The sequence below is a fragment of the Streptomyces sp. NPDC051219 genome (assembly GCF_040682335.1).
In the GTDB taxonomy this organism is placed as follows: Bacteria; Actinomycetota; Actinomycetes; order Streptomycetales; family Streptomycetaceae; genus Streptomyces.
This window is the reverse complement of the sequence record NZ_JBFBAS010000008.1, coordinates 1-56,294: the sequence shown is the minus strand read 5'-3', so window position 1 is coordinate 56,294 and position 56,294 is coordinate 1. Positions and strand designations below refer to the sequence as shown.

Genomic DNA, 56,294 nt, shown 5'->3' with positions numbered 1-56,294 from the left:
GTTGTTGACCGCAAGCGCAGGCCAAAGTTTCACCCGAAGTGATGACTTGGGTTTACGCAGGCCACTTACCGCAGGTATGGCGATCAAGAAACTGCCTTGGTCATAACCTGCCCCCCACCCCGCTCCCGTAGCCGCCCCCTTGACCAGGATGGTCCAGACCAATAACTTCCCGCATGCACAGCAAGGCTCCTGCGCCCGCACTCGTTTCCCGTACAGGAAAGAGCACCTCGCCCATGCGCCCGAGATCCCGAAGAGCCCTCGGCCGGCTGGCCGTTGCCGCCTGCTCCCTCTCCCTCCTGGCCACGCTCGCCCCAGCCGCGGCGGCGGACGGCGACGACCGCGACCGCCACCACCGCGCGTACAAGCGCGTCGGCTACTTCACCCAATGGGGTGTGTACGGCCGCGACTTCCAGGTCAAGGACCTCGAAACCAGCGGTACCGCCGCCAAGCTGACCCACATCAACTACGCCTTCGGAAACGTCGGTCCCGACGGGAAGTGCTTCCTCGATCCCGTCCCCGGAGAGTCGGACCCGTGGGCCGACTACGCCCGGCCACTCGACGCCGAGAACTCGGTGGACGGCGTCGCGGACACCGCGGAACAGCCCCTCGCGGGCAACTTCAACCAGCTGCGCGAGCTCAAGGCCAGGCATCCGGGCCTCAAGGCTCTGATCTCCCTGGGCGGCTGGAGCTGGTCCACCCACTTCTCCGACGCGGCCCGCACCGCGACCTCCCGCAAGGCGTTCGTCTCCTCCTGCATCGACCTGTACATCAAGGGCAACCTTCCCGTGGACGGCGCGCGGGGCGGAGCGGGAGCGGCCGCCGGTGTCTTCGACGGCATCGACCTCGACTGGGAGTGGCCCGGCTCGGCGGGCGACACGGACACCGTGTTCCGGCCGGAGGACAAGAAGAACTTCACCGCGCTGGTACGCGAGTTCCGTACCCAGCTCGACGCCCACGGCCGACAGCAGCACCGGAGGTACGAACTCACCGCGTTCGTCCCGACCGCCCCGGCAAAGATCGACGCGGGCTTCGAGGTACGCAAGATCATGCGGGAATTCGACTTCGTCAACCTCCAGGGCTACGACTTCCACGTCTCCGGTGAGAAGACCACCGCCCAGCAGTCCGCGCTGTACGCGAGGGACGACTTCAGCGTCGACGGTACGGTCGACGCCTGGCTGGAACGCGGTGCGCCGGCCCGCAAGCTGGTGATGGGCATGCCGTTCTACGGCCAGGGCTGGACCGGCGTGACGGGCGGCGGCAACGGCCTCGGCCGGCCCGCCGCGGCTCCGGCACCGGCCACCTGGGCCGCCGGTTACGAGGACTACAAGGCGCTCAGGAAGCTCGCCGACTCGGGTACGTACAAGGTGTACCGGGACCGCGAGAACGGCCACGCCTGGCTCTTCGACGGCACGACACTGTGGACGTACGACGATCCCCAGGTGCTGCGCGCCAAGACGTCGTACATCCGCGACCACCGGCTGGGTGGCGCGATGTTCTGGTCCCTGGACGGGGACACGGCCGACGGTGAACTGATGACCGCCGTCCACCGCGGACTGAATCGCGGCTGACGGCAAGGGAGTACCGGGCGGGGACGGGTACGGCCTCAGGCCGGCCCGGACCCGCCCGTCGCGCTGCCGCCCTCACCCGAGGCGTCGCCGGACACGTCACCGAAGCCGCTGCCCGAGCTGTCGTCGGAGTCCTCGTACACCGGAGGAGTGGTGTCCAGGCCCAGCGCCTCGCGCGCCTTGGCGTCCTTCGCCCGGACCTCGGTGTCGAGCGCCAGCTCGGCCGCGTCCCAGTGCTCCCAGAAGGTCTCCTCGTCGGTGGCCCCGGCCGCCTTCGCCCAGTGCTTCTGGGCGGCTTCGATCTCCCGTATCCGGTCCTGGACCGCCTTCTCCGCCGGCGCAGGCCACGGATGCGCACGCAGTTGCCGCGCGTGCCCGGTCAGCGTCCGCGACACCTGTACCGCCCAGGTCCGGTAGCTCTCCAGGTCAACCTCGATCTCCACCTCCGGGGCGTCGACCACGAGACCGAGCACGAGCGACGCGACGGCCAGGCCGTTGAGCGGCGGCCGCTGGGGACCGCCGTATCCGTACGGGTACTGAGGCGGCGGTGGCCGGCCCTGGGGCACCTCACCGGAAACGGGTGGCCGAGGTATGTCCACGAAGTGCGGTGCTCCTCGTCGGATCAGGCGAAAGGCTGCGCGAATCGTACGCGGGCCGTGCCCCGAGGATCGAAGCAGGGGCGGCCGCCGAAGCGACCGCCCCTCTTCAACTCACTGCCGGCGGACCCGGAGCGTCAGAACTGCAACGCCCAGGAGTCGATCTTGCCGGTGTCGATGTTCGCGTTGTCGCTCACCCGGAGCTTCCAGGTGCCGTTGGCCAACTCGGACGACGCGTTGACCGTGTAGGTCTGCAGCACGTTGTCCGAGCTGCCGCCCGTGCCGTACCCCTTCAGGGTGTAGGCGGTGCCGTCCGGGGCGATCAGGTCGATCTTCAGGTCACCGATGTAGGTGTGCTTGATGTCGACCGGAACGCTCAGCGTCGCGGGCGCATTGCCGGCAACTCCACTGACGGTGACCGGCGACTCCACAGTGGAGTTGTCGTTGATCGCGTAGTCGGTGGTGTTCTCGAACTTGTCGCCGGGCGGCTGGGTGGTACCGCCACCGACGTACAGCAGGCGGTTGGGCGAGCCGGTGCCCGGGCTGCCGACGACGTTCGGCGTGGCGGCGTTGACCAGGGCGGTCGACACCTGCGCCGGCGTGGACGACGGGTTGTCCGCGAGGTACAGGGCGGCCGCGCCGGCGACGTGCGGGGACGCCATCGACGTACCGGAGATGGTGTTCGTGGCGCTGTCGCTGGTGCTCCACGACGAGGTGATGGACGAGCCGGGCGCGAACAGGTCGAGGACGGCCCCGAAGTTCGAGTAGCTCGCCTTGGCGTCCGTATTGGTGGTGGCGCCGACCGTGATCGCCTCGGTCACCCGGGCGGGCGACTTGGTGTTGGCGTTGGTCGACTCGTTGCCCGCCGCCACGGCGTAGGTGATGCCGGAGGCTATGGAGTTGCGTACGGCGGTGTCGAGCGCGGAGTCCGCGCCGCCGCCGAGGCTCATGTTGGCGACGGCGGGCTTGACGGCGTTCTGGGTCACCCAGTCGATACCCGCCACAACCTGGGCGGTGGTGCCGGAGCCCTGGTTGTTGAGTACGCGGACGCCGACGATCTTGGCCTTCTTGGCCACGCCGTAGGCGTTGCCGCCGACGGTTCCGGCGACGTGCGTGCCGTGGCCGTGGCCGTCCTGGGCGGTGTTGTCGTTGTCGATGGCGTCGTAGCCGTACGAGGCCCGGCCGCCGAAGTCACTGTGGCTGATCCGGACACCGGTGTCGATGACGTACGCGGTGACGCCCTCGCCGGCCTTGTCCGGGTAGGTGTAACTCTGGTTCAGCGGCAGGTTCTTCTGGTCGATCCGGTCCAGACCCCAGGACGGCGGACTGGGCTGGGTTCCGGAGACCGTGAAGATGCGGTTCTGTACGACCGAGTCGACGGCCGGGTCCGCGGCGAACTTCTTCGCCTGTGCCTCGGTCAGCTCGACGGCGTAGCCGTTCAGGGCCGCTTGGTACGTCTTCTTGATCTTCGCGCCGAACTTCTGCGCGAGCGCCCGGCCCTCGGCGGAGCCGGCGTCGGCCGCCGATTCGTCGAGGGTGACGATGTAACTGCCGGCGATGGCACCTGGGGCGCCCGCGTTCTCGATCCGGCCTTCGGCTGCGGCGGGGTCCGCGGCGACGGCGGGGAGCGCGGAGGCCGCGCCGAGTGCGAGGGCGGCGACGGCGGTCGCACTGATGCCGGCAATTCTTCGCCGGGAATGACGCATCACAGACATGTGAGGGGTCCTCCTCATAGGTGGTGCGTTGCGGTGGGGGGTTGCTGTGGGGGGTGATGCAGGGGGTGCTGTGGGGGGTGATTTAGCAGGGGCATGACAAGCCGTCGCCTCGGATTCGGCGGCGGTTCGTCGTCCGGCTGCCAGCGAAAGATTGACGCATGCATAGGAATCCCACAAGGGTTCTACACACGCGTAACGCGCCTGCCACACAGCTGTCATGACGGCACGTCACCTATTGCGACAGAGGCCGGCGCGGACGGCGTTCCGAACCTGTGCGGTGCGGCCGCCGAGCGGCCGCTCCCGAGCTGCCGTCCGGCCGCTCCTGCCGGTCCCGTCGGGTCGGTCGAGGCTCCCGGGACCTGGCCTCTTCCGCCGTAAAGATCAAGCCAACTCCCGGAAGGGGCACCGAGTTCACGGGAGCGTTACAGCGGCGGCGGTTTCCTCGGGCGTCGTGCGGGGCCGTCACCGGACCGTCACCCTCGGCAAGGACGTGCGCAAATGCACACAATGGCTCCGCAATTCCTCCACTCCCCCAAGCGTCCGGCGAAGCGGCGGGAACGGCCGCGACTTCATGTCGCATTTCCGCCAGCGTTCGCCCACAACGCCCTGATGGACTGCGGTCATGACTCGGCAGAGCCGCTCGCGCTCACCGCGAGCAGAACGCCGCACTCCGTCCCTGAAATCGCTCCCATCTGCCCGGATTCGGGCAGAATTCTTGGTTTACTCCGGTCGAATCCCTAGGATCATGCCTCGTGTTCACGCGAAAAGCGCCGGCAGAGCCCGCGACCTCCATCACCGGCATATCGCCGCAACCCCAACCGCCCGCGGCCGGGAGGGTGTCCGGAACGGTGTGGGGCGCCCTCGCAATCGTCTACGTCCTCTGGGGCTCCACATACCTGGGGATCCGTATCGCGGTGGAGACGATGCCGCCGTTCCTCTCCGCGGGCGGCAGGTTCATCGTGGCGGGTCTGCTCCTCACCGCGCTGGTGGCCTGGCGGCAGGGCCCGGCTGCCCTCCGCGTCACACCGCGGCAGCTCGCTTCCGCCGCTGTGGTGGGCCTGCTCCTGCTCCTCGGCGGAAACGGCCTGGTCGTCCTCGCCGAGACCACGGTCCCGTCCGGCCTGGCCGCTCTCCTGGTGGCTGCGGTTCCCATGTGGGTGGTCCTGCTCCGCACGGCCGCCGGCGACCGGCCGCCGCTGCGGACGTTCGGCGGCGTACTGCTGGGGCTGGCCGGCCTGGTGGTGCTGACCGTGCCCGGCCTGAGCGGCGAGGTGCAACTCTCCGGAGTCGTCACGGTCCTCGTCGCGACCCTGCTGTGGTCGGCCGGCTCCTTCTCCTCGTCGAAGATCCCGATGCCGGCCAACCCCTTCGCGACCAGCGCGTACGAAATGCTGGCGGGCGGCCTGGGCTGCCTCCTGCTGGGACTGACCCGCGGCGAGCACCAGGGCCTCGAGCTGGCCGAAATCTCCACACGGTCCTGGCTTGCCCTGGGCTACCTCATCGTCTTCGGCTCCCTGGTCGCCTTCACGGCGTACGCCTGGCTGCTGCACACCGCCCCGCTGTCTCTGGTCTCGACGTACGCGTACGTGAACCCCGTGGTGGCGGTGCTGCTCGGCAGCCTGATCCTGAACGAGCGCCTGACCTGGCCGATCGCGGTCGGCGGCGCGATCGTGGTTGCGGGGGTCTGCGTCATCGTCAGTACGGAACGGAAGAGCTGAACGGACAGGCGGCCGTCCCGGGTCGGTGCGTGCGCGAAAGCGGTAGTGGTAGCGGGCGGCGAGGGTGATCCCTTGGTCCGGCCTCGACCCGGACAAGCTCGCCTCACCCGAAGCCCCTGAGGGTCAGCACCACAGCACGGGAACGCAGGGGGTCGGACTCATCAGAGTCCGCCCCCTCCTGACCTGCTCCCACCTGCGGAAACGTCGCCTGGAGAGGGCCATTCCAGGACGATCCCAGCACGGGAGAAACATCCCAGCACACCCCGGGGCGCTCAGCGATCAGTAGTGGTAGCGGGCGGCGAGGATGACGATCTCCTTATCCGTGACGAGGTAGACGAGGCGGTGCTCATCGTCGATCCGTCGGGACCAGGCCCCCGGCAAGTGGTACTTCAACGGCTCGGGCTTGCCGATTCCAGAGAAAGGATCACCCTTGACGTCTTCGATGAGCTTGTTGATCCGGGCGAGCATCCTGCGGTCGTTCTTGAGCCAGGACGTGTAGTCCTCCCAGCCCTGATCCTCGAAGACAAGCCTCACGCGGCACCCGCGCCGGCGTCCGCCGAGTCCGGATCGATCAGCTCGCGCTCCGACACGTTGATGTTGGCCAGGGCGTTCTCATATGCCCTGAGCAGTCGGCGAGCGTTCGCCGGAGAGCGCAGCAGGTACGAGCCCTCACGCAGAGCCGCGTAATCCTCGGCCGAGACGAGCACGGCGTTGCCGTGCTTGGAGACGATCTCGATGGCCTCGTGATTGTCGTTGACCTTCTTGATCAGCGGAAAGAGAGCCTTGCGGGCTTCGCTCGCGGTTATGGACATGACGTGACCCCTTCCCTCAAGTGGTACCTAATAACGTACCACTCTCAGCCCGTCTCACGCGGGGCCAGCAGCTGATGGCAGATCAGGCATCCCAGCACGGGAAGAAACAAGGGGCCGACTCCCTCAGGAGTCGCCCCCTCCTGACCTGCATGCTTGGTTCGCGTCGGCGCAGCCCGCCAGCAGATCGTCGCACCCGTGGCCCCCTGCCGCGCACCGCACGATCGTCCCGGCCAGCCCGCGCGCCCGCGCGCTCCGCGACGCGAGACGCACCAGACGCGGCAGTGCGGCGAAACTGGCGGGGAACACCAAGTCGCACTCAAGGACCAGCCGGTAACCCAGCTCATCCCATGCCTCTGCGTCGTCCTCGCGCTCGACGCGCGCCAGGAGCTCGGGGACGCGATCGATGCCCCCGTGGCAGTCGTACATCCGTGCCCAGTTCACCAAAGTCGCCGGCTGAGGGTCGGAGTGGTCTGGAACCGTGGCGGAATTTGCGCTGCTAAGGCAGGGCGGTCGCCGGTGACCAGTCCAAGGGGTCATACCCCACCCCCTTCGCCCTCTCCCTTCCTTCCGCCATCGCCTCTACGATCCGGCCCATGATCAAGCTCTCGTGGGCCTTGGTGGCCGAGCACGTAGACGAGTGGACCGGCGACGACACGGCGCAGGGCGCGGCCGTCCTCGAAGCCAGGGTGGGGTCGGTGGTCGAGTCGAGCGGCATGAATCCTGAGAGCGCGCAGCACTGGCGGACGGACTTCCTCGCGCCCGTGGTTGAGTCACTGCGCACGGAGGGGGCAGCCGCTCTCGCGCGAGGCGAGTCGTGGAGCAAGGCTGCCGGGCCGTTCATGGCGTGCGCGTCGCCCGTCACCTGACCTGACCTGGACAGGCCCCCGGCTTCACGCCCCAAAGGTGCTGCCATGTGGCACGAGAATGGGTGCCATGACGGAGAGGCGTGAATGGAAGTACGACAGAACTGAGCTGGCGTGGCTCCACGACCGGCTCGGCCGCTCGGAGGGACGGGCCTGGGCACGTGGTGTCCGAGCTTGTACCGAGCGGCTAGGAGGCATACGTACGGCTCTTCCACCGCTTCGAGGCCACGGACGGTTCAAGTCGCAGCCGCACGTGGGAGTCGTGGGCCCAGGACTCTAATGTTCCGTTTCACCCGGAGATATCCCACAGGTGGTTGCCGCGCCAGGAGCTCAGCCTGGGACAACCGCTGTGGGTGGCCGATGATGGGGCTCTCGACGAGCGCAGCCGACGGGCGCTTGCTCGCCTGCTCGGCATGGTTTCCGGGGAGCAGGCCGTGTACTTCGCCTACGACCTCGCGGCCATGCTCTGGGGCGACGACGGACCTCTCGTCTGTCACAGCTCCCTGGCCGACCTTGAGAACGTAAGAGAATCGGTGAGGGACCTGGTGGGAGAGAGCGGCCCAGAATTCTGGTGGCCGCAAGATCGCAGTTGGGTGGTCACTACCGACTATGACTTGCTGTCGACCTACGTTGGCTGCTCGGCACAGACCTCCGAGCTGCTTCTGGAGGACGACGAACTCGAAATTCTCCCAGTCACGCTTCAGACCCGCGTCGATTGGGACACCAAGCCACCGCACGGCTCGTAGCTGCACCGGTCAAGATTCCCAGCACACCAAGGGTGTGCCCCTACTCGGTCCGCACCACCAAGGCGAACGACGTACACACGCGCCGGAAGCTCCCGTGCCCTGTCCGACCGGTATGGCTCATGCACTCCACGTCCACGGCAGCACCATCCGCCGACGGCTGCGCCGACCACCCGCACTCGTAGGCCAGGCACTCCGCCTCGAACGTCACGTCCGTGCCCGGGTGCTGGGTAATCCGGTGCCCTACGTAGCGCAGGACAGAGCGGCTCACGGCCTCCTCCGACCACGTGTCCGGTGCGGGTGGTTGCGTGTTCTCGGATTACTCACGCTTGCCGCCTCCCCGACCGAATGTCCCGAGCGAGCAACCAGTTTCATCGAGCGAGTCGGAGGGGCCTACGTTTATTAGCGTTGTCGGGTAAAGATCACGGCCCAGTCGTTCAAGAGTGAACGGCAGTCGTCACCCCACACGGCGTATCCCTCGTACCGTTCGAAGTCCTCCCGGTACACGTTCACGTCCCGGTGGTCCCGGAGTATCAGGGCCCCTGTTCCTGTCTCTACGGTGGCCAGGCGACGGTCATAAACGGTGAACGTGTTGAGGGGGCGCTCTGGAATGTGTCCACCCAAGGGGATCACACCCAACCGCACATTCGGGATACGGGACACAGACGCGAGCCGGTCCATCTGCATGGCCATTTCCAAAGGCGGAAGCAATGGCCACCTGACGGCCTGTTCCGTCAACAGGAACGTGAACCGCTTCTCCGGATTGACCAGGACGCTTTGCCGCTCCAGCTTCTTCGCGATGGTCTTGGACTGGTCTCCAGGAACGTCAGCGATGCTCGCGCGCACGTACTCAGGCGTGGCGAGCAGGCCGGTAATCATGGAGAGCAGGAAGTAGCGGAACTCCGTGGAGACCGCCTCAAGCCTGGCTAGTTCGTTCTGTTTCTTGTCCAGCCCCCTGCGGCGCGAGCTCCAGTGGTCCTGCCACTCGGTGTTCGCGGAGCGGGCAAGGGCGAGGATCTCGGCAGCCAGCGGCCCCTCTGCACCGAGGGCATCAAGGATCAGCTCTACGTCGACTATGGCGGGGGTGAGCTTCCCGCCCTCAATATTGCTGATCTTTGTCTGGCTCATATTGCAGCGCTTCGCGAGCCGGACTTGAGTCCATCCGGCCCGCTTGCGCTCGTTCTTCAGGACCGCCGCTAGGTCTGACCTAGATTGACCTAGGGCCTCCGGCTCAAAGGTCAAGGCCCTTCACGTACTCCTCAAAGGGAACCGACTCGGATACCGCGATCCTCTGGTACTCGATGAACGGCGCCGTATCACCCTCGTGCACTTCGCGGCCGACCTGCCTGCCGTCCGGGTAGTAGTTCATGAGAACCACTTCGGAATGGTCGAACATCCAGAAGTCCTGCACGCCATCCAACGGGTTGGGCCTGTCCGTGACGTCGAGAATGCGGATCTGCTCGCCGGCCGAGGCATGGGCCTTGTAGTAGTGGTGGAATTCGAAGCGCAGGTATTCCGACAGAGGGCGAGTGACGACGTGAACGCGGCCCTGTGTGCGCCCTTCCGCAACCTGTCGGCGTAGCCGATCGGTGTACTCGTTCGCCACGGCCTCCGGGGCGATGCGGGCTCCAGCACGGAACGCTGCGAACTCCTCTGCCTCCTGCGGCATGAGGTACTGCGGCAGCGTCTCAAGGCGCCACGCCTCCCGTGTGAAGCGCTCGAAACGCACCGCCCACGCTTCACCAGCCAAGAGCACGTAAAGCCTCCCTCAATGTCTCCTCCGGGATCTCCACGAGCCCTTCCCCGTCAGGAGCGGTGAACGCGTGGGACACGTCACCTTGGACGACGAACGAGCCGGACGCGGTCCGGTAGATGTTCGGGCAGTCGTCCTTGCCGCACTCGCCGTTCCCGTTGCCGGTCAGCCGGGTCAGTTCCTCACGAGCCATGGTGAAACCCCCTGTCTCGCGCCCCTCGTGGGGCGGCATCACGACCGTACGGAGGGGCGCCGTCGCCGTCCATGCGGTCGCGTGAATATTCGCGTTGTCGCATAAAGAGGGGTCGTTCCAGGAGGCCCGAACCAACAGCGGTCAGGGAACGAACGGCTCCGCCAACATCACGACCCGATCGCTCTCGACCTCGAACCGAGTACGGGATGGCTGCCGTCGCCGCCCTCGGCATCCATCAGCACCGGCTTCCCCAACCGCCGACCGATGGCCGCGAGGAACGCGCAGAACAAGTCCAGTCGCTCCTGCCCCTGGAGTTCCCGCAGGTCGACATCAAAGTCGATCTCGTCCGACGAACAGAAGCGGAAGATCACCAGCACATCGGCAGCCAGCCAGACCCTCAACTGCGGGCACTCAGCGTCGGCCGGGCGGGACAGCACCGTCTCCGCCCGAGGCACCGGAAGTACCGACTCTCCTTCGGAGTACTGGTACTTCCATCCGCTCACGTCAACAAGGTCGAGGACAGCCTGCCAGTCCTCGACCGAGGCCCCAGGAACGAGCACGTCCGGCAGCGCACCCATCAGATCAGGGTCGAAGAACCCTCTGCCGTCATCCCACAGCAGGTCAGCAGCCACTCCCCCATCCTGCCCGGCGCCCCTTTCCCATGCGTACCGGGTTTCCCGTGCCCCTCCCCAGGTGCGCCCCTCGTTCTGTCCGGCCTCACACGGCACCCCGGAACCCCAGCTCAAAGCACGTACAGACCCGCCCCGAGAGTCAGCAGCAAGTCAGCACACGGCCAGGAAACAGGCTGATCCAGCCGGAGAAAACAGGAAGGGGCCAGACCCTAAGATCTGGCCCCCGACCTGGGATTTTACTGCCTGACCAGCACCTCAGCCGATCATGGCGTCAGCCCGTCACACGTTGAAGCGGAACTCCACCACGTCGCCGTCCTGCATGACGTAGTCCTTGCCCTCCATGCGCGCCTTGCCCTTCGCGCGGGCCTCGGCCACCGACCCCGTCTCCACCAGGTCCGCGAAGGAGATGACCTCCGCCTTGATGAAGCCCTTCTGGAAGTCGGTGTGGATGACACCGGCCGCCTCCGGGGCGGTGGCGCCCTTCTTGATGGTCCAGGCGCGGGTTTCCTTCGGGCCGGCCGTCAGGTAGGTCTGCAGGCCGAGGGTGTTGAAGCCGACACGCCCGAGGGTGGCGAGGCCGGGCTCCTCCTGGCCCATCGACTGCAGGAGCTCGAGGGCCTCGTCGTCGTCGAGCTCGATGAGCTCGGACTCGATCTTCGCGTTGAGGAAGATCGCTTCCGCCGGGGCGACCAGCGCGCGCTGCTCGTTCTTGAAGTCCTCGTCGACCAGCTCGTCCTCGTCGACGTTGAAGACGTACAGGAACGGCTTGGTGGTGAGCAGGTGCAGCTCGTGGAGCAGGCGGCCCTTCTCGGTGCCGGCCGTGATGCCCGCCGCGAAGAGCGTGGTGCCCGCTTCGAGGAGCTTCTGTGCCTCCTCGACCGCGGCGAGGACCGCGACCTTCTCCTTCTGGAGGCGGGACTCCTTCGTCAGACGCGGTACGGCCTTCTCGACGGACTGGAGGTCGGCGAGGATCAGCTCGGTGTTGATCGTCTCGATGTCGTCCTTGGGCGAGACCTTGCCGTCGACGTGGACGACGTTCTCGTCCTTGAAGGCACGGATGACCTGGCAGATCGCGTCGGACTCGCGGATGTTCGCGAGGAACTTGTTGCCCAGACCCTCACCCTCGGAGGCGCCGCGCACGATGCCCGCGATGTCGACGAAGTCGACGGTGGCCGGAAGGATCTTCTGCGAGCCGAAGATTCCGGCGAGCACGGCGAGACGGGGGTCCGGGACGCCCACGACGCCGACGTTCGGCTCGATCGTGGCGAACGGGTAGTTGGCCGCCAGTACGTCGTTCTTGGTCAGGGCGTTGAACAGGGTCGACTTGCCGACATTCGGCAGGCCGACGATTCCGATCGTGAGCGACACGTTGGCGACTTCCTGGAGTGAGGATGGCGTGGCCCTGAGTGGGCCGGTTCACCAGTTTACGGGCGTGTCGGAGTTGCCTCTCAGCCACATGTCGTCGAACTCAGTGCCAAGCTCGGCCAAAGCGCGTGTCCAAAGCCGGATAGAAGCCGTCCGGCGACCTACGTTGGTCGCGTGGAGCAACACAGGACGCGACCGTCTCGTCACCAGCAGCGACGCCAGGCCCCGCTGCCCCCCGCCGGGGCGCTCGGTGAGACCGCCGCCCTCTACCGGGTCGCGGCCGCCCGTCCCGTTCGTCCCATGCCGCCCGCGGTGCAGGCGCTCCGCAGAGTTCCCCGGCCGCGGCTGACCGGGCTCGGCGGCGGTCTGTTCGCCCTGGCCTCGATGTTCCTGCTGGCCTGCGTCTGCCGGCTGCTGTTCGACGAGTCGATCGTGGTCTACGGCCTGCTGTTCCTGCCGGTGAGCGCCGCGACCGCGCTGTGGGTACGGCCCGCCGATCTGGTCACCGCGCCGATCAGCGTGCCGATCGCCTTCGCGGGCGGCGTACTGCCGATCGCCGGCGGCAGCGACAGCTTGGGCGGCCACGTGATGGGAGTGGTCACGGCCCTGGCACTGCACGCAGGCTGGCTGTACGGCGGAACGCTGGTCGCCGGACTGATCGTCATCGTGCGGAAGGTGACGATCATGAGCCGGCGCAGGTCCCGCCGCTAGCTCCCCAACAGGGCGCCGGGGCGCTAGCGGCCCGCCGCCGCCATCGCCGCGCCCACGATTCCCGCGTTGTTCCGCAGCTCGGCCGGGACCGTCTCGGCCCGGATGCCCTCGATGAGGGGCAGGAACTTGTCGGCCTTGCGGCTGACCCCGCCGCCGATGATGAACAGCTCGGGCGAGAACAGCATCTCCACATGGGCCAGGTACATCTGGACCCGGTGCGCCCACTGGTGCCAGTTGAGGCCCTTTTCGTCCTTGACCTTGGTGGAGGCGTGCTTCTCCGCCTCGTGACCGTGCAGCTCCAGGTGGCCCATCTCGGTGTTCGCGACGAGCCGCCCGTCGGTGAAGACCGCGCTGCCGATGCCCGTACCGAAGGTCAGCATGATGACCGTCCCCTTGCGATCACGCCCCGCCCCGAACGTCATCTCGGCCAGGCCGGCGGCGTCGGCGTCGTTGAGGACGGTGACCGGCAGGCCCAGTCGTTCACTGAGCAGCGCGCGGGCGTCGGTGTCGACCCAGCTTCTGTCGACGTTGGCCGCGGTACGGGTGATGCCGTCGGTGACGACGCCGGGGAAGGTGACGCCGACGGGGCCCGACCAGCCGAAATGGCCGACGGCCTCCGCGACGCAGTCGGCCACCTTGTCGGGGGTGGCCGGCTGCGGGGTCAGTACCTTGTGGCGCTCCTGCGCCAAGTCTCCACGGTCCAGGTCCACGGGAGCGCCCTTGATCCCGGATCCGCCGATGTCCACGCCGAAGATCTGCATGGGCTCCACGTTACGTGCAGCGGCGGGGCTTACCGGCCCGACAGGTCTGCCGCCTCGGCGCGCAGGTCGCGGCGCAGTTCCTTGGGCAGGGAGAAGGTGATCGACTCCTCGGCGGCCGTGACCAGTTCCACGTCGGCGTAGCCGCGTGCGGCCAGCCACTCCAGAACGCCCTGCACCAGGATCTCCGGGACCGAGGCGCCCGAGGTGACGCCGACCGTCGTCACGCCGTTCAGCCAGGCTTCGTCGATCTCGTCGGCGAAGTCGACCAGGTGGGCGTCGCGAGCTCCCGCGCCGAGGGCGACCTCAACCAGGCGTACCGAGTTGGAGGAGTTCTTGGAGCCGACGACGATGACCAGGTCCGCGTCGGCGCCCATCTGCTTCACCGCGATCTGGCGGTTCTGGGTGGCGTAGCAGATGTCGTCACTCGGGGGCGAGATCAGCTGCGGGAACTTCTCCTTGAGCGCGTCGACCGTCTCCATCGTCTCGTCGACGGAGAGGGTGGTCTGGGAGAGCCAGACCACCTTGGACTCGTCGCGGACGGAGACGTTGGCGACGTCCTCGGGCCCGTCGACCAGGGTGATGTGCTCGGGGGCCTCGCCGCTGGTGCCGACGACCTCCTCGTGGCCCTCGTGGCCGATCAGGAGGATGTCGTAGTCGTCCTTGGCGAACCGGACGGCTTCCTTGTGGACCTTGGTGACCAGCGGACAGGTGGCGTCGATGGTGGCGAGCTTGCGTTCGGCGGCCTCGTCGTGGACGACGGGCGCGACGCCGTGCGCGGAGAAGACCACGATGGATCCCTCGGGGACTTCCTCCGTCTCGTCCACGAAGATGGCGCCCTTTTTCTCCAGGGTCTGAACGACGTACTTGTTGTGCACGATCTCCTTGCGGACGTAGATCGGCGCTCCGTACTGCTCGAGGGCCTTCTCGACGGCGATCACGGCTCGGTCCACGCCGGCGCAGTATCCGCGGGGGGCTGCGAGGAGGACGCGGCGGGAAGTCGTAGCAGTCATGCCCCCCATCGTAAGGCCGCGTCCGACAGACCAGAGATCCACTGGGGGGCTCGGACCGAGTCGCGTGATGTCCGCGGCAGGTGCAGAGCAGACGCACGGAGGCGAGATGTCCGGGAGCGGCGACGAGGACGGGCGGCTCCGGCGGAGTCTCGGATTCCGGGATCTGGTCGTGTACGGACTGCCCTTCATCGCTCCGATGGCGCCGGTGGGTGTGTTCGGGACGCTGGACGCCAAGTCGCACGGGGCGGTGGCGCTGGTCTACCTGGTCGCGACGGTCGCGACGGTCGCGATGGCGTTCACCGCTTTCAGTTACGCGCAGATGGTGCGGGTCGCCCCGCAGGCCGGCTCCGTCTTCACGTACGCGCGCAAGGGCCTGGGGGAGGGGCCGGGGTTCATCGCGGGGTGGATGGCGATGCTCGACTATCTGCTGATCCCGGCCGTCGCCTATCTGTTCTCCGGGATCGCCATGGAGGCGCTGGTCCCGAGTGTGGACCGGTGGGTGTGGACGGCGATCGCCGTGGTGGTGACCACCGCGCTGCTGCACGCGTCGGTGGTCGGCTGGTTCGTGGTGAAACGGAGTGAGGGTGCCCCGAACCGGTGGCTGCACCTGGTGGTGCCGGTGCTGGGGGCAGCGGTGACGATCGCTGTGATCGTGGAGGCCTCGCGCACGGCCCAGCTGGTCGGGCTGGTGTGGCTGGGCGCCGGACTTGTGGTGCTCGCCGCCCAGAGGCACCGCCGTGTCGGTGCCACCCCCTAATCTGCGTACATGGCTCTCAATACGTCTGCGGATGCGCCGCTGCCCGTCGGCCAGGTGTCGCGGCTCATCGGGGGATGGATCGACCGGCTCGGGGCCGTGTGGGTCGAGGGGCAGATCACACAGCTGTCGCGCCGCCCGGGTGCCGGTGTCGTCTTTCTGACCCTTCGGGACCCGTCGCACGACATCTCGGTCGGCGTCACCTGCTACCGGCAGGTCTTCGACGCGGTCGCGGATGTGGTGTCGGAGGGCGCGCGGGTCGTCGTACTGGCGAAGCCCGAGTGGTACGCGCCGCGCGGGCAGCTGTCGCTGCGGGCCACGGAGATAAGGCCGGTCGGGATCGGTGAGCTGCTCGCCCGGCTGGAGCAGTTGAAGCGGACCCTGGCGGGCGAGGGGCTGTTCGCGGCGGACCGGAAGCGGTCGCTCCCCTTTCTGCCCCAGCTCGTGGGGCTGGTCTGCGGACGCGCGTCGGCGGCCGAGCGGGACGTCCTGGAGAACGCGCGGCGGCGGTGGCCCGCGGTGCGGTTCGAGGTGCGGAACGTGGCCGTGCAGGGGGTGAACGCGGTCACCCAGGTCGTCCAGGCGGTCAAGGAACTGGACGAGCTGCCGGATGTGGACGTGATCATCGTGGCGCGCGGCGGGGGCAGCGTGGAGGACCTGCTGCCGTTCTCCGACGAGCAGTTGGTACGGGCGGTGGCGTCGGCCCGTACACCGGTCGTCTCGGCCATCGGGCACGAGCCCGACTCGCCGCTGCTCGACCTCGTCGCGGACCTGCGGGCGTCGACGCCAACGGACGCGGCGAAGAAGGTCGTGCCGGACGTCGGGGAGGAGCTGGACCGGGTGCAGCTCCTGAGGGACCGGGCGCTGCGGACCGTACGAGGGGTGCTGGAGCGGGAGGAGCGGGGCCTCGCCCACGCGCTCGGCCGGCCGGTGATGGAGCGACCGCACCGGATGATCGAGGACCGCGAGGACTTCGTGGACGCGCTCGTCGGGCGGAGCCGCCGCACCCTGGGCCACCTGCTGGACCGCGCGGACTCCGAGCTGTCCCACACCCGGGCGCGGGTGGTCGCGCTCTCGCCCGCGGCGACGCTGGAGCGGGGGTACGCGGTGCTCCAGCGGGCGGACGGCCATGTGGTCCGTTCCCCCGAGGACGCGAGCGCCGGCGAGGAGCTGCGCGCGCGGGTCGCGGAGGGCGAGCTCACGGTGCGGGTCACCGACTGAGCACGTCATCCGCCCGTCGCCGAATCCCCGGCGCCGAAACACTGGCGCCGCACCCGCGGCGCAGAAGCCTGGCGCCGAAATCGTTGTCGTACCTCGCACATAGGGTGGATCGCATGGCTGCAAAGACGGACGCAGAGACATCAGCGGCTGCCGCCGCGGGCACGCTCGGTTACGAGCAGGCGCGGGACGAGCTGATCGAGGTCGTACGCCGGCTGGAGGCGGGCGGCACGACGCTCGAGGAGTCCCTGGCCCTGTGGGAGCGGGGCGAGGAGCTGGCAAAGGTCTGCCGCCGCTGGCTCGAGGGCGCGCGCGCCAGGCTCGACGCGGCGCTCTCCGAGGGTGGGGACGGGCCCGCCGGGAGTGCCGGAGACTGAGCGGGTACGGCGCGCTCGGCGTGAGCCGGGTCACTGTCCGCATATAATTGAAATTTAACCTACCGGGCTGCGGTTACACCCGCTGTAAAGATCCTCTTTTTTCCGGAAGGTACGCCAGAATGACCCTCGTTCTTGACTCCGCCGCCCAGGACCTCCTCTTCCGCGAGGCCCGCACCGCCAACACGTTCTCCGACGAGCCGGTGACCGAGGAGCAGGTGCAGGCGATCTACGACCTGGTCAAGTTCGGTCCGACCGCCTTCAACCAGACTCCGTTGCGCGTCGTACTGGTCCGCTCCGCCGAGGCCCGCGGGCGCCTGGTCCAGCACATGGCCGAGGCCAACCGCCCGAAGACCGCCGCCGCACCGCTGGTGGCGATCCTCGCCGCGGACAACGAGTTCCACGAGGAGCTCCCGCAGCTGTTCCCGCATTTCCCGCAGGTCAAGGACATGTTCTTCGCCGAGCGCCCGGTCCGCGAGCAGTCCGCTCTGGTCAACGCCGCCCTCCAGGCCGCGTACTTCATCGTCGGCGTCCGCGCCGCCGGCCTGGCCGCGGGCCCGATGACGGGCTTCGACTTCGCCGGCGTACAGAAGGAGTTCCTGGACGGTGACCACACCCCGGTGATGGTCGTGAACATCGGCAAGCCGGGCGACGAGGCACCCTTCCCGCGCGGCCCGCGTCTGGCGTACGACGAGGTCGTCACCACCGTCTGACGCGCGGGGGCGATCCCCACGTGAAATGGCCGCCCGCCCCGGATTCCGGGGCGGGCGGCCTTCGTGCACGCGCGACGCGTCAGGGCTTAGCGTTGAGGGCTTCGGGGCCAGGGCTTGCTTCAGGCGTCTTCGTCTTCAGCGCCGCCGCCATCTTCGCCAGCTGCTCGTACGACGCCGTGCCCGTGACCACCGTCGTCGCACCCTGCTCCTTGAGCACCAGCGCGTCGTACTTCGGGCCCTCCCAGCGCTGCCAGGTCTCGTCGCCGATCCGCTGCGTCCGCTCGGTCTCCTCGGCGTTCTGGCTGACCTGGCGGATGTACTTGTCCGCGGGGGCGGTGGACTGCTCCACCGCCACGTACTCCCCGTCCGGGTCGAGGAAGCCCAGGTGCCAGGCGTTGCTGCTCTGCCGTTCGTACGACACCGACGTGGGCCGCCAGTCCTTCGCCAGCCCCTCGGGGGCGGCGACCGGATAGGGGGCCGCGCGCCGGGCCGTCAGGAGTTCGACGCGGTAGTCGACCGCCCTGACCGGGTCCGCGTCCTCGTCGTGGGGAATGAACACGTAGATGACAGCGACGGCGATGCCGATCACCGCCATCGACAGCGTCATGTCCCACACCGTCTGCTTGCCTCGCATACCTGCCACGGGTCCATCGTCCCCCATGCCCGGCGGTCGGCTGCGCCAGGGGTTGCCCATTCCGAGCGGATACCGATATGCCGCTCATACGTGCCCCGCACTGCTCAATTTATCGACGTACCGATAGAGTCGCAGCACCCTCTTTTCCGGCCGTCGTCGTACAGAAAGGTGCGCTCCGATGTCCGAGCACAACAACTTGCCGTCCCAGCTCGAGGTCTCCCCCGAGGCTCCCGACCGCAACCTCGCCATGGAACTTGTCCGGGTCACCGAGGCCGCCGCCATGGCTGCCGGCCGGTGGGTCGGCCGCGGCGACAAGATCGGTGCGGACGGTGCGGCCGTCAGGGCAATGCGGACTCTGGTCTCCACCGTCTCGATGAACGGCGTCGTCGTCATCGGCGAGGGCGAGAAGGACGAAGCTCCGATGCTGTTCAACGGCGAGCGGGTCGGCGACGGCACCGGTGCCGAGGTCGACATCGCCGTGGACCCCATCGACGGCACCACGCTCAACGCCAAGGGCATGCCCAACGCCATCGCCGTGCTGGCCGCCGCCGACCGCGGCACCATGTTCGACCCCTCCGCGGTCTTCTACATGGACAAGCTGGTGGTCGGCCCCGAGGCGGCCGACTTCGTCGACATCACCGCGCCGACGTCGGTCAACATCCGCCGCGTCGCCAAGGCCAAGAACATGTCGCCCGAGGACGTCACCGTCGTCATCCTGGACCGCCCGCGCCACGAGGGCATCGTCAAGGAGATCCGCGAGACCGGCGCCCGGATCAAGTTCATCTCCGACGGCGACGTGGCCGGCTCGGTCATGGCCGCACGTGAAGACACCGGCGTGGACATGCTGATGGGCATCGGCGGCACCCCCGAGGGCATCATCTCGGCCTGCGCGATCAAGTGCCTCGGCGGAACCATCCAGGGCAAGCTCTGGCCCAAGGACGAGGCCGAGCGTCAGCGCGCGCTCGACGCCGGTCACGACCTCGACCGCGTGCTGCACACGAACGACCTGGTCAGCGGCGACAACGTGTTCTTCGTGGCGACCGGCATCACGGACGGCGAGCTTCTGCGCGGAGTCCACTACCGCGCCGAGACGGCGACCACCTCCTCGCTGGTGATGCGCTCCAAGTCGGGCACCATCCGCAAGATCGACTCCACTCACCGCCTGTCGAAGCTGCGCGCCTACAGCGCCATCGACTTCGACCGCGCGCAGTAGGCCGCAGTAGATCGGCGGCCGCGCCAGGTACGGCGAACGCGGCAGGTACGGAAAAGAGGGGCGGCCCCCGTTGTGCGGCGGGGGCCGCCCCTCTTCCCGTACGGACGATCAGCCCGCGGCCGCGATCGGGCCCGTCGGGGCCGCATTGCGCAGTTCCATCTCACGGCGCCTGCGCCGGGCCAGGACAACCCGGCGCTCGGCGGCCGTCAGGCCGCCCCACACGCCGTACGGCTCCGGCTGGAGCAGCGCGTGCTCCCGGCAGTCGACCATGACCGGACAGCGTGCGCAGACCCGTTTCGCGGCCTCCTCACGCGAAAGCCTTGCGGCCGTCGGTTCTTTGGAGGGGGCGAAGAACAGCCCGGCTTCGTCCCGGCGGCACACCGCCTCCGAGTGCCAGGGTCCGGCATCTTCCCGAGCCGGCCCCCGCTGGCTCGGAACTGCGGCGACCTGCGGGGACTGATGCGGCGGTTGCAGCACGGGTCTACTCCTGACGACGGCTTCGCGAGCGAGAGACGATGCAGCAGTCCCTACCCGCTGTGCGCGCGCCTATGCACTGAGTTCCGGTACTCGGAATTCCGACCGGTTCCCGACTCGCGCTCCGCCGCTTCACGGCCGGGCGCCTGGCATGCGCTCCCCGGACCCTTACGAGTCAGTGCCCGATGTGCTTGCGAAGCCGGTCGTGCAGATCGACGAGCCGCTTGCCGCGCTTCGGACGCGCCTCGATGTTGCCGAAGACCGAGAAGCCGCGGATGAACACCACCGGGGCCTGAGGGTCGGCGTCCTCGTTGGTCCTCACCTCGAAGTTCCCGAAGACGCCTGTGCCGAACCCCCGCAGGGTGATGTTCTCCGGGACCCGGACCTCGACATTGCCGAAGACGGACGTCGCGTTGATCTCGATGTGCTGCTGCTCGAACACCGCCTCGGTGAGGTCGATCTCGACGCTGCCGAAGACGGAGACGGCACGGGTGCGCACGCCGGGACGCCAACGGCCTCTGCGGGTCGAGCTGCTGAACACGGCGACGAGGTTCTCGGTGGCGACCGGTCCGGTCGGCGGCGTGGGCGGGGCCCACGCGGGGGCCGGCGCCACGGGCCGGTGCGGGCCGGCCGCGGGCAGGTCCCGTACCAGCGGCTCGAGTTCGCCGAGGGTCTTGGCCGCGTACGCGCTGTCGATCCGCTCGGAGTGCTCCTCGGCGGTCAGCCGGCCGTCGGCCAGCGCGTCCCGGAGGATGTCGGAGATCCGGTCCCGGTCGGCGTCGGACGCACGTACGGCTGAGGGCTCATGCTTTTCCAGGTCCACCCGCCGAGCATACCGAGACACGATAGATCGCGATAGTGGCGGATGAGGCGTTCCCCACTGAGCCCTACCTCACAACCCCGGCCAGTCCGGCAGGTCCTACCCTGGTTGACGCGCTGTCAATGGACGCCAGCGCCGCCGTCTGCCGAGTGAGGAATGGCCGTGCCCGAGTTTGCGTACACCGATCTGCTCCCCCTGGGAGAGGACACCACCCCGTACCGGCTGGTGACCTCCGAAGGCGTCTCCACCTTCGAGGCGGACGGGCGTACGTTCCTCAAGGTCGCCCCGGAGGCGCTGCGCACGCTCGCCGCCGAGGCCATGCACGACATCTCGCACTACCTGCGGCCGGCCCACCTTGCACAGCTGCGGCGCATCATCGACGACCCAGAGGCGTCCTCGAACGACAAGTTCGTCGCCCTCGACCTGCTCAAGAACGCCAACATCGCGGCGGCCGGTGTGCTGCCCATGTGCCAGGACACCGGCACGGCGATCGTCATGGGCAAGCGCGGCCAGAACGTCCTCACGGAGGGCGGCGACGAGGAAGCCCTCTCACGGGGCGTCTTCGACGCGTACACCAAGCTGAACCTGCGCTACTCGCAGATGGCTCCCCTCACCATGTGGGAGGAGAAGAACACCGGCTCCAATCTGCCCGCCCAGATCGAGCTGTACGCGACCGACGGCGGCGCGTACAAGTTCCTCTTCATGGCGAAGGGCGGCGGCTCCGCCAACAAGTCCTTCCTCTTCCAGGAGACGAAGGCGGTCCTCAACGAGGGCTCCATGATGAAGTTCCTGGAGGAGAAGATCCGCTCACTCGGCACGGCCGCCTGCCCGCCGTACCACCTGGCGATCGTCGTGGGCGGCACGTCCGCGGAGTTCGCGCTGAAGACCGCGAAGTACGCCTCGGCGCACTACCTCGACGAGCTGCCCTCCGAGGGCTCCCCCGCCGGTCACGGCTTCCGTGACAAGGAGCTGGAGGAGAAGGTCTTCGAACTGACCCAGAAGATCGGCATCGGCGCGCAGTTCGGGGGCAAGTACTTCTGCCACGACGTCCGCGTCGTCCGGCTGCCGCGCCACGGCGCCTCGCTGCCCGTGGCGATCGCCGTGTCCTGCTCGGCCGACCGCCAGGCCGTCGCGAAGATCACCGCCGAGGGCGTGTTCCTGGAGCAGCTGGAGACCGATCCGGCGCGCTTCCTGCCGGACACCACCGACGAGCACCTGGAAAGCGCCGGCGACGTCGTACGGGTGGACCTGAACCGGCCCATGGACGACGTGCTCGCCGAGCTCAGCAAGTACCCGGTCAAGACCCGGCTCTCGCTGACCGGTCCGCTGGTGGTGGCACGCGACATCGCGCACGCCAAGATCAAGGAGCGGCTGGACGCGGGCGAGGACATGCCGCAGTACCTCAAGGACCACCCGGTCTACTACGCGGGTCCGGCCAAGACCCCCGAGGGCTACGCCTCCGGCTCCTTCGGCCCGACCACGGCCGGCCGTATGGACAGTTATGTCGAGCAGTTCCAGGCGGCGGGCGGCTCCAAGGTCATGCTGGCCAAGGGCAACCGCTCCAAGCAGGTCACCGACGCGTGCGGCACGCACGGCGGCTTCTACCTGGGCTCGATCGGCGGTCCGGCAGCGCGGCTCGCGCAGGACTGCATCAAGAAGGTCGAGGTCGTCGAGTACGAGGAACTCGGCATGGAAGCGGTCTGGAAGATCGAGGTGGAGGACTTCCCGGCGTTCATCGTGGTGGACGACAAGGGCAACGACTTCTTCACCGAGCCGGCCCCGGCCCCGACCTTCACGTCCATTCCGGTCCGGGGCCCCGGGCTCGGATAGTTCCTGCCGCGGTGCTTCGCCGGACGGGCTGACCGCCCAGCCCGTCCGGCGACCGAGGACCCGGGCCCTCTACGCGAACCGCTGGTTCGCCGCGCCCGTGCAGGTCTGGAGCCGCAGCGGCTCCCTCGGCCCCGCGAGGGTGAGGCAGAGGCCGGTGGCGGCCGCGGGGCGGAGCGTGTCCGACTGCCGCACGAACTGCTGGTTGGCGCCGCCGTGGCAGTTCCACAGGACGACCGCCGTGCCTGCCGTGTAGCTGCCGTTCGAGACGTCCAGGCAGCGGTCGTGCGTCAGCTCGGTGTGCAGGGACTTGCGGCCGGCGTCGTACCACCAGCCCTGGTTGCGGGCACCGTTGCAGTCCCAGCCTCCGACCTTGGCGCCGTTGCGGCTGTTGGCGCTGTAGACGTCCACGCAGGTGCCGGTGGACGCGTTTCTCAGCGGCTCGTACGCGTCGTCCCAGGCGCCCGGATGGAGCTGAGGCGTCCCGGTGCTCGCCGGATCCGCGCAAGCGGCCTCACTCAGGCCGGAGTTGTAGAGCTGGGTCAGGCACGAGGCGAACGCGGCGTGGCCCCGTACGTTCGGGTGGAAGGACTGACGCACCGAGTTCGAGTCCGGGGGGAAGGGATTGGTGAGGTCGACGTAGAGTCCGCGCGCCCATGCGTCGTCCATGCACACCTCGTGGCCGTGGAACAGGCGGGAGTTGTCGAGGTAGAGCGCTCCGGAGTTCTTCGCCGCCCGGCGCATCCCGCTCTGGAAGCCGGGTACGGCGGTGTTGCGGGCCCAGACGGCGTCCTGGTCGTAGCCGGTGCACCCGCCCGGGATCTTCCCGGGATAATTCGGGTTGTCGTAGATGTCGGGGCCGATGGGGCCGGGATAGCCCATGACGACCAGCTTGTAGTCGCCGTCGGCGTAGCCCGCGTCGCGCATGACGGTGCGCAGATCCGCCACCGTCGCCTCGACCTTGGGCACCAGGCCGTCGATGCGGCCCTGCCAGCCCGGGTTGTACTTGGGCTCGCAGGCGCCCTGGAACGTGAACCACCGGGTGACGCAGTCGGTGATCACCGGCCCGAACTGGAGGTCGTCGTTGGCGCCGGCGACCAGCAGCACCATCTTGATCCGGGTGTTGCGGGCCTTGATGGCGAGGTTGTCGCTCTGCACGAGTTCGTCGGCGTGCTGCTTGCTGCCGCCGATGCGGATGTTGCCGGTACCGGCGCCGGAGCAGGACACGTTGTACGTGACGTCCGCGGGTATCGCGGTGCGGTGGATGGCGGCGTCGGGCGAGCGGTGGCACCAGTTCGACGGGCCGTTGGTGCCGGGTTCGTACGTGCCGACGCCCTCGCCGGAAATCTCGCTGTCGCCGAGGGAGATGAGGCCGGTCTTGCGCTCAGCGAGCGGGCGTTCGGCGGGGCTGCCGTACAGCTTGGCGGCTTCGGTGGCGCGGATGGTCTCGAGTGCGGGTGGCAGGGGGGTGGATGCGGGGGCGGCCGGTGCCGGGGCCGCCTGGGCCGTGGGGGTGATTGCGGTGAGTCCGCCGAGGGCGGCCGCGAGCGCCGCGAGAGCGGCGACGGTACATCTGAGTCTGGGTCTGGTGCGTGTCATGAACGCCTCCCCGATTTCAGTGTTACCGAAGGTATTTACTGGCCAGTAAGGGACTTGGGAACACTGCGAACAAGACAATTGCTCAGCTTTTCAGGAGGTACGACAACATGACGACCGATGAGAACGCCAACCTGACCGGGGCTCAGTACCGCACCGAGCACGACTCCATGGGTGAGGTGCGGGTCCCCGCGCACGCCAAGTGGCGGGCCCAGACCCAACGTGCGGTGGAGAACTTCCCCATCTCCGGCCTGCGTCTGGAGCGCGCCCACATCGAGGCCCTGGCCCGGATCAAAGCGGCGGCGGCCAAGGTGAACGCGGAACTGGGCGTACTGGACAAGGACATCGCGCAAGCGATTGAGCAGGCCGCGGCCGAGGTCGCCGAGGGCCGCTGGGACGAGCACTTCCCGGTTGACGTCTTCCAGACCGGGTCGGGCACCTCGTCCAACATGAACGTGAACGAGGTCATCGCCACCCTCGCCGGCGAGCGGATCGGCCGTCAGGTCCATCCCAACGACCACGTCAATGCGTCGCAGTCGTCCAACGACGTCTTCCCGTCCTCCATCCACATCGCCGCGACCGCCGCTGTGACGGGCGACCTCATCCCGGCCCTGGAGCATCTCGCGGCCTCGCTGGAGCGGAAATCAGCCGAATTCGACCAGGTTGTCAAGGCCGGCCGCACCCACCTGATGGATGCGACGCCGGTCACCCTCGGCCAGGAGTTCGGCGGTTACGCGGCCCAGATCCGGGCCGGCGTCGAACGGCTGACGTCCGCTCTCCCGCGCCTCGCGGAACTCCCCCTCGGCGGCACCGCGGTGGGCACCGGCATCAATACCCCGCCCGGTTTCTCGGCCGCCGTCATCGCCGAGGTGGCCCACAGCACCGGCCTGCCGCTGACCGAGGCCCGGAACCACTTCGAGGCGCAGGGAGCGCGGGACGGGCTGGTGGAGACTTCCGGCCAACTCCGGACCGCCGCGGTCGCGCTGACGAAGATCTGCAACGATCTGCGCTGGATGGCGAGCGGCCCGCGCACCGGACTGGCCGAGATCAGTCTTCCGGATCTCCAGCCGGGCTCGTCGATCATGCCGGGCAAGGTGAACCCGGTGATCCCGGAGGCGGTCCTGATGGTCGCGGCCCAGGTGACCGGCAACGACACCACGGTTGCGGTGGCCGGCGCCTCGGGCAATTTCGAACTCAACGTCATGCTGCCGGTGATGGCCAAGAACGTGCTGGAATCCGTACGGCTGCTCGCCAACGCCGCCCGCCTGCTGGCCGACCGTACCGTCGACGGCATCACGGCGAACGCCGAGCGGGCCCGGGAGTACGCCGAGTCCTCCCCGGCCGTGGTCACGCCGCTCAACAAGTACATCGGGTACGAGGAAGCCGCCAAGGTGGCCAAGAAGTCGCTGGCCGAACGGAAGACCATTCGTGAGGTCGTCCTCGAATCCGGCTATGTGGAGCGTGGAGACCTCACCCTGGAACAGCTGGACGAAGCCCTGGACGTGCTGCGTATGACCCGACCCTGACCTGCGCCCTTACCCGGCCCGCCCGGCGTCGTGATCTATACCGCAGCGCCCGGCGGCGCCCGCCCCTAGGATCTGCGCATGACAGGTACGACGGGCACTTCCCGCTGGGCACCGGGGGACCACATCCTGTGGCGCTACCGCGGCAATGCCGTGGAGGGAAACGGCCATGTCCACATCTGCCGCCCGGTGACCGTTGTCGAGGACACCCCGGATCTGCTGGCGGTGTGGATGGCGCCGGGCACCGAGTGCGTGAGGCCCGTACTCGCGGACGGCACGCCCGTGCACCACGAGCCGCTCGCCACCCGCTACACCGCGCCCCGAACCACCGTCCGCTCGCGGTGGTTCGGCACGGGTGTGCTGAAACTGGCCCGGCCCGGCGAACCGTGGTCGGTCTGGCTGTTCTGGGAGCGCGGCTGGCGCTTCAAGAACTGGTACGTCAACCTGGAAGCCCCGCGCACCCGCTGGGCCCGCGGCGTCGACTCCGAGGACCACTTCCTCGACATCTCCGTGTACCCCGACCGCAGCTGGTGCTGGCTGGACGAGGACGAGTTCGCACAGGCTCAGCGGGTCGGACTGATGAACGCGGCACAGGCCCGGCGCGTAAGAAAGGCGGGGCATGCCGCGGTCGAGGTGATCACGGCGTGGGGCCGCCCGTTCTGCGACGGCTGGCAGGACTGGCGCCCGGACCCGCGGTGGACTGTGCCGGTACTTCCGGACGACTGGGACCGCACCCCGGCGCATATGACCTCATGAGACCCTTGATGCGCCCCGGGGGTTCAAACGTAGGATCGTCCTCCGTATGGCCGCACAGTCACAATTCCGTTGCCATGCACAGATCTTGAGCGAACGTCACAAGAGGAAGACGAGAGGGGCCGAGAAAGAGGAGTTGACGGTGTCCCACCCGCTGAGCGGGTATACCGCGACTGAGTTGAGTGCAGCGCACATCCAGCGCAAACGGACGGAATCCCACGCGTGACGGAGTACTCCACCTCCCACGAAGGCCCGCAGCCCGGAGCTGCCCGGCCGACCGCGCCCGCGGACCCGCGCGGGGCGCTGCAGCGGCGTTCCGGAACGGCCGCCGGAACCCCGGCAGGCGCCCCCGCGGACGTCGTCCCCGCCCAGCCGCGGTCCGCCGCGTCGCCGCGCCCCAGGCCCCGGGAGGACGGACCGGGATCCGCCGCCGCGGACGGCCACGGCAAGGCAGAGGCGCACGGCAACGCGGACCTCCTCGCTCAGGCCGACGGCCACGTCAAAGCCGACGCACACGTCCAGGCGGCCGACGCACGCGGCATGGCGGGCTCCGCGGCCACCCCGGGCGCCCGTGGCGTCGCCGCCGATCCCCCGGGCATACGCGCGGACGCCGGCCCGGCGGCCGATCCCGCGATGGCCCGGCGCGAGGGCGACCGGCTGCGGTTCGTGGGCGCCGCCACCCGGCGGATCGCGCGCGGCATAGACCTCGACGAGATCGTGCTGGGACTCTGCAGGGCCACCGTGCCGACGTTCTCCGACGCAATCCTCGTGTACCTGCGCGACCCGCTGCCGGTCGGCGACGAACGGCCCGCCGGTCCCGTGGTGTTACGGCTCAGGCGGACCGACCGGCTCCGGCCGATCGACGAGGGCACGGACAACAACGCCGACCCGGAGACCGACCCGGTCAGGCAGCACCTGTTCATGCAGGCCGACCTGCCGGCCGCCGAACTGTGCGAGATCCGGCCCGGCGGTGCGCTCGACGAGGTGCTCCGGGGCGTACGGCCGGTGTTCGGCGCTTCCGCCGCCGCGCGCGCCGCGCTGCCGGAACTGCTGGGCGAGGACCATCCGGTGCCGAACGGGCACCGGGCGATCCTCGCCCCGCTGCGCGGCCGACGCCGCGTCATCGGTGCGGCGGTGTTCCTGCGGCGTCCCGAAAGGCCGGCGTTCGAACCCAACGACCTGCTCGTGGCGGCCCAGTTGGCCACCCACACCGCGCTCGGCATCGACAAGGCCGTGCTGTACGGGCGTGAGGCCTACATCGCCGACGAACTGCAGCGCACCATGCTCCCCGACTCGCTGCCCCAGCCGACCGGCGTCCGGCTCGCCAGCCGGTATCTGCCGGCCGCCGAGACGGCCCGGGTCGGCGGCGACTGGTACGACGCGATCCCGCTGCCGGGCAGCCGGGTGGCGCTGGTCGTCGGCGATGTCATGGGCCACTCCATGACCTCCGCAGCGATCATGGGCCAGCTGCGCACCACCGCGCAGACACTGGCCCAGCTCGACCTGCCCCCGGCGGAGGTGCTGCACCACCTCGACGAGCAGGCCCAGCGGCTCGGCTCGGACCGCATGGCGACCTGCCTGTACGCCGTGTACGACCCGGTGTCGCACCGGATCACCATCGCCAACGCCGGCCATCCGCCGCCCGTGCTGCTGCACCTCGGCGGCCGCGCCGAGGTGCTGCGGGTGCCGCCCGGCGCGCCCATCGGCGTCGGTGGCGTCGACTTCGAGGCGGTCGAACTGGACGCCCCGGCCGGCGCCACCCTGCTCCTCTACACAGACGGCCTGGTGGAGTCCCGGCTGCGCGACGTCTGGACCGGTATCGAGCTGCTGCGGGAGCGGCTCGCGGCCACCGCCCAGCTGACCGGGCCGGACCACCCGCCGCCGCTGGAGGCGCTCTGCGACGACGTCCTGGACATGCTCGGGCCGGGCGACCGGGACGACGACATCGCGCTGCTCGCCGCCCGCTTCGACGGGATCGCGCCGAGCGATGTCGCGTACTGGTTCCTTGAGCCGGAGGAACGAGCCCCCGGGCGGGCCCGCCGACTGGCCCGGCGCGCGCTGGCCCGCTGGGACCTGGAGGAGCTCTCCGACTCGGTGGAGCTGCTGGTCAGCGAGGTGGTGACGAATGCCGTGCGGTACGCCGAGCGGCCCGTCACGCTGCGCCTGCTGCGTACGGACGTACTGCGCTGCGAGGTCGGCGACGACTCCCCGCAGCTGCCTCGGCAGCGCCGGGCACGGGACACCGACGAGGGAGGCCGGGGACTGTTCCTGGTCAACCGGCTGGCGCGGCGGTGGGGCGCGACTCGGCTGAGCAGCGGAAAGGTGGTCTGGTTCGAGCTGGCGGCGCCGTCTCGGACGTAGCAGTGGGCGCCCTTGTGTGGTCTCGGGCGTTTCTTCGCCGGCGTCCTTATCAAGACCGACCAGGGCATCGACTTCCTGCCCCAGGCCGAGGCGGACGAACTCGCCGGCCATGACGCGGACCGGCACCGCCGCGATCTGTACGAGTCGATCGAGTCCGGAAACGCGCCGAGCTGGACCATGAAGGTGCAGGTCATGCCGTTCCAGGACGCCCCGGACTACCGGTTCAACCCGTTCGACCTGACCAAGGTGTGGCCACACGGCGACTACCCGCTGATCGACGTCGGCCGGATGACGCTCGACAGGAACCCGGAGGACCACTTCATCCATGTCGAGCAGGCCGCCTTCGAGCCCTCGAACATGGTGCCGGGCATCGGCCCGTCCCCGGACAAGATGCTGCTCGGCCGGCTCTTCTCGTACCCCGACACCCACCGATACCGGATCGGCCCGAACTACGCGCAGCTGCCGCCCAACCGGCCGCGCACGCAGGTCAACTCGTACGCGAAGGACGGCCCGATGCGGTACGAGCCGGCCCGGACCGCCCGCCCCTACGCACCGAACTCCTATGGCGGGCCGGCCGCCGCGGTTGAGCAGTTCGGCGACCCTGCGGGCTGGGCCACCGCGGGCGACATGGTGCGCGAGGCGTACTCCCTGCACCGCGAGGACGACGACTGGGGCCAGCCGGGCACGATGGTCCGCGAGGTCCTGGACGACGCGGCGCGCGACCGGCTCGTGTCCAACGTCACCGGCCACCTGAGCGCCGGGGTCTCGCGTCCGGTGCTGGACCGGGTCCTGCAGTACTGGCGCAACATCGACAAGGACATCGGCGACCGGATCGCGAAGAACGTGAACGGCACCTGACCGCTCGCCGCTCTCCCCCGGCCGCCGGCACCCTAGGGCCTCGGCGGCCGCAGGGTGTTCTCGTCGCCCCCGGTGTCGCCGCCGGTGCTGCCGTTGCCGCCGCCGGTGTCACCGCCGCCCGTGTCGCCGCCGGGTCCGCCGATCAGGCCGCCGTCGGCCGACTCCGTCGGGTCGGGCGTGGTGGTCGGATCCGGGGTCCGGGTGGGCGTACGCGTCGGGTCCGGCTCACCCGTCGGGGTGTTGGTCGGGTCCGGCTCCTGCGTCTCGGTCGGCTCCTGGGTCGGGGTCTGGGTCGCTTCGACCACACCCATGTCCGTCTCCAGGTCGAACCGCTGGTTCACGTCGCCGCCGGCCAGGGCTTCGGACGTGTACTGCTTCCAGATCCTGGCCGGGAAGCCACCGCCGTTGGCGCGGCCGGAGTTGGCAGTTCCGGTCAGCGAGACCTGACCGCCGCCCTCCTTGGTGGACTCGCCGAACAGCGCCACGACCGTGGTGAGTTCGGGTGTGTAGCCGGTGAACCAGGCGGACTTGTTCTGCTCGGAGGTACCGGTCTTGCCGGCCGCCTCGTAGGAGCTGGACTTCACCGCGTTCGCCGAGCCCTCGTTCACGACGCCCGTCAGCACCTTGGTGACCGTGTCGGCGCTCTCGCGGCTGATCGCCTGCCCGCCGAGCGGCTCGGGCAGGTCGGCCTCGCGGCTTTCGTGCTTGGCGGCCTTCACGATCGCCGGGGTGACCTTCTCGCCGTGGTTGTCGAGGGTCGCGTAGGCGGCCGCCATGTCCAGCGTGCTTGAGCCCATCGGGCCGAGCGACATCGCCGGCCGCTCGTCGAACGCGCCCCGGTCCTTCATACCGAGGTCGAGCGCGGTCTTCTTCACCTTGTCCGGTCCGACGTCCACGATCATCTGGGCGTAGACGGAGTTGAGCGAGTGGTTCGTCCCCTTCTGGACCGTGACCGGACCCCAGCTCCTGTTGTCCAGGTTCTGCGGGGCGAAGGGGGTGTCGCTGCCCTCGACCGGACGGCGGCTGGTGCCGTCGTAGACGGTGTTGGGCTTGATCGGCTTGCCGTCCTGGGTGACCGACCCGTTCTCCATGGCGGAGGCGAGCACGAACGGCTTGAAGGTCGAGCCCGGCTGGTAGTCGGTCCGGGTGGCGTTGTTGATCCAGTGCTTGGTGGCGTCCGTGCCGCCGTACATCGCGACCACGCGTCCGGTCTTCGGGTCGACCGAGGTCGCTCCGGCCTGCACAGTCGCGTCGACCTGGTTCTTCTTGCGGTCGAGCTTGGACTCGAGCTGGTCCTCGACGGCCTGCTCGAGCTTCTTCTGCTTCTTCTCGTCGATGTTGAGCGTGATCGTCCAGCCGCCGGCATCCAGGTCCTGCTTGGACACCCCGGACCGCTCCAGCTCCGCCCTGGCCGCCTCGACAAGGTAGCCGGTCTGGCCCTCCAGACCGGGCGCGGCCTTCGGCGCGTTGGGTATGGGGAACTTCAGGGTGGCGCGCTTCGCCTCGTCGAGCTTCCCCATGTCGATCATGTGTCCGAGGATGATGTCCCAGCGCTCCTGGACGAACTTCCGGCCGGTCGGGGTGGCCGCGTGCCAGTCGTAGGAGCTGGGCGCCTGGAGCAGAGCGGCAAGGTACGCACCCTGCGCGACGTTCAGCTTGTCCGCGTCGATGCCGTAGTACGCCTGGGCAGCGGCCTGGATGCCGTGCGCACCCCGCCCGTAGTAACTGGTGTTGATGTACCCCGCGAGGATGTCGTCCTTGTCCATGCGCTGGTCGACCTTGAGCGAGATCACCAGTTCCTTGAGCTTGCGGGTGACCGACTGGTCCTGTTCGAGGTAGTAGTTCTTGACGTACTGCTGGGTGATCGTCGAGCCGCCCTGCTTGCCCTTGCCCGAGAGGGTGTTGAGCAGGCCGCGGGCTGTGCCCTTGAAATCGATGCCGGAGTCCTCGTAGAAGGACTTGTTCTCGGCGGCGAGGAAGGTCATCTGGACGTCTCTGGGGATCCGGTCGAGTCCGACGATCTGCCGGTTCACCCCCTGGCCGGTGCGGGCCAGGACCTTCTTGCCGTCGCTGTACTTGAAGATGTTGCTCTGCAGCCGGGCCTGCGCGTTGGGCTGCGGCTCGTCCACATAGAGGTAGAGCGCCACGAACGCGCCCATCACGAGCAGGCAGAGACCGAAGAAGGTGCCCAGCATCTTCTTCCAGGAGAAGAAGCGGCGTATGCCGCCCGGCTTCTTCGCCTTCCTCGCCCGGCGTGCACCGCCCTGCCGTGCTCGTCGTGCTTCTGCTCGGCCCATGACTCCATTGCTCCGCTCGTCAACCCCGACGTCAGCTCAGAAAGCTAACACCGCGCCTGTGGACAAAGGTCAGCCAATCCGGACCTTCCGGACGTGACAATGAGCACCCGTCTCACCGGAACCGACTCCTGGGGGCTGTGCATGGTTGCGAGCGAGTGTAATCTGATATCAGTTTGCTAGATCGCAGAACGACAGAAACGGGGACCAGTCATGACCGAGACCGCCACCACGGACCTCCCACAGATGCCCGAACCGCGCGTCCGCGAGTTCGCCGCCCGCAGCATCGGCGGAGGTCTCGCTCTCCTCCTCGGCCTGCTCGGTCTGGCCGGCGGCATTGTCCTCGTCGTCGCCGGCGCCGCGGCGGGATCCGACGGCGTCAAGGCGGCCCTGATCATCACGGGCGTCTTGGTCGCCATCGCCTCGTTCCTCGCGATGTGCGGGCTGAACATGGTGGCGCCGGGCGAGGCCCGTGTCGTCCAGCTCTTCGGCCGGTACCGCGGCACGATCCGCACCGACGGGCTGCGCTGGGTCAATCCGCTGACCTCACGCGCGAAGATCTCGACCCGGGTGCGCAACCACGAGACCGCCGTACTCAAGGTCAACGACGCCTACGGCAACCCCATCGAGCTCGCCGCGGTCGTCGTCTGGAAGGTCGAGGACACCGCGCAGGCGATGTTCGAGGTCGACGACTTCCTGGAGTTCGTCTCCACCCAGACCGAGGCCGCCGTCCGTCACATCGCCATCGAGTACCCGTACGACGCCCATGACGAGGACGGCCTCTCGTTGCGCGGCAACGCCGAGGAAATCACCGAGAAGCTCGCCATAGAACTGCACGCGCGGGTGGAGGCGGCCGGTGTCCACATCATCGAGTCCCGCTTCACCCACCTCGCCTACGCCCCCGAGATCGCCTCGGCGATGCTCCAGCGCCAGCAGGCCGGCGCCGTTGTCGCCGCCCGCAAGCAGATCGTGGAGGGCGCGGTCGGCATGGTGGAGATGGCGCTCACCCGGATCGCCGAGCAGGACATCGTGGAGCTCGACTCCGAGCGGAAGGCGGCGATGGTCAGCAATCTGATGGTGGTGCTGTGTGGCGACCGGGCCGCCCAGCCCGTCCTCAACACCGGCACGCTTTACCAGTGACGGACCCCGGGAGCCCGCAGGGCAGGCCGCAGCAGCGCAAGCAGGTGCTGCTGCGGCTGGACCCGCTGGTGTACGAGGCACTGGCCCGCTGGGCGGGCGACGAACTGCGCAGCGCGAACGCGCAGATCGAGTTCCTGCTGCGGCGGGCGCTTGCCGAATCGGGCCGGCTGCCCGGCGGCACCGGCCCGATCCCCCGCCGGGGGCGGCCGCCGAGGGCCGCCGCACAGGACGCCGCGCAGGCAACCGCGCAGGACGCCGGGCGGGAGCCCGCACCAGACTCCGGCGAGGCGGAGGAGCCCCGTACGGAATCGTGACAATCGCAGGTGCCCTGGGGAAAGAAAGGCCAGCTCACCATCTCTGCCCTCAAGGAGACCGCCCGGATCGGCTCCTGCCGCGACGGCGACGTCTTCCTCGCCCAGGGCGGCGAAGATGCCGGCGGCATGGACGAGTACGGGCGGCCCGGCAGCCGGCTCGTGATCGACCCGTCGTACAGCGGCGGCGGCTCCGAGGGTGCCGAGATCGCGTGGACCGTGCCGGGCAGCGCACAGCGTCTGCCCTCTCGCCCGGACCCCACCGGCACCGAACGCGGCGGCGTCCTCGCCACCCCGGGCGCGCTCGCCCGGGTGCCCGGCGCGCCGATGCAGTACACGGTGTTCGTCAGACTGGACCCGCGCGAGCCGGCAGCCGCGGACCGGGTGCGCAACCTCGCCTCCCGGGCGAACCCGCTGGGGTTCGTGATTACCGTGCAGGCGACCGAGACGTCGACCAAGTTCGCGAGCATCCGCAAGGGGCTGTTCATCGGGGCGACCGGCGTGCTGGTCCTCATCGGTGCCAGCCTCCTGGTCTCCACACTGGAGCAACTACGAGAGCGCCGAAAGCTGTTGTCCGCCCTGGTGGCGTTCGGCACCCGCCGCGTCACACTCAGCTGGTCCATCCTGTGGCAGACCGCCGTCCCGGTCGCGCTCGGGCTCGCCCTCGCCTCCGTCGTGGGGATGGCACTCGGCTCGGTTCTGCTGAGGATGGCGGGCACGGACGTCGCCGTCGACTGGATGCCGGTCGCCACCATGACGGGCATCGGGGCCGGTGTGGTTCTGCTGGTCACCGCACTCTGCCTGCCCCCGCTGTGGCGGTTGATGCGCCCGGACGGCCTGCGCACCGAATGACCGGCCCGCCCTGACAGCCCGCCCCTGACAGCCCGCCCTGACAGCCCGCCGCTCCCGGTGCGGACCGCTACTCGGCGGGCCACACCGGGAGCGGCCGCATCGCCTCCCGCAGCGCGTCCGCGAAGGCGGTGAACTCCTCCTGCCGGGCCGCGCCCGTACGCATCGCCAGCGCGACCCGGCGGGACGGCGCCGGGTCGGCGAAGTACCCGGTGGCCAGGTGGTCGTTGCGGCTGGTCTCCACCCGCAGGGCCGTACGCGGCAGCAGCGTCACCCCGAGGCCGCCCGCGACGAGCTGCACCAGGGTCGACAGCCCGGCCGCGGTGGTCGTCACCGCGGCCCCGTCCGTACGACCCGCCTCCCGGCAGATGTCGAGCGCCTGATCCCGCAGACAGTGCCCCTCGTCGAGCAGCAGCAGATCCAGCTCACGCAGCGCCTCGCGCGGAATGTCACTGCGCCCCGCGAGCCAGTGGTCACGCGGCGCCACCAGCACGAAATCCTCGTCGAACAAGGGCAGTTCGGTCACACCCGGCACCCCGAGAGGCACCGCGAGGAGCAACAGGTCGAGCCGCCCGCCGGACAGCCCCTCCAGCAGCGACGCGGTCTGCTCCTCGTGCACCTGAAGGTCCAGGTCGGGGTAGCGCTCATGAATCAGCCACAGCACAGTCGGCAGCAGATAGGGCGCCACCGTGGGAATCACCCCGAGCCGCAGCACCCCGGTGAAGGGTGCCCGTACCGCCTCGGCCTCCTCCACCAGATGCCCGACCGCGTCGAGGACCGCCTTCGCCCGCACGGCGAGCCGCTCTCCGGCGGACGAGAGGAGCACCTTGCGCGTCGTACGCTCCAGCAGCTGTACGCCAAGAGCATCCTCCAGCGCCGAGACGGCCCCCGACAGTGCGGGCTGACTCATCCCGATCGCGGCGGCCGCGTCCCGGAAGTGCAGATGCTCGGCCACGGCCGCGAAGGCACGCAGCTGGGCGAGGGTGGGCTGCTTGCCCCGGGCCGTTCCCCTCATACTGGGCGACACTGATAGGTACCTCCGATCGCGACGACCCACTCTAGCTATTTCCGCGATCAATGACTGACATGCCACCATCGGTGATCCGTCCAGCCCCCGTGGAAAACCCCCAAAAAGGGTATTTCCTCATTGCAAGGAGAGTTTGTGCTCACCGTCGGTGACAAGTTCCCCACGTACGACCTGACCGCCTGTGTCGACCTCGACGCGGACAAGGCGTTCGCCCAGATCCACAGCAAGTCCTACGAGGGCAAGTGGCGCGTGGTGTTCTTCTGGCCGAAGGACTTCACTTTCGTATGCCCCACCGAGATCGCCGCCTTCGGTAACCTGAACGACGAGTTCGCCGACCGCGACTGTCAGATCCTCGGTGTCTCCGGCGACTCCGAGTTCGTCCACCACGCCTGGCGCAAGGACCACGCCGACCTGCGTGACCTGCCCTTCCCGATGCTCGCCGACTCCAAGCACGAGCTCATGCGCGACTGCGGCGTCGAGGACGAGGACGGCTTCGCGCAGCGTGCGGTCTTCATCGTCGACCCGAACAACGAGATCCAGTTCACGATGGTGACCGCCGGTTCCGTGGGCCGGAACCCGAAGGAGGTCCTGCGGGTCCTCGACGCCCTGCAGACCGACGAGCTGTGCCCGTGCAACTGGAAGTCCGGCGAGGAAACCCTCGACCCGGTCAAGCTGCTGGCCGGTGAGTGACCCATGGCCCTCGACGAGCTGAAGTCCGCGATCCCGGACTACGCCAAGGACCTGCGGCTGAACCTCGGCTCGGTCATCGGCAACAGCGACCTCCCGCAGCAGCAGCTGTGGGGCACCGTCCTCGCCTGCGCGATCGCCTCGCGCTCGCCGAAGGTGCTGCGTGAGCTGGAGCCGGAGGCCAAGGCGAACCTGTCCGTCGAGGCGTACACGGCCGCCAAGTCGGCTGCCGCCGTCATGGCCATGAACAACGTCTTCTACCGGACCCGGCACCTGCTGTCGGACCCCGAGTACGGGACGCTGCGCGCGGGTCTGCGGATGAACGTCATCGGCAACCCGGGCGTGGAGAAGGTCGACTTCGAGCTGTGGTCGCTCGCCGTCTCCGCGATCAACGGCTGCGGTCAGTGCCTCGACTCGCACGAGCAGGTGCTCCGCAAGGCCGGCGTGGACCGCGAGACGATCCAGGAAGCCTTCAAGATCGCCTCGGTGATCCAGGCGGTCGGCGTGACCCTCGACTCCGAGGCCGCCCTCGCTGCCGAGTAGTCGCCCGTACGCAGGTACGAGAAGGGGCCCCGCGACCGGTCATCCGGTCCACGGGCCCCTTTTGTATGTGCCGGCTACTGCCCGAGCGCGCTCATGAGCGCCCGCATGTCCTCGATCATCAGACGCTGGATGCCATCGGTGGCGGGCTCGGGAGACTCCCCGGTGGGCGGGTCCTCCCCGTCGTAATTTACGCTCACCTCGACCCGGAGGGTGAACACGGCTCCTCCGTCCCGGACCACCAGCTGCGGCCCGGTGAGGGCATCGTCGGTCACCACGAACGCCTGGTCCCCGAGACCAGGAACCTCCGTCCGGGTAACCACACCCGGGTACAACTCGTGCGGTACGAGGTTCGCCTCGAACTCCGCCGCCGGGTCGGTCTCCTTGTGCAGCTCCACGGCGGCCCAGGCGGAGTACGCCAGGAACCAGCCGTCCTTGGACGCGGTCGGCTCCCCGAAGGCAATCGAGCAGTTCGCCCGGTCCACGGCAGCGTGCGGGTGCACCGCTCCGAGCGGTTCGTCCTCCCGTCTGCCGAGTTCCCGGGCCAGCGCGGGCACTTGCGCCTCGTCGCACAGGTCTCCGTTCACCCGGTACCCGCGCAGGTCCGGCCCCCGGTCGTCGCCGGACAGGGCATAGAGGCCGCCCGCCCAGACGGCGGACGCCACGACTGCCCCGCCCAGGGCCCACAGCCAGGGTCGTAGGCCGCGGAGCTCTCGCGGCCCTCGCGGCTCGTCGGCCTCCGGGCCGATGGTTTCGGCCAGTTCCGTGGTTCCGAATTCCCCCACCATCTCCGGCTCGGAGATCACGACTGTCCTTCCCGGTCCGCCGCCGGCTCGAACGACGTGGCGCCGTGGGACGCCGGGCCGATGCGTAGCGTCTGTTCGCGGGAGTACGCCCGCAGGGAGCCGACCACCGTATTGGTCACGGCCACCAGCGGTACCGCCACCACCGCACCGCCGATGCCCGCGACCAGGCCACCCCCGGCGACGGCGAGGACCACCGCGAGGGGATGCACGCGGACGGCGCGGCCCAGGATGAACGGCTGGAGTACGTGGCCTTCGATCTGCTGGACGGCGAGGACGACGACCAGCACCATCAGCGCGGTGAACACGCCCTGGGTCACAAGGGCGACGACCACTGCCAGCGCTCCGGAGACAACCGCGCCGACGAGGGGGATGAAGGCGAACAGGAAGATGAAGACGGCCAGCGGTACGGCCATGGGGACATCGAGGAAGTAGATGCCGAGGCCGATGAAGATCGCGTCGATCATGGCCACTATCACCGTGCCACGCACGTAGGCGGTGAGCGTGCGCCAGGCACGCGGCCCGGCGGCGGCGACCCCCGGACGTGCCTGGCCGGGCACGAGCTTGAGGACCCATTGCCAGATGCTCTTGCCGTCGTACAGCAGGAAGAGCGTCGAGAACATCGCCAGGAGCATGCCGGTGAGGAGCTCGACCATCACGGTCACGCCCTGGAGTCCCGCCGAGGTGATCTCCTCGGTGTTCGTCCCGACCGTGTCGCTGAGGTTCTGCGCGATGTCGTTGATCTGCTTGTTGGTGACGTGGAACGGGCTGTCCAGCGCCCAGCGCTTGAGTTCGTCGATGCCGTCCCGCACCCGGTCGGAGAGGTTGTCGAGGTTCTCCATGACCTGCCAGACCACGAACCAGCCGACGAGTCCGATAATGACGAAGCCGGCGACGGCGGTGACGGCCGTGGCGAGTCCGCGCGGCAGGCCGAGCCGCCTGAGCCGGGCGACGGTGGGCTGGAGGAGCGCGGTGATCAGGAGTGCCGCGACGAACGCGAGTACCACCAGGCGGATCTCGCTGATGATCCGCATCAGAACCCAGAGCATGCCCGCCAGTACGAGCAGCCGCCAGCTCGCCTCGGCCGCGACCCGCACGCCCCAGGGGACGGCGTCCACGGGGTGCGGCCTGGCCGCGACGGCCGGTGCGTAGGCGGGCGGCGCGGGTACGTGATCAGGAGCCGAGGCCGATGCCTGGACAGGGGCTTCCCGGGGACGGCTCGCATGACCGGCGTGATCCGCGTGGTCCGCTTCGGCCATGTCCTCGTCGTCGTCCGCCTGGCTTGCGGCGCGGCGCTCGTTGAGGCGCTCTTCCATCCGGGTCAGCCCGGCTCCGAGGCGGCCCAGCCAGCCTGGCATTTTCGACATGATGCTTCCCTTCCCCCGGGGCGACCGTACACGCACGGAGCCCCTCACCGTAGAGACGGCGAGGGGCTCCGCGAAGTTGACGTCGACCAGCCCCTTTTCGGGGTGTCGGGCCTGGTCAGTACCAGTGGTTGGCCTGCCAGAAGCTCCAGGCACCGCACGGGCTGCCGTAGCGGCTGTCCATGTAGTTGAGGCCCCACTTGATCTGGGTCGCGGGGTTGGTCCGCCAGTCGGCGCCCGCGGAGGACATCTTGGAGCCGGGCAGCGCCTGGACGAGGCCGTAGGCACCGGAGGACGGGTTCTGCGCCCGGTAGTTCCAGGTGGACTCGTGGTTCACGATGTTGCTGAAACACTGGAACTGGTCGGCCGGCACCATCTGGCGCGCGATTGCCTTGACCTGCTCGACGGTGTACGAGCTCTGCACCGAGAACGATGACGCGTCGCGGGCCGCGGAACGGCTGGCAGCCTGCTCGGCTTCCTTTGCCTCGCGCTCCCGCTCCGCCTTCTCCTCGGCGGCTTCCTTCTTCGCCTTGGCGTCCTTGGCGGCCTGCAGTCGTGCGGCCTCCTCGGCGGACTTCTTGGCCGCGGTGTCCGCGGCGGCAGCCTGGGCGTCGGCCTGCTGGGTCAGAGACGCGGTCTGGACCTGCGCCTGCTCGCCAACGGGTATGTCTGTGAGGAGTGTCGTGCCGGCTGCGGTCGCCTCGAGATCGTTCGAGGGCTGGGTGTTGCCCGAGGCAACACCCACGACGGCGCCGACTGTGGTGACCGCAGTGGCAGATGCCACGGCGAATCCCCGGACCGAGATCCGGCTCACACGGTGTCCTTCCAGCAGCTTCCGCAGCGGTGACCTCGCGGACGCAATCGTGCCCCTGACGCTGGCCTCCGATTGCGACTGGTCACTGGAGGCACGGGCCCGTGGGCAACTCCCTTGCGAGGAGTGCCGAGTGGTGCTCGGGCGGCATACGGCTTACGGCTGTTGAGTTGTGTGGTGCTCCGTACCTCAGGAGGTACAGGTGTGCCGTATGCGGGGCCTGACGGAAGCAAGACTCTGCCGGAAGGCGACGCCGCGAAGCAATTCCCCGTTGCGTGTGAAACCTCACACCTCGTTTGCCCCAGGAGTTTTACGGAAAGAGGCGCGCAGCGCGGCGCCGCCCGGCTAGGCTCCTGGGCCTTGCCGGGCGGCGCCAACTGCCTTGCCCCTTTTGCCTGGAGGATCCTCTGCGGCGTCCTACAGGAAGGGGGCCAAAGGTGCAGAGACCTACCCTTCCTCCAGCATTTCGGTCACAAGGGCGGCGATCTGCGAGCGCTCCGAGCGGGTGAGGGTGACATGCGCGAAGAGCGGATGCCCCTTCAGCTTCTCGACCACCGCCACCACTCCGTCGTACCGGCCGACCCTGAGGTTGTCGCGCTGGGCGACGTCGTGGGTGAGGACGACTCGGGAGTTGGCCCCGATCCGGGACAGAACGGTCAGCAGGACGTTCCGTTCCAGAGACTGCGCCTCGTCCACGATCACGAACGCGTCGTGCAGGGAGCGGCCCCGGATGTGGGTGAGCGGCAGCACCTCGAGCATGCCGCGGCCCAGTACCTCCTCGATCACTTCACGGCCGGCCACGGCGGAGAGAGTGTCGAACACCGCCTGCGCCCAGGGGCTCATCTTCTCGGCCTCGGTGCCGGGCAGGTATCCGAGCTCCTGCCCGCCCACCGCGTACAGCGGCCGGAAGACCATCACCTTCTGGTGCTGCCTGCGCTCCAGTACGGCTTCCAGCCCCGCACACAGCGCCAGCGCCGACTTTCCCGTCCCCGCCCGGCCGCCCATCGAGACGATGCCGATCTCGGGGTCGAGGAGCAGGTCGAGCGCGATGCGCTGCTCGGCGCTGCGGCCGTGGATGCCGAAGGCCTCCCGGTCGCCGCGGACGAGCCGCACATTGCCGTCGGCGGTGATACGGCCGAGGGCCTTGCCGCGCTCGGACTGGAGCACCAGGCCGGTGTGGACGGGCATTTCGCTCGCCTCCGGAACGTACAGCGTGTCCTCGGAGTAGAGGAGGTCCACCTGCTCCGCCGAGAGCGACATTTCGCTCATGCCGGTCCAACCGGAGTCGGTGATGGCCAGTTCGGCCCGGTATTCCTCGGCGAGCAACCCGACCGAGGAGGCCTTGATGCGCAGCGGCAGGTCTTTCGACACGACCGTGACGTCGTACCCCTCGGCCTGCAGATTGCGTGCGACCGCGAGAATCCGTGAGTCGTTGTCCCCCAATCGGAAGCCGGCCGGAAGTACGCCGGGATCGGAGTGGTTGAGCTCGACGCGCAGCGAGCCGCCCAGATCCCCCAGGGGGATGGGGGCGTCGAGGCGGCCGAAACGGATACGGAAGTCGTCCAGCAGGCGCAGCGCCTGCCGGGCGAAGTAACCGAGCTCCGGATGGTGCCTCTTGGCCTCCAACTCCGTGATGACCACGATCGGGAGCACGACCTCGTGCTCGTCGAAGCGGGTCACGGCGTTCGGATCGGCCAGCAGGACGCTGGTGTCGAGAACGTAGGTGCGCCTGTCGGGCATGCGGCGCTTTGTACTGGTCACCACGGAAGGACGTACCCCCTCGGATGAGGTCGGGGTGCGACGGCGTCGCGGGGAGTAGGACCGGGCTCAGGCCACGATGCGCGGGCCGAGCGCCGGCCCTCCGTCGCGTCCACGAGGTTCGTGCGAACCACACGGTCGTCCTGGTGCAAAGGGCCTCCCGGGCGGACGGCCCCATGCCGTCCACTGAGATGCGACGCCCTCCGACGGTGCTTTTCGGACGTCGACCTGGGAGGGGTATTCCCTCGAACGCGCGCCGCCATGCCATGGCATATGACGGACGGTTCGTGAACGACTGGTGAAGACGTTCCCCTACGAGCCGTAGCGGCGGTGGCGGGCCGCGTAGTCACGCAGGGCACGGAGGAAGTCCACCTTGCGGAAGGCCGGCCAGAAGACTTCGCAGAAGTAGTACTCGGAGTGCGCGCTCTGCCAGAGCATGAAACCGGACAGGCGCTGCTCGCCGCTCGTACGGATGACGAGATCGGGGTCCGGCTGGCCGCGGGTGTAGAGGTGCTCCGAGATGTGCTCGACATCGATGATCTCGGCGAGCTCCTCGAAGGAGGTGCCCTTGTCCGCGTGCTCCAGAAGGAGCGAGCGTACGGCGTCGGCGATCTCCTGGCGTCCGCCGTAGCCCACGGCGACATTGACGAGTATTCCGCTGTTGCCGTCGGTGGCCTGTTCGGCCTCCTTCAGTACGGACTGGGTGCGGCCGGGCAGCAGATCGAGGGTGCCCACATGATGGACGCGCCAGCGGCCGTCGGCGGCGAGGTTGCGGACCGTGTTCTCGATGATGCCGAGGAGGGGGCGCAGCTCCTGCTCGGGCCGGTCGAGGTTGTCCGTGGACAGCATCCAGAGCGTGACGACCTCGACATCGGTCTCGTCACACCAGCCCAGCATCTCCAGGATCTTGTCCGCGCCGGCCTGGTGGCCCTGCTCGGTCGTACCGCCGGACGCCTTCGCCCAGCGCCGGTTGCCGTCGAGGATGACGCCGATGTGCTTGGGCACCTGGGCGTGGTCCAGTCGGCCTTCCACCCGGCGTGCGTAGAGCCCGTACACCAGGTCGCGCAGGTTCACGATCTTCTTGCCCCTCCGTGCAATGACTCCGTGCGTATCAGTCTCCCCCGAAGCCGCCACACTACTGCGCAGGGCTGTGGGCGGCCCAACCCAGGTGTGTCACAAGTCCGTGATAGGGAGAGAAGCGTGACTGATTCCTCTCTCCACCATCCGTACCGGGCAGACCCCTCGCGCTACGACTCCATGGAGTACCGGCGCACCGGGCGCAGCGGTCTGAAGCTCCCCGCCATCTCCCTCGGCCTCTGGCACAACTTCGGCGACGACCGGACGCTGGACTCCCAGCGCGAGATCCTGCGCCGCGCGTTCGACCTGGGCGTGACGCACTTCGACCTGGCGAACAACTACGGTCCGCCACCCGGCTCCGCCGAGCTCAACTTCGGCAAGATCTTCGCCCAGGACTTCTCGGCATACCGGGACGAGCTGGTCATTTCGACCAAGGCCGGTTATCTGATGCACCCCGGCCCGTACGGCGAATGGGGCTCCCGCAAGTACCTGCTGTCCTCGCTCGACGCCTCGCTCGGCCGAATGGGGCTCGACTACGTCGACATCTTCTACTCGCACCGCTTCGACCCGGAAACCCCGCTCGAGGAGACCATGGGCGCGCTGGCGTCCGCCGTGCAGCAGGGCAAGGCGCTCTACGTCGGAGTCTCCTCCTACAACTCGGAGCAGACGGCGGAAGCGGCCCAGCTGCTGAAGGAGATGGGCGTCCCCGCGCTCATCCACCAGCCCTCCTACTCCATGATCAACCGCTGGACGGAGGACGACGGCCTGCTGGACACGCTGGAGGAGGCCGGCATGGGCTGCATCTCGTTCGTGCCTCTCGCCCAGGGGCTGCTCACCGGCAAGTACCTCAAGGGCATTCCGGAGGGCTCGCGCGCCACGCAGGGCAAGTCGCTGGACCCGAAGCTGCTGTCGGACGAGGTGATTCGCCGGCTGAACGGGCTCAACGACGTCGCTCAGCGCCGCGGCCAGTCGCTGGCACAGCTCGCCATCACCTGGGTACTGCGGGACGACCGGATGACCTCGGCTCTGATCGGCGCGTCGAGCGTGAGGCAGCTCGAGGAGAATGTCGCGGCACTGGCCGGTCCCAGGCTCACGGACGAGGAGCTGGCGGAGATCGACACCTTCGCGGTCTCCACCCCGGGTACGAACATCTGGGCCGACCGGGGCTGAGAGCGGGGTAACCGCGGCCCTCTTTCCAGAGGCTCACGGCCGGCTCACAGGAGCGTGGGAACAAAAACGGGCCGGTCCGTGGGGGGGATACGGACCGGCCCGAGGGGGGGTTTCCACCATAACCCTTCGTAAGGGATACCGCGCGCACCGGCTCGCCGCGATTACGCTGCGAGAGCGCCCAGCAGTAGCCCGGTGAGTGCCCCGGCGGCCATGAACGGGCCGAAGGGCATCGCCGTCTTACGGCCTGCTCGGCCCCGCAGGACAAGGCCCAGCCCGTACACGGCGCCGTAGAGGAAGCCGGCGAAGGCGCCCAGCAGCAGTACCCCCCACCCGTACCACCCAAGAGTTACACCCAGCGCGAGCGCCAGCTTGACGTCGCCGAAGCCCATGCCGTTCGGGTTGATCAGGAAGAGCAGAAAGTAGGCACCGCCGAGGGTGAGCCCGCCCAGCAGTGCCGACCGCCAGGATCCGGCCGCGCCGGGGACCAGGGCGGCGACCCCGAGGAGCGCTGCGGCCGCTGCGGACAACGGCAGGGTGAGGGCGTCGGGCAACCGGTGCACTGCACGGTCGACGAGGGCGAGCAGGACGACGACCGGCGCGAGCAGCACCCATACGACCACCTCGGGCACGGTCCCGGCGGCCGCGGCGAGCGCCGCGCACACGCCGCCGGTGACCGTAGCCGTGGTGACCGGCCGTACGCCGTACCCGCCCGCGTCGCGCGACCCGGGCAGCTGCGGCTGCGGCGCCACCGTGCAGGGACGGCAGCGCGCGGCGCCCAGCCATCCCGCGGCCGGACCGGTGAGCGGGTGGCCCGCCGGGCATTCCTTACGCCACGGGACGTCCGGCTCGACGGCGAGCCGGTACACCGCACGCGGCAGCAGCAGGCCGGCGGCCGCACCGAAGCCGGCGGCGAGGACGATCAGCAGCAGGTCCACGGTCAGACCTTAGGGACCTGCGCGGCACGGGTCATGGGCCCGGGGACCCAACAAGCAGCCCGCCGGCGGCGGACGGTCAGGCCGCGCTCTCCTTGCTGGCCACGATTCGCTCCATGTATGTCTCGCCCCAATCACCCAGCGGCAGCAGTGCCGTATTGAGCGCCCGGCCCAGCTCGGTGAGCGAGTACTCCACCCGCGGCGGCACTTCCCGGTAGACCTCGCGGTGCACGATGCCGTCCGCCTCCAGTTCGCGAAGCTGCTGGATCAGCATCTTCTCGCTGACGCCCTCCACATGCCGCTTCAGTTCTCCGAAGCGGTGCGTGCCGTCGTGCAGGGCCCAAAGGATCAGCGGCTTCCACTTCCCGCCCACGACGTCGACCGCCGCGTCGAGCCCACAGCTGTACGAGACCTTGCCCTTGGCCACGGCCAACTCCTCGCGTATGTCGCCATACCTCGTGAATGCCTACTTGATACTTACTGATCCGACCGTACTCCAGGCCAGAGCAGTATGCCGGCACCGCATACAGGTCGGGATCTGACCTGTATGACGGTTAGCGTCACCTCATGACGACCACCACGGTGTCCTGGACCGCGGCCAACGCCCGTCGCCTTTCCCGCCAGTCGCTCGCGTCACCTGCCAAGAGGTCCACGCCGGCCGAAGGCAGCGGGTGTTGACGTACGTGACGTTGCGACCGCGGTTGGGTCCGAAGGCCAGCACTCCGCGGTGGGCGGCGGTGTGCATCACCTGGCGCCACCGCGGCCCACGCCGCTCGACGGACCGGCGGCGCTCGCCGAGCTGGTGCACCGCTATCTGTACGCGTACGGGCCCGCCACCCGCAGCACTTCGCCAAGTGGCTGGCGGCGCCCGGAAGCTGGGCGGCCGGACTGTTCGGCACGCTCGCCGACGAGGGCCGCATCGAGCGGGTGGAGTGCGGAGCGGAATTCGGGTTTCCGTCGGCCTGGGTCGTCGCGGGCGACACCGAGTTCCCGTCCGCTCCCCCGCGCGGGCTGCGCCTTCTGCCGTACTTCGACGCGTACGTCATCGCCTCCCAGCCCCGCGAGCTGCTCTAACCCCGGCGCCGCATACACGCGCGCCCTTTCCGGCGGCCAGGCCGGCAATTTACCCGTCCTGCTCATCGACGGGACCGCCGCCGGCGTCTGGCACCAGCGGAGGTCCGGCCGGCGGATCGACGTCACGGTCGAGCCGCTGGCTGCCCTGACCGCCGCGCAGCGGAGCGCCCTGGCGGGAGAGGTGGAGCGGACAGGCGAGATTCTGCAGGGGGAACCACGGCTGACCGTGGGAGAGGTGACGGTCGGCGGGCACGCCTGACCGCGCCCCGGATGCGGCGTCCGGCCGATCCGGCGCGTCCGCTCATCCGTCTCGCCCGGTCGATCCGGACAATGCGGCTGCCGGCCGCCGCCGGCGGGCGTACGCTCACCCGGCATCCGACGGGAGGGGTGGGAGCCATGGGGCGGCGCTGGCAGGACGGCACGGGGAAGCTGAGGATTGCCGGGCGGGACGCCGACGGCCTAGGGCTGGAGATCGCGGCCTCGTACCGCGCCAGAACCCGCGGGCTGCTCGGCCGGGACGGTGTCGACGGGGCGATCCTTCTGACGCCGGCGGGCAGTGTGCACACGTTCCGGATGCGCTTCTCGATCGACGTCGCGTATCTGGACCGAGAACTGAACGTCATCGCCGTACGGACCATGAAGCCCGGACGCCTCGGACTGCCGCGGCTGCGGTCGCGGCACGTGCTGGAGGCGGAAGCCGGCGCGATGGAGGCCTGGGGCCTGCGGCCCGGGGTGCGCGTGAGCATCGGTCAGCCGAACTTGTCCGCCTGAGCGGTCAGCAGGACCGCCGGGATGTCGGGCGTCTTCGCGTCCACGAGGTTCGCGGTGTAGAAGGTGGCGACAGTGGCCCCGGACCGCACCACGTGGAAGACCAAGGGCACGGGCTCGCCCTCGTAGTCCCCGGTCAGCTGGTACGCCAGCGCGTCGTCCCCGGCCCTCGCCGTGTCGAGCTCCTTCACCCCGGTGTACTTCGAGGGGCCGTCCTCGCCCCCCTTGGCCGTGAAGCCGCCCGCGCACGCGCCGACCGCGGCCCGCAAGTCCCCGAGTACCCGGGCGGCCTCCCGGTTCGAGGCATGGGAACCGAGGAACTCCGTGACGACCGTCTGCTCGTCCTTGCCGCCTGCGAGCCGGCGGTAGACGGTGGCGGTCGCGAGCGGCTCCGGTTTGCCGTTGAGTACGGCGGTGAGCGGGAGGCAGGCCGACTTGTCCGCCTTCCCACCGGCGGGCGGGCTGCCGGGCAGCGTGGTGACGGTGTATCCGGCGACGTCTCCGGTGGCCAGGGCTGCCTTGTCCAACTCCGCGGCGGTGAGGGGCCCCCGTACGTTGTCGTCGGTCTGGCCCCGATTCTGCTTCTGCTTCTCTTCCTGCTTCTGCTCCTGCTTGCGCTTGCGTTCCTTTGCGTTCGGCTTCGTATCCCCGTCCGACGAACCCGAACCCGTGGCCGAACCCGAGCACGCAGCCGTACAGCCCATCGCCAGCGCCGCCACGGCCGCCATCAAAGCCATGCGCCACCGTCCCGTGCGTACGTTCATTCCCCACCACTCCCGTGCCCGTACCGGCCGTCGCTCGCTCGCTCGCAAGCTAACAACGGGCACGGACATGACGCATGGGCTTACGGACCCAGAGCCGGGCCCAAGGTCATCCCCCCGTGCCCCACTCCACCACCCAGCCGCGTTCCTCGAAGTGCGACCGGACGGTACGCGGGTCTTCCACCCACTCGCCGACGCTGTTCTTCTCCAGGGCGGGGTCGAGCGCGGTCTGGATCAAATAGCCACCGGATTCGCCGGCCTCGCCCGGGAGTCGTTCGACGAGCACATAGCGGCCCGCGCCCTCTCCGGCGAGCAACCGGCCGACGGTCCCCACCGGAACCGGAACCGGTTCAGGGTCCGGGTCCTGGCGGCACTCGTCCCGGTCCTGGCCCTGGTCCCTGCCCACTCGCGGCTCGTCCGCCTCGTCGCCGTACTCCGCCATCGCCACAGCCAGGTAGTCCCCGCCGATCCCCGCGGAGACCCGACGCAGTCGGTCCGCCGCTGCCGACGCTTCGTCACCGTCCCCCGCCCCCGACAGCAATGCCACGTCGGCTGCCTGGGCTTCGTCCTCCCGGGTCAGCAGGTCGTCGGTCCCGGTACGCCGGCCCAGCCTGAAGGCGAAGTTGCGAGCGACGGAGGACGACTGGATCGCGGCGGAGGGGTTCTGGGCGACGATCAGGCCGAGGCCCGTGTGGAGACCGACGGCGGCCTGGCGGGCGTATGCCGCGGCTCCCACGCTCTCGTCGCCCCGCGACAGTTCCTCAAGTCCCTCGATCACCCCGCGCAGTTCAGCCGCTTCGGCACGATCCGACTTCTCGTCGGCCTGGGAATCCCAGAGGAGGTCCAGTGCGCGGCGGTAGGTACGCAGATCCCCTTCCCGGCCCGAGTCGCGGGATACGGTCCAGAGGAGCACGGCGCAGATTCGTTCCGCCAAGGACGCCGCAAACAGCCTGGCATGGACGAGAGATGCCGAACCGGCGAAACTCTCCACACTCTCCAGCACCGTCACTCCAGCCAGTAGAACGTCCGGATCTTGGTTCCGCGTTCCTTAGAATACACCTTGCCCGAAATGCGCCCGCCCGTACCGCGAATGAACGGACCGCAGACTTCGGAACAGACACTGCGCGATGCACCACCCGCAATCGGCACACCGCCGGCTTTGTCTATGGCAAGCAGTGCATTGTGTTCGGCGTGTGTGTATCCCTTCTTGTTCATCTCGACCGGAACGTCCCCGAGTTGCCTGGCCATGCTGATCTGCTCCAGCGACAGGCCCTCGCCGCTGGCTGCCACCACGTTCTTCTCGACCCAGCCGCCCTTTCCGTCGGGGAACCTGGCTCGGATCACGGCCGTGGTCTTGTTCTTGACGTCCCAGTCGTTGCCGGCCTTCTTCTGGTACTCGGAAGAACTCCCCTGCAGATCGTCCGCAAGGTCGCGCAATTCCTGTTCCGTGCGCTTCTTGCACGGGTTGTTGTTGTGTACGAGGGCACTGGCCGAGCCCACGCCCACGTAATAGGTGTGAATTCCCCCGATGGTGAGGTCATGGGTCCGCAGGCGCTCGGTGAAGTGCCCGACCGCGGTGACCGGGAGGTCCGCACCCGATGAGGTGCGCAGCCGGTCTCCCGGCCTGATGTCTCCTGCGTCCGTCCAACGGCGCTCGTCGGCGAGCCAGAACGGGTGCGTGTCCGTGGCGGTGAGCGTGACCGCGCCACTGTCCCCGGCACGGCGGCCCCCCGCACGGCCGCCGTCCCTGGCATGCCCATCCCCGTCGCCGTCGTCGAGGACGGTGAGGACGGTGAAGTCCTTGTCGTCCTCGGTCGTGATGAGCGCCACCACGGGGCGTGCGGTGGTCAGCCCCCGGTCCGGATCGGTGACGGTGACCAGGTCGCCCAGCCGTACGTCCTCGATGGCGGTACGCGTGCCGTCGGCGAGCAGCACCTGCGTACCCGGAAGGAAGCTGTGCCTGCCGGTGCGGCAGGCGGCCTTGTCCGGAGCATTCGGATCGTCGGGCTTCTTCTCGCGTTTGGGGAGCTTCTTCTTGAGGTCCTCGACCTTGCCCTTGAGCCGGTCGATCTTCTTCTTGGCGTCCCACATTCCCTTGGCGCCACTGATCGTGTCGCCGCCGTGCTTGATCAGGTTTTCGACGACTTCCTTGCCCTTTTTCCACTGGGTGGGCCACCCGTACTTCTTGAGGACCTTGGCCGGCAGGCCGCCGATGAGCGAGGTCACGATGTTGATCGCGGTCTCGCCGCAGGATGCGGCGTTTCCTTCGGTGAAGCACTTGACCGCGTCGGTGATGCCGAGTTCTTCCGCGAGGATGGCCGCGAGTTTCTTTGCCGCCTCGACGGCCTTCTGCTTCTCCTTCTCGTACTCGCCCTCGGCGTCCTGGAGTTCCTTGAGCGCGGCGTCGTAGTCCTTTTCAGCCTGCGTCTTCTCCAGCGGATCGGTGACGACGGGGTGGGTGTCCCCCGTACCGCTGTCGCCGGTTTCAGTACCGTCGGCGCCGGCGTCGGCGTCGGTCGCGTCGCCTTTGCCGTCGTCGGTCTCGCCGGTCCCGTTTTCGCCGCCGTCCTCGCCGCCGTTCCGCGCCTGCGGATCGCCGCCACCGCAGTCCGCGCCGCCCCCGAGCCGGCAGACCTGCGCGCCGATCTTCGCCGTCAGCTCGGCACCGATGCCGGTCGCCACCAGCCCGCCGACGAGCGCCACGACCACCAGCACCAGACCCAGGTACTCCACCGCCGTCTGGCCACGGTCGGCGACCCCGAGCCGGAACATCCGCCGCGGAGAACAGCCGTGCGGACGACCGGCGTTCACGGCCCGGCGGACTCGGCTCCGGTCACGGTTAGCAGGCATGCTCACGACCGTAGGCAGCGGGTCACCTCGACGCATGGGCCTGCAGGCCCAACCAGGGACCTCAAATCGGAGCGGCCGGTCAAGGCCTCACAGCCGGGCGTTGGCGTGGGTACGGCGCTCCCGCTATCTCCGGCCGTCCATCGCCAGGTCCAGCACGACCGCGATCGCACACCCGGCCAGCACCGCAGCCGTGGGGGCGGCGATGCCCTCCACCGACAGCACCTGCCAGTTCAGGGCCATGTCCGCCGCCCGGTTCACCAGCGGGACGGTGAGAGCTGCCGCCAAGTGCGGGACAGGATGCTCACGGTGCGGTTCCGGGTGGGCTCGGGAGGCTGCCAGGGTGACCAGGAGAGCGCACAGCAGGGTCGGCAGGTGGAAGAGCAACAGCCGCCAGCCGAAGGACCCGGTGCGTTCCGCCGAGGAGAGTGGTTCGGTGACAGCACTCCAGAGCATGTACTGACTGAGCAGCAGAACCACGATGCCGGTGGCCCAGGCGCGCATCAGCCCGAAGAAGGCCGGGGCCCGCGCGGGGCGGCTGCGCTGCCAGGGGTAGGGCTCCTGCGAGCTGCTGCGCATGGGGTGGCTGCCTTTCGCGGGTAGTCGTCGAACGTGGCCGCGGGCGAGCGGGTTCGCGGAACTGTACGGAAGCGGACGCTCCGGGGCCATGGGCCCCTGGGCCCACCGCGATCGCCGGATGCGGCCCCAGCGGCGGCCCCAGCGGCGGGCCCGGGGCGGCCCAGGTGCGGGGGTTCCGGCTGCGTACGGCATTCTTGACCGCGCTGGACCGAGGCGCGCGGCACAGGAGAGGGGTAGCGGCAATGGGGAAAAACCCACACGTCAGAGCGCTGGCCGAGCTCATGCCGCCGGTGCACGGCGCCGATGAGCAGGTGGACTGGGCGGCTGCCGAAGCCGTCTGGAACACCCGTTTCCCGGCCGACTACATGGCGTTCATGGCGGCCTACGGCGGCGGTGGAATCAACGGCGAGGCCGGTGTACTGCTGCCGCTGCCTCAGCAGGGCCCGCAATGGGAGCCCGGCTGCATCGCGAGCGAGACGGCGAACGCCCGCTACGCGTGGGAGACCGACGGCGGCCGGAGTTCTCTCGGCATCGACCCCGACGCCATCCTGGCGTGGGGCGTCACGGCCGGCCCGGACATCCTGTGCTGGCTGACCACGGACGAAGATCCGGATCGCTGGCCGGTGCTGGTCGTCGGCCGTCATACCTCGTCGAGGTTCACGGTCCATCCGTACGGAATGACCGAGTTCCTGTGCAAACTCTTCCTCGACAATTTCGAGGAGTGCCCCGTCAGCCTCGTCTTCTGGGACGGGGCCCCACCGCGCTTCGTGCACTGGCGCGAGGAGCAGCGGCGCTGGCAGGCCGGGCTGAACCCGGACACGGGCGAGCCGGATCCGTACGCGGGTGTCGCTGTCGGCTAGGCCCTGTCCGGGCAATCTTCGAGAATCAGCCCGCGGCGTCGGACGCGGCGCATCGCAAGGCGGAGGATCGCCCCCGTACCGGACGCACTTGGGCGACTCCGGCAACGCAGCGAGGTGCCGTAGCTGTCGTCGCGGGCCCGACAAGATCGCCCGGACAGGGGCCTAGGCCCCCCGGCCGGTGACCGCCACACTGGTGACGATGCGGTTGATCTCCGCGTCGGACAGGGCGTTCCCGGTGGCGTTGATCCGTACGAGCACCGGTTCGTCGTCGGGGTCCATCGTCACGACGTCGACGCCGCGGACCCGCTCGGCGCCCTGGCCGACGGCGTACGTGTAGTCGATCCGCTCGGCGTCCCGGTCCCCGATACGGAACTGCTTGCTGCCGTTGATCTTCGCACCCGGCTGTACCGAGGCCATGGCCCCGGCCGCCGCCGTGGCCGCGTCACCCGCCTTCATGAAGCGCAGTTGTACGGCCACCTTGGCGACCTCGTCCCGGTTCTTGCCCGTACCCTCGACCAGCACAGCGGCGGCATCGGCCTCGCCTCGGCTGCGGGCGGGAAGCTCCGTCCATCCCTCCGGACAGGACAGCGAGACCGCCCCGGCCCGCAGCGTCTGCCTTCCGTCGCCGGCCCCGGACGGGCCGTCCTGGGCCGCCCCGCATCCGCTCAGTACGCCGAGCAGGCCGGCCATGCCCATCGTGGCCGCCGCCAGGCTCCTGGCGTAGGCGTGCGTGGGCTCATGCGGAGGTTTATGCGCTGGTTCGTAGGAATGCGAGTTCGTGTACGCACCTGGCAACATCGCGTCTCTCCTCCCGCTCGCCCGGTCAGTTCGCACAGTAGCTGTAGGGCGTGTACGCCCTGGTCCCGTCGGCCTTGGGGGCGCCCAGGAACTTCGCCTCCTCCAGCTCCATGTGGCTGTTCTCGAAGCTGATCTTCGCGCCGAGGCTGAGGCCGAGGTTGACCTCGAACCCGTACTCCTCGGCGGAGATCGATCCGATGAACCGCTGGTAGCTCGAGATCCCGTCGCGGAACATCAACCGGCCGAAGTCGTCGGCCGCCTCGGCCGGCAGCCGGTCAGGTGCCCTGTCCCCGTAGATGTACGTGAAGGGGGCGGCATTGTCGCCGGAACCGTCCAGCCAGTTCTCGACGATTTCGCGGTTGCCCCTGACCTCGGCGACCTTGCGCGGATCGCTCTCCGTCGCCGCGTCCCCGGGCGGCGGGAAGGTCAGACTGTTGGTGACGACGTGCGTCTCCCGGTCCTTGTCCGAGCCCTGTGCACTGGCCTTGTCCTTCTTCGGTTTTCCGGCCGCGTCCGTGTCCCCGCTGCCGGCGTTCCGGTCGCCGGTGATCTTGCCGTTCTCGGTCCTGCGGGTCTCCATGGACTGGGTGATGTCGATCCGGGCGACCGAGCCGTCCGCGTAACGCATCACGGTCATCGTTCCGGTCCGGATCTGCCCCTTTTCGACCTTGTCGCTGAGGGGCCCGAAGGTGAGCTCGGCCGTACCGGCGTACTCCAGCTGGAACTGGTAGGTGTAGCCCCTCGTCGGCGGCTGCGTCGCGTTGTTGTTGGTGATCGTCGCCTCCGGGGCGATCTTGAGTTTGCCCCCGAGCTGGAGGGCGAGTCCGTCCTCGCTCTTCTGCGCCTTCTTCAGCGCTAGGTCGCCGGTGCCCTCGAGGCCGATTTTGCCGAAGGTGATGTGCTGGTCGCCAAGACGCTTGTTGAGCTTGTCGCGGAGGTTCGCCTCCTCTGCGATGGGGCCCTTGCCGAAGATGGCCAGCAGGCCGTTGCCGGCGGAGCCGCCGTGTGCGGCGGAGTGGCGGTTGGACAGCTCAAGTGCTTTGAGCCGCTCGACGTCGTCCCGCAGCTCCTTGGCCTCTTCCCTGCTGTTGAACAACCAGGTGTCGCCGATGGTCACCTTGATACCGGCGCCGAGTTCGACCTTCTCGCCGCCGAGTTTCCCTAACCGCGCGCCGGCCTTCGGGGAGCCCTTGACGCCGATGGAGGCGGCGTCCGTGAAGGTGAGGAACACCTTGGTCCTGCCGTCGGGGGTCGTGAACTCCTGCTCCTGGAAGCCGTATTCGTTGCCGAACGAGAACCAGGCGATCTTCGCCTCGGCACCCGCCTTCTCCTCGGTCGTGGACGTGTTGCAGAGCGTGGGCTCGTAGTCCTTGTCCTGCTTGCCGGGCGTCCCGGCGGCTTCGGGGCCGCTGCCGCAGTCGCCGCCGAACAGGCGGCAGATGGCGGTGTGCAGACCGCCGGTGATGGCGCCGCCGACGCTGGTCGCGGCGATACCGGCGATGAGCGCGACGACCACGACGACCATGCCGAGGTAGTCGAGGGCGGTGGCGCCGCGGTCGAGGGCGCGGGTGCCGCGGTCGACGGAGCGGGTACCGCTGTCGGGGGCGCCGCTGTGGGGGGCGGGTGGCCGGTTGCCTTTCCGGCCAGTGCCTCGGCTCGGTCTCACGGTCCGCCTTCCCACCGTCATGGTCGTGCCGGCCTGTTCTCCACCGGTCCGGTTTCCGGTCCGGACCGGTCTTCGGTCCGGTTCCGGTCGTGAAGGACGGTAGGAGCGGGTACTGCGCCTGGCGTGGGCCCGAGGGCCCAAGTCGACCTCTGGGAGGGCCTGAAGTTGACCCTGGGACCGGTGGGTCCGTGGTGTTGCCGACTGATTCAGCCCCGGGCGGGCCGAAATGGGCTGGCTGAGGCGCTGGTCGCACCGGCATCCTGTCCACATGCTGATCAGAGAAGCCACAGCGGAGGACTGGCCCGCCATCTGGCCGTTCTTCCGACAGATCGTCTCCGCGGGCGAGACCTTCACGTATCCGCTCGACCTGAGCGAGGAGGACGGCCAGGACTGGTGGCTGGTGTCCGACCCGAACCGCACGGTCGTCGCCGTGGACGACGCAGGTGTGGTCCTTGGTACGGCAAAGATGAACCGCAACCACATGGGCAATGGCTCGCACATCGCGAGTGCCAGCTACATGGTGGACCCGAAGCATTCGGGACGGGGCGTGGGCCGGGCGCTGTGCGAGTACACGGTGGAGTGGGCGCGTGCGGCGGGTTACAGGGCGATGCAGTTCAACGCGGTCGTGGAGACGAACGAGAACGCGGTGAAGCTGTACCGGTCAATCGGCTTCGAGGTACTGGGCACGCTCCCGGAGGGCTTCCGGCACCCGACCAAGGGTTTTGTGGGCCTGCACATCATGCATATGGCGCTCTGAGCGGACGGGGGCCAGTTGGGGCCGGCGGGAGTCCTGCGCGGACGAGTCGCACTGCGGCCACTGGGTCCGCCGCACGGGTGACCGCCCGGTCCACAAAGACATGTGACGCACCAGCGGCAATGGCAGCCACGCGGTGTGCCGGGCCGGGCGTGCTCGGACGGGGACTCTCCGGGGAGCGCGACTCCCGGCGTGGCGATCAGGGTGTCAGGTCCCAGCGCACCACGAAGTGGCGTGACTTCCCGCGGTGACGCGATCACGCCGTGGCATCCAGCGTGTTGCGCCAGTCGGGCCATGCGCAGCACCTGCTCCTCGGTCGAGTCGTTGACGCCGACGTCAGCGAGATCGGAGCTGGTCATGCTGGTGACGACGGTCAGAGCCAGGACGCGGAGGCGTGGAAAGTCGCCGTCACCCGAGCCGCACTCACCCCGCCCGACGTAGGGCCAGCGCCGTGGCCAGGGTGGCGACCAGGCCTCCCGTGCCCGCCGCGATCAATGCCACGGGTGGCGTGGTGAGGTCGAGCAGTACCCCGCCGCCCAGATAGGAGATCGCCGCGGCCACGCCGACCGCCCCGTACAGGCTGCCGAAGACCCGGCCCATCAGGTCCGTGGGTACCGTGCGCTGGATCAGGGTGTTGGTGGCCACGTCCATCGCCGCGATGCCGAGGCCGCGCGTGGCCTGGACGGCGAACGCGGCGGCCACCGACCAGGCCAGGCCGGTCAGCAAGTTGCCGGTACTGCTCACCGCGAAGCCGAGCAGCAGCAGTACGGTCATCGAGAACTTCGGCCCCCGGCTGCCGAGCAGCGCGTAGCCCGCGAACAGTCCGATCCCGACCGCCGCCAGCAGCAGACCGACCGCGGAGTCGCCGCCGTGCAGGGTGTCCCTGGCCAGGAAGACGAGTGCGACGTCGTCGATCGCGTTGAACCCCACCACGGCGAAGAAACCGAGCCCGATCACCCGCAGCAGCGGAGTAGCCACGATGTAGCGCAGTCCCTCCTTCGTTTCGCTCCACATCGTCGTGGTCCTCTCGATCGACGATGCGGGCCGCGTGCCGGGCAGCAGGGCCAGCAGAGCCGCTGACAGCAGGAAGGTGCCCGCGTCGACGAGCAGCACCCCGCGGATATCCAGCAGCGGCAGGAGCAGCGCCGCGACCAGCGGTCCCAGCGTCTCGCCGCCGTTGGTGCCCAGGCCGACAGCGGCATTGGCACCCTCGAGGTCCCGGTCGCGTACGAGCGTGGGGACGATGGCGCGAGAGGCGGGCTGGAAGATCTGGCCCGCGATGGCGCGAAGCCCGACGAGCACCAGGAGTACGGGCATCGAGGGCATCCACAGCGCGACCAGCGCCATGAGCGCCGCCTGCACCAGCTCGCTGGTGACCATGACCCGCTTGTGGTCGAACCGGTCGCTGATCGCGCCGGTCAGCGGCCCGAGCAGAGCGGGTGCGAAGTCGCCGACGAGGAGCAGCAATGCCACGGCCAGGGCCTGCCCGGTTGAGTCCGCGACGTACAGCATCAGGGCAACCAGGCTGAGCGAGTCGCCGAGGAAGGACACCGTGCGGGCGGTCCACAGCACGCTGAACGGCCGGTTCGCTCGAATCAGCCGGAGCGCCCCGGCGGGCCTCGTTTCCACCCGGAGGATCCTCCCGGATGGCTGAGCGCCGGACCATTGCATTTTGCGCGCGCCCTGTAGCGGCCGGCCCGTTCATGTGGCGTCCGGCCGCATGGCGGACATAGCGGCGGTCCGGACCGCAAGGGGCGCAACGGTCCGGACCTGGTGTAGGGTCTCGCCGCCGATGACATGTCGATCTTCTGTGACCTGCTGGTTCTCTGTTGTCTCACCGCGATGTCACCCAAGATCAGTCTCAGATCG

Annotated in this window: 54 protein-coding genes and 4 pseudogenes; 25 read left to right on the top strand and 33 right to left on the bottom strand. The window is 68.9% G+C overall.

Translation table 11 applies throughout. From position 1 onward, the window contains the following. Positions 1–233 precede the first annotated feature (233 nt). Complete coding sequence (locus AB0M62_RS12190; protein ID WP_366074067.1) at positions 234–1,568, top strand: glycoside hydrolase family 18 protein; 1,335 nt, start codon at positions 234–236, stop codon at positions 1,566–1,568. A 35-nt stretch (positions 1,569–1,603) separates the two neighbouring features. Here AB0M62_RS12190 and AB0M62_RS12185 read toward each other — a convergent pair whose 3' ends face one another. Continuing rightward, positions 1,604–2,164, bottom strand: coding sequence for a hypothetical protein (locus AB0M62_RS12185; protein WP_366074066.1), 561 nt, complete (start codon positions 2,162–2,164; stop codon positions 1,604–1,606). 134 nt (positions 2,165–2,298) lie between these two features. Continuing rightward, positions 2,299–3,876 (bottom strand): S8 family peptidase, encoded by a 1,578-nt coding sequence (locus tag AB0M62_RS12180; protein WP_366074065.1) that lies wholly within the window; start codon positions 3,874–3,876, stop codon positions 2,299–2,301. Positions 3,877–4,667: 791 nt separating this feature from the next. Between AB0M62_RS12180 and AB0M62_RS12175 the strand changes: the two genes are divergently transcribed. After that, positions 4,668–5,594: an EamA family transporter gene (locus tag AB0M62_RS12175; RefSeq protein ID WP_366074227.1), complete on the top strand. Its 927-nt coding sequence runs from the start codon at positions 4,668–4,670 to the stop codon at positions 5,592–5,594. Between the two features lie 279 nt (positions 5,595–5,873). On the opposite strand, the gene AB0M62_RS12170 is transcribed toward AB0M62_RS12175, so the two are convergent. Beyond that, a complete protein-coding gene (locus tag AB0M62_RS12170) occupies positions 5,874–6,128 on the bottom strand; it encodes a Txe/YoeB family addiction module toxin (protein WP_366074064.1) in 255 nt (84 codons plus the stop codon). Beyond that, on the bottom strand, positions 6,125–6,406 hold the full coding sequence (locus AB0M62_RS12165; RefSeq protein ID WP_366074063.1) for a type II toxin-antitoxin system prevent-host-death family antitoxin: 282 nt from the start codon (positions 6,404–6,406) through the stop codon (positions 6,125–6,127). Before AB0M62_RS12165 ends, AB0M62_RS12170 begins: the two co-directional genes overlap by 4 nt. 593 nt (positions 6,407–6,999) lie before the next feature. Between AB0M62_RS12165 and AB0M62_RS12160 the strand changes: the two genes are divergently transcribed. Both AB0M62_RS12160 and AB0M62_RS12155 read left to right on the top strand, forming a co-directional pair. Next, positions 7,000–7,272, top strand: coding sequence for a hypothetical protein (locus tag AB0M62_RS12160; RefSeq protein ID WP_031078392.1), 273 nt, complete (start codon positions 7,000–7,002; stop codon positions 7,270–7,272). 311 nt (positions 7,273–7,583) lie between these two features. Beyond that, positions 7,584–8,015, top strand: a complete 432-nt coding sequence (locus AB0M62_RS12155; protein WP_366074062.1) for a hypothetical protein — start codon at positions 7,584–7,586, stop codon at positions 8,013–8,015. A 40-nt stretch (positions 8,016–8,055) separates the two neighbouring features. Here AB0M62_RS12155 and AB0M62_RS12150 read toward each other — a convergent pair whose 3' ends face one another. The 6 genes and pseudogenes from AB0M62_RS12150 to ychF form a co-directional block, all read right to left on the bottom strand. Beyond that, positions 8,056–8,283, bottom strand: coding sequence for a hypothetical protein (locus tag AB0M62_RS12150; RefSeq protein WP_366074061.1), 228 nt, complete (start codon positions 8,281–8,283; stop codon positions 8,056–8,058). Between the two features lie 131 nt (positions 8,284–8,414). After that, entirely contained in the window at positions 8,415–9,254 is an 840-nt protein-coding gene (locus tag AB0M62_RS12145) for a helix-turn-helix transcriptional regulator (protein WP_031078387.1), read from the bottom strand. Then, complete coding sequence (locus tag AB0M62_RS12140) at positions 9,244–9,768, bottom strand: DUF6879 family protein (protein ID WP_366074060.1); 525 nt, start codon at positions 9,766–9,768, stop codon at positions 9,244–9,246. The genes AB0M62_RS12145 and AB0M62_RS12140 overlap by 11 nt, the downstream gene beginning before the upstream one ends. Continuing rightward, positions 9,752–9,958, bottom strand: a complete 207-nt coding sequence (locus AB0M62_RS12135) for a hypothetical protein (RefSeq protein WP_366074059.1) — start codon at positions 9,956–9,958, stop codon at positions 9,752–9,754. The genes AB0M62_RS12140 and AB0M62_RS12135 overlap by 17 nt, the downstream gene beginning before the upstream one ends. Before the next feature lie 141 nt (positions 9,959–10,099). Then, a pseudogene (locus AB0M62_RS12130) lies at positions 10,100–10,536 on the bottom strand (hypothetical protein). Positions 10,537–10,869: 333 nt separating this feature from the next. Further along, positions 10,870–11,958, bottom strand: coding sequence for a redox-regulated ATPase YchF (ychF, locus tag AB0M62_RS12125; protein ID WP_366074058.1), 1,089 nt, complete (start codon positions 11,956–11,958; stop codon positions 10,870–10,872). A 297-nt stretch (positions 11,959–12,255) separates the two neighbouring features. On the opposite strand from ychF, the gene AB0M62_RS12120 reads away from it, so the two are divergent. Continuing rightward, positions 12,256–12,666: a DUF6542 domain-containing protein gene (locus tag AB0M62_RS12120; protein WP_366074226.1), complete on the top strand. Its 411-nt coding sequence runs from the start codon at positions 12,256–12,258 to the stop codon at positions 12,664–12,666. A gap of 23 nt (positions 12,667–12,689) precedes the next feature. Here the strand turns inward: AB0M62_RS12120 and ppgK are convergent, their stop codons facing one another. Continuing rightward, positions 12,690–13,427 (bottom strand): polyphosphate--glucose phosphotransferase, encoded by a 738-nt coding sequence (ppgK, locus tag AB0M62_RS12115; RefSeq protein ID WP_366074057.1) that lies wholly within the window; start codon positions 13,425–13,427, stop codon positions 12,690–12,692. Positions 13,428–13,456: 29 nt separating this feature from the next. Beyond that, positions 13,457–14,446, bottom strand: coding sequence for a 4-hydroxy-3-methylbut-2-enyl diphosphate reductase (locus AB0M62_RS12110; RefSeq protein WP_366074056.1), 990 nt, complete (start codon positions 14,444–14,446; stop codon positions 13,457–13,459). 97 nt (positions 14,447–14,543) lie between these two features. Here AB0M62_RS12110 and AB0M62_RS12105 point away from each other — a divergent pair. The 4 genes and pseudogenes from AB0M62_RS12105 to AB0M62_RS12090 all read left to right on the top strand — a co-directional run. Then, positions 14,544–15,158, top strand: a pseudogene (locus AB0M62_RS12105) (amino acid permease); the annotation flags it as partial. A 45-nt stretch (positions 15,159–15,203) separates the two neighbouring features. Continuing rightward, positions 15,204–16,412: an exodeoxyribonuclease VII large subunit gene (xseA, locus tag AB0M62_RS12100; RefSeq protein WP_366074055.1), complete on the top strand. Its 1,209-nt coding sequence runs from the start codon at positions 15,204–15,206 to the stop codon at positions 16,410–16,412. 113 nt (positions 16,413–16,525) lie between these two features. Beyond that, positions 16,526–16,786 carry an exodeoxyribonuclease VII small subunit gene (locus AB0M62_RS12095; RefSeq protein ID WP_366074054.1) on the top strand — a complete coding sequence of 87 codons (261 nt, stop codon included), beginning with the start codon at positions 16,526–16,528 and terminating at the stop codon, positions 16,784–16,786. Positions 16,787–16,905: 119 nt separating this feature from the next. Then, on the top strand, positions 16,906–17,496 hold the full coding sequence (locus AB0M62_RS12090) for a malonic semialdehyde reductase (RefSeq protein ID WP_366074053.1): 591 nt from the start codon (positions 16,906–16,908) through the stop codon (positions 17,494–17,496). 79 nt (positions 17,497–17,575) lie between these two features. On the opposite strand, the gene AB0M62_RS12085 is transcribed toward AB0M62_RS12090, so the two are convergent. Beyond that, positions 17,576–18,139 carry a DUF4245 domain-containing protein gene (locus tag AB0M62_RS12085; RefSeq protein ID WP_366074052.1) on the bottom strand — a complete coding sequence of 188 codons (564 nt, stop codon included), beginning with the start codon at positions 18,137–18,139 and terminating at the stop codon, positions 17,576–17,578. Between the two features lie 169 nt (positions 18,140–18,308). On the opposite strand from AB0M62_RS12085, the gene glpX reads away from it, so the two are divergent. After that, positions 18,309–19,343, top strand: coding sequence for a class II fructose-bisphosphatase (glpX, locus tag AB0M62_RS12080; RefSeq protein ID WP_366074051.1), 1,035 nt, complete (start codon positions 18,309–18,311; stop codon positions 19,341–19,343). Positions 19,344–19,451: 108 nt separating this feature from the next. Here the strand turns inward: glpX and AB0M62_RS12075 are convergent, their stop codons facing one another. After that, the gene (locus AB0M62_RS12075; protein WP_366074050.1) at positions 19,452–19,820 is read right to left on the bottom strand and encodes a WhiB family transcriptional regulator; all 369 of its coding nucleotides are present in this window, start codon (positions 19,818–19,820) and stop codon (positions 19,452–19,454) included. A gap of 172 nt (positions 19,821–19,992) precedes the next feature. Next, complete coding sequence (locus AB0M62_RS12070; protein WP_366074049.1) at positions 19,993–20,640, bottom strand: DUF1707 domain-containing protein; 648 nt, start codon at positions 20,638–20,640, stop codon at positions 19,993–19,995. A gap of 153 nt (positions 20,641–20,793) precedes the next feature. Between AB0M62_RS12070 and AB0M62_RS12065 the strand changes: the two genes are divergently transcribed. Then, positions 20,794–22,467: a fumarate hydratase gene (locus AB0M62_RS12065; protein ID WP_366074048.1), complete on the top strand. Its 1,674-nt coding sequence runs from the start codon at positions 20,794–20,796 to the stop codon at positions 22,465–22,467. A gap of 69 nt (positions 22,468–22,536) precedes the next feature. Here AB0M62_RS12065 and AB0M62_RS12060 read toward each other — a convergent pair whose 3' ends face one another. Then, positions 22,537–24,063 (bottom strand): ricin-type beta-trefoil lectin domain protein, encoded by a 1,527-nt coding sequence (locus tag AB0M62_RS12060; RefSeq protein WP_366074047.1) that lies wholly within the window; start codon positions 24,061–24,063, stop codon positions 22,537–22,539. Positions 24,064–24,170: 107 nt separating this feature from the next. On the opposite strand from AB0M62_RS12060, the gene AB0M62_RS12055 reads away from it, so the two are divergent. From AB0M62_RS12055 to AB0M62_RS12040, 4 genes are all read left to right on the top strand, one after another. Next, the gene (locus AB0M62_RS12055; RefSeq protein ID WP_366074046.1) at positions 24,171–25,586 is read left to right on the top strand and encodes a class II fumarate hydratase; all 1,416 of its coding nucleotides are present in this window, start codon (positions 24,171–24,173) and stop codon (positions 25,584–25,586) included. A gap of 78 nt (positions 25,587–25,664) precedes the next feature. Beyond that, positions 25,665–26,339 carry a DUF402 domain-containing protein gene (locus AB0M62_RS12050; protein WP_366074045.1) on the top strand — a complete coding sequence of 225 codons (675 nt, stop codon included), beginning with the start codon at positions 25,665–25,667 and terminating at the stop codon, positions 26,337–26,339. Between the two features lie 219 nt (positions 26,340–26,558). After that, positions 26,559–28,697 (top strand): ATP-binding SpoIIE family protein phosphatase, encoded by a 2,139-nt coding sequence (locus AB0M62_RS12045; protein ID WP_366074044.1) that lies wholly within the window; start codon positions 26,559–26,561, stop codon positions 28,695–28,697. Positions 28,698–28,709: 12 nt separating this feature from the next. Next, positions 28,710–29,555, top strand: a complete 846-nt coding sequence (locus AB0M62_RS12040; protein WP_366074043.1) for a catalase — start codon at positions 28,710–28,712, stop codon at positions 29,553–29,555. Positions 29,556–29,587: 32 nt separating this feature from the next. Here the strand turns inward: AB0M62_RS12040 and AB0M62_RS12035 are convergent, their stop codons facing one another. Beyond that, positions 29,588–31,852 carry a transglycosylase domain-containing protein gene (locus AB0M62_RS12035; RefSeq protein WP_366074042.1) on the bottom strand — a complete coding sequence of 755 codons (2,265 nt, stop codon included), beginning with the start codon at positions 31,850–31,852 and terminating at the stop codon, positions 29,588–29,590. Between the two features lie 210 nt (positions 31,853–32,062). On the opposite strand from AB0M62_RS12035, the gene AB0M62_RS12030 reads away from it, so the two are divergent. From AB0M62_RS12030 to AB0M62_RS12020, 3 genes are read left to right on the top strand one after another with little or no spacing between them, the layout of a single operon-like run. Then, the gene (locus AB0M62_RS12030; RefSeq protein ID WP_366074041.1) at positions 32,063–32,989 is read left to right on the top strand and encodes an SPFH domain-containing protein; all 927 of its coding nucleotides are present in this window, start codon (positions 32,063–32,065) and stop codon (positions 32,987–32,989) included. Further along, positions 32,986–33,303 carry a hypothetical protein gene (locus tag AB0M62_RS12025; protein WP_366074040.1) on the top strand — a complete coding sequence of 106 codons (318 nt, stop codon included), beginning with the start codon at positions 32,986–32,988 and terminating at the stop codon, positions 33,301–33,303. Before AB0M62_RS12030 ends, AB0M62_RS12025 begins: the two co-directional genes overlap by 4 nt. 9 nt (positions 33,304–33,312) lie before the next feature. After that, the gene (locus AB0M62_RS12020; RefSeq protein WP_366074039.1) at positions 33,313–34,152 is read left to right on the top strand and encodes an FtsX-like permease family protein; all 840 of its coding nucleotides are present in this window, start codon (positions 33,313–33,315) and stop codon (positions 34,150–34,152) included. 67 nt (positions 34,153–34,219) lie between these two features. Here the strand turns inward: AB0M62_RS12020 and AB0M62_RS12015 are convergent, their stop codons facing one another. Further along, positions 34,220–35,164 carry a LysR substrate-binding domain-containing protein gene (locus tag AB0M62_RS12015; protein WP_366074038.1) on the bottom strand — a complete coding sequence of 315 codons (945 nt, stop codon included), beginning with the start codon at positions 35,162–35,164 and terminating at the stop codon, positions 34,220–34,222. Between the two features lie 147 nt (positions 35,165–35,311). On the opposite strand from AB0M62_RS12015, the gene AB0M62_RS12010 reads away from it, so the two are divergent. Both AB0M62_RS12010 and AB0M62_RS12005 read left to right on the top strand, forming a co-directional pair. After that, on the top strand, positions 35,312–35,866 hold the full coding sequence (locus tag AB0M62_RS12010) for a peroxiredoxin (protein WP_366074037.1): 555 nt from the start codon (positions 35,312–35,314) through the stop codon (positions 35,864–35,866). A gap of 3 nt (positions 35,867–35,869) precedes the next feature. Then, entirely contained in the window at positions 35,870–36,406 is a 537-nt protein-coding gene (locus tag AB0M62_RS12005) for an alkyl hydroperoxide reductase (protein WP_366074036.1), read from the top strand. A 74-nt stretch (positions 36,407–36,480) separates the two neighbouring features. Here AB0M62_RS12005 and AB0M62_RS12000 read toward each other — a convergent pair whose 3' ends face one another. From AB0M62_RS12000 to AB0M62_RS11980, 5 genes are all read right to left on the bottom strand, one after another. Beyond that, entirely contained in the window at positions 36,481–37,209 is a 729-nt protein-coding gene (locus tag AB0M62_RS12000) for a hypothetical protein (RefSeq protein WP_366074035.1), read from the bottom strand. Beyond that, positions 37,206–38,573, bottom strand: coding sequence for an AI-2E family transporter (locus AB0M62_RS11995; RefSeq protein WP_366074034.1), 1,368 nt, complete (start codon positions 38,571–38,573; stop codon positions 37,206–37,208). The genes AB0M62_RS12000 and AB0M62_RS11995 overlap by 4 nt, the downstream gene beginning before the upstream one ends. 115 nt (positions 38,574–38,688) lie before the next feature. Continuing rightward, on the bottom strand, positions 38,689–39,384 hold the full coding sequence (locus AB0M62_RS11990; RefSeq protein WP_366074033.1) for a transglycosylase SLT domain-containing protein: 696 nt from the start codon (positions 39,382–39,384) through the stop codon (positions 38,689–38,691). Positions 39,385–39,828: 444 nt separating this feature from the next. Continuing rightward, on the bottom strand, positions 39,829–41,145 hold the full coding sequence (locus tag AB0M62_RS11985) for a PhoH family protein (RefSeq protein WP_366074032.1): 1,317 nt from the start codon (positions 41,143–41,145) through the stop codon (positions 39,829–39,831). A gap of 306 nt (positions 41,146–41,451) precedes the next feature. Continuing rightward, on the bottom strand, positions 41,452–42,213 hold the full coding sequence (locus AB0M62_RS11980; protein ID WP_366074031.1) for an isoprenyl transferase: 762 nt from the start codon (positions 42,211–42,213) through the stop codon (positions 41,452–41,454). A gap of 126 nt (positions 42,214–42,339) precedes the next feature. On the opposite strand from AB0M62_RS11980, the gene mgrA reads away from it, so the two are divergent. Beyond that, positions 42,340–43,386 (top strand): L-glyceraldehyde 3-phosphate reductase, encoded by a 1,047-nt coding sequence (mgrA, locus tag AB0M62_RS11975; RefSeq protein WP_366074030.1) that lies wholly within the window; start codon positions 42,340–42,342, stop codon positions 43,384–43,386. Between the two features lie 161 nt (positions 43,387–43,547). On the opposite strand, the gene AB0M62_RS11970 is transcribed toward mgrA, so the two are convergent. Then, entirely contained in the window at positions 43,548–44,321 is a 774-nt protein-coding gene (locus AB0M62_RS11970; protein ID WP_366074029.1) for an A24 family peptidase, read from the bottom strand. 76 nt (positions 44,322–44,397) lie between these two features. Further along, complete coding sequence (locus AB0M62_RS11965) at positions 44,398–44,745, bottom strand: helix-turn-helix domain-containing protein (RefSeq protein WP_366074028.1); 348 nt, start codon at positions 44,743–44,745, stop codon at positions 44,398–44,400. Positions 44,746–45,105: 360 nt separating this feature from the next. Here AB0M62_RS11965 and AB0M62_RS11960 point away from each other — a divergent pair. Continuing rightward, a pseudogene (locus tag AB0M62_RS11960) lies at positions 45,106–45,651 on the top strand (crosslink repair DNA glycosylase YcaQ family protein); the annotation flags it as partial. 137 nt (positions 45,652–45,788) lie between these two features. Beyond that, the gene (locus AB0M62_RS11955; RefSeq protein WP_366074225.1) at positions 45,789–46,163 is read left to right on the top strand and encodes a DUF192 domain-containing protein; all 375 of its coding nucleotides are present in this window, start codon (positions 45,789–45,791) and stop codon (positions 46,161–46,163) included. On the opposite strand, the gene AB0M62_RS11950 is transcribed toward AB0M62_RS11955, so the two are convergent. The 4 genes from AB0M62_RS11950 to AB0M62_RS11935 form a co-directional block, all read right to left on the bottom strand. Continuing rightward, the gene (locus AB0M62_RS11950) at positions 46,142–46,924 is read right to left on the bottom strand and encodes a hypothetical protein (RefSeq protein ID WP_366074027.1); all 783 of its coding nucleotides are present in this window, start codon (positions 46,922–46,924) and stop codon (positions 46,142–46,144) included. The genes AB0M62_RS11955 and AB0M62_RS11950 overlap by 22 nt on opposite strands. A gap of 106 nt (positions 46,925–47,030) precedes the next feature. Beyond that, complete coding sequence (locus AB0M62_RS11945) at positions 47,031–47,855, bottom strand: hypothetical protein (RefSeq protein ID WP_366074026.1); 825 nt, start codon at positions 47,853–47,855, stop codon at positions 47,031–47,033. Between the two features lie 71 nt (positions 47,856–47,926). Then, on the bottom strand, positions 47,927–49,771 hold the full coding sequence (locus tag AB0M62_RS11940; protein WP_366074025.1) for a polymorphic toxin-type HINT domain-containing protein: 1,845 nt from the start codon (positions 49,769–49,771) through the stop codon (positions 47,927–47,929). Positions 49,772–49,894: 123 nt separating this feature from the next. Further along, on the bottom strand, positions 49,895–50,347 hold the full coding sequence (locus AB0M62_RS11935) for a hypothetical protein (protein ID WP_366074024.1): 453 nt from the start codon (positions 50,345–50,347) through the stop codon (positions 49,895–49,897). A 242-nt stretch (positions 50,348–50,589) separates the two neighbouring features. On the opposite strand from AB0M62_RS11935, the gene AB0M62_RS11930 reads away from it, so the two are divergent. Beyond that, positions 50,590–51,207, top strand: coding sequence for an SMI1/KNR4 family protein (locus AB0M62_RS11930; RefSeq protein WP_366074023.1), 618 nt, complete (start codon positions 50,590–50,592; stop codon positions 51,205–51,207). Positions 51,208–51,369: 162 nt separating this feature from the next. Here the strand turns inward: AB0M62_RS11930 and AB0M62_RS11925 are convergent, their stop codons facing one another. Further along, the gene (locus tag AB0M62_RS11925; RefSeq protein WP_366074022.1) at positions 51,370–52,005 is read right to left on the bottom strand and encodes a hypothetical protein; all 636 of its coding nucleotides are present in this window, start codon (positions 52,003–52,005) and stop codon (positions 51,370–51,372) included. Positions 52,006–52,030: 25 nt separating this feature from the next. Further along, on the bottom strand, positions 52,031–53,671 hold the full coding sequence (locus tag AB0M62_RS11920; RefSeq protein WP_366074021.1) for a hypothetical protein: 1,641 nt from the start codon (positions 53,669–53,671) through the stop codon (positions 52,031–52,033). Between the two features lie 268 nt (positions 53,672–53,939). Between AB0M62_RS11920 and AB0M62_RS11915 the strand changes: the two genes are divergently transcribed. Beyond that, positions 53,940–54,428 carry a GNAT family N-acetyltransferase gene (locus AB0M62_RS11915; RefSeq protein WP_366074020.1) on the top strand — a complete coding sequence of 163 codons (489 nt, stop codon included), beginning with the start codon at positions 53,940–53,942 and terminating at the stop codon, positions 54,426–54,428. A gap of 221 nt (positions 54,429–54,649) precedes the next feature. Here AB0M62_RS11915 and AB0M62_RS11910 read toward each other — a convergent pair. Beyond that, positions 54,650–54,784: pseudogene (locus AB0M62_RS11910) on the bottom strand (orotidine-5'-phosphate decarboxylase); the annotation flags it as partial. Between the two features lie 64 nt (positions 54,785–54,848). Further along, positions 54,849–56,054: an MFS transporter gene (locus AB0M62_RS11905; protein ID WP_366074019.1), complete on the bottom strand. Its 1,206-nt coding sequence runs from the start codon at positions 56,052–56,054 to the stop codon at positions 54,849–54,851. Between the last annotated feature and the right edge of the window lie 240 nt (positions 56,055–56,294).

Bases quoted from the DNA above. Each gene is read 5' to 3' on its own strand.
- AB0M62_RS12095 (WP_366074054.1), top strand. From the start codon at position 16,526: ATGGCTGCAAAGACGGACGCAGAGACATCAGCGGCTGCCGCCGCGGGC.
- AB0M62_RS12035 (WP_366074042.1), bottom strand. From the start codon at position 31,852: ATGGGCCGAGCAGAAGCACGACGAGCACGGCAGGGCGGTGCACGCCGG.
- AB0M62_RS11930 (WP_366074023.1), top strand. From the start codon at position 50,590: ATGGGGAAAAACCCACACGTCAGAGCGCTGGCCGAGCTCATGCCGCCG.
- AB0M62_RS12110 (WP_366074056.1), bottom strand. From the start codon at position 14,446: ATGGGGGGCATGACTGCTACGACTTCCCGCCGCGTCCTCCTCGCAGCC.
- AB0M62_RS11955 (WP_366074225.1), top strand. From the start codon at position 45,789: ATGGGGCGGCGCTGGCAGGACGGCACGGGGAAGCTGAGGATTGCCGGG.
- AB0M62_RS11915 (WP_366074020.1), top strand. From the start codon at position 53,940: ATGCTGATCAGAGAAGCCACAGCGGAGGACTGGCCCGCCATCTGGCCG.
- AB0M62_RS12180 (WP_366074065.1), bottom strand. From the start codon at position 3,876: ATGTCTGTGATGCGTCATTCCCGGCGAAGAATTGCCGGCATCAGTGCG.
- glpX (WP_366074051.1), top strand. From the start codon at position 18,309: ATGTCCGAGCACAACAACTTGCCGTCCCAGCTCGAGGTCTCCCCCGAG.
- AB0M62_RS12165 (WP_366074063.1), bottom strand. From the start codon at position 6,406: ATGTCCATAACCGCGAGCGAAGCCCGCAAGGCTCTCTTTCCGCTGATC.
- AB0M62_RS12120 (WP_366074226.1), top strand. From the start codon at position 12,256: ATGCCGCCCGCGGTGCAGGCGCTCCGCAGAGTTCCCCGGCCGCGGCTG.
- AB0M62_RS12160 (WP_031078392.1), top strand. From the start codon at position 7,000: ATGATCAAGCTCTCGTGGGCCTTGGTGGCCGAGCACGTAGACGAGTGG.
- xseA (WP_366074055.1), top strand. From the start codon at position 15,204: ATGGCTCTCAATACGTCTGCGGATGCGCCGCTGCCCGTCGGCCAGGTG.
- AB0M62_RS11950 (WP_366074027.1), bottom strand. From the start codon at position 46,924: ATGAACGTACGCACGGGACGGTGGCGCATGGCTTTGATGGCGGCCGTG.
- AB0M62_RS12030 (WP_366074041.1), top strand. From the start codon at position 32,063: ATGACCGAGACCGCCACCACGGACCTCCCACAGATGCCCGAACCGCGC.
- AB0M62_RS12005 (WP_366074036.1), top strand. From the start codon at position 35,870: ATGGCCCTCGACGAGCTGAAGTCCGCGATCCCGGACTACGCCAAGGAC.
- AB0M62_RS12015 (WP_366074038.1), bottom strand. From the start codon at position 35,164: ATGAGGGGAACGGCCCGGGGCAAGCAGCCCACCCTCGCCCAGCTGCGT.
- AB0M62_RS12135 (WP_366074059.1), bottom strand. From the start codon at position 9,958: ATGGCTCGTGAGGAACTGACCCGGCTGACCGGCAACGGGAACGGCGAG.
- AB0M62_RS12090 (WP_366074053.1), top strand. From the start codon at position 16,906: ATGACCCTCGTTCTTGACTCCGCCGCCCAGGACCTCCTCTTCCGCGAG.
- AB0M62_RS12190 (WP_366074067.1), top strand. From the start codon at position 234: ATGCGCCCGAGATCCCGAAGAGCCCTCGGCCGGCTGGCCGTTGCCGCC.
- AB0M62_RS12055 (WP_366074046.1), top strand. From the start codon at position 24,171: ATGACGACCGATGAGAACGCCAACCTGACCGGGGCTCAGTACCGCACC.
- AB0M62_RS11935 (WP_366074024.1), bottom strand. From the start codon at position 50,347: ATGCGCAGCAGCTCGCAGGAGCCCTACCCCTGGCAGCGCAGCCGCCCC.
- AB0M62_RS12050 (WP_366074045.1), top strand. From the start codon at position 25,665: ATGACAGGTACGACGGGCACTTCCCGCTGGGCACCGGGGGACCACATC.
- AB0M62_RS11925 (WP_366074022.1), bottom strand. From the start codon at position 52,005: ATGTTGCCAGGTGCGTACACGAACTCGCATTCCTACGAACCAGCGCAT.
- AB0M62_RS11995 (WP_366074034.1), bottom strand. From the start codon at position 38,573: ATGTCGAAAATGCCAGGCTGGCTGGGCCGCCTCGGAGCCGGGCTGACC.
- AB0M62_RS11940 (WP_366074025.1), bottom strand. From the start codon at position 49,771: ATGCCTGCTAACCGTGACCGGAGCCGAGTCCGCCGGGCCGTGAACGCC.
- AB0M62_RS12060 (WP_366074047.1), bottom strand. From the start codon at position 24,063: ATGACACGCACCAGACCCAGACTCAGATGTACCGTCGCCGCTCTCGCG.
- AB0M62_RS12065 (WP_366074048.1), top strand. From the start codon at position 20,794: ATGGCCGTGCCCGAGTTTGCGTACACCGATCTGCTCCCCCTGGGAGAG.
- ppgK (WP_366074057.1), bottom strand. From the start codon at position 13,427: ATGCAGATCTTCGGCGTGGACATCGGCGGATCCGGGATCAAGGGCGCT.